Consider the following 57671-nt stretch of genomic DNA (forward strand, 5'->3'; position numbering starts at 1 on the left):
CGTGCCAACTATGCGCGAAACTATTGGAGTTGTGCTAGCTTTTGCAGGAACTGCTTTAATGGCTACAGGTGGTAATCTTTCTTCACTGTCTTTGCCTGTTATGGGTTTGCTTTGGGGGCTTGCAGATGCTGCGTCTACAGCGGCGCTTGCTATTATGCCTGTGAAATTGATTGCAAAATGGGGAAATCTGACTGTTAATGGCATTACGTTTATTATTTCTGGTTGTATTATGCTCCCGTTTGTGCGACCGTGGGAAACGATGCCTGCATTAGATTTGCGCGCTATGCTGCTTTTTGCTTTTACCGTTATTGCTGGAACTTTTGGAGCATATTGGCTGTTCTTAGAGGGCATTATGCGAGTAGGTTCTGTTCGTGGCACTTTGCTTGGAGCTAGCGAGCCTGTTACTGCTGCAATTACTGCTGTTATGTTTACTGGAGCTGTTTTTTCATGGGCAGATTTTGTGGGATTCGGGCTTATTTTCGTAATGATGATTTTGCTTTGCAAGCGTAGTTCTTAATGATTTTAAAGTAACGCGCTAAAATAAAACGCTTGTTGTGTCGTACGAGGCGCACAAGCTGCTAAAATAGAAAGCGACTATGTCGCGCAACACCAGTTTGCAAACGGGAAGGCAATTATGTCAACAATTCTTGAAGGCAATCCAAAAAAGCAGATGATGTTAGTTACGGGTCGCGCATACCCAGAACTTGCTAATGAGACTGCACAGTATCTTGGTATTGATGTGCTTGAGACTACTGCCTACGATTTTGCGAATGGCGAAATGTATGTGCGCTTTACTCAGCCTGTTCGTGGTTCGGATGTGTTTGTGCTTCAGGCACACACGAATCCTATTAACAATTGGATTATGGAACAGCTGCTTATGGTCGATTCTTTGCGACGCGCATCTGCTCGCAGTATTAACGTGGTTGCACCGTTCTTTGGATATTCTCGCCAAGATAAGAAGCATCAGGGACGTGAGCCTATTACTGCTCGACTCATGTTTGACTTATTCCGCGCTGCTGGTGCCACGCGCATTTTGACTGTTGACATGCACGCAACTCAGGAGCAGGGTTTCTTTGACGGGCCTGTTGACCATTTGACTGCGATGCCTGTGCTTATTGATTATGTGCGAAACTCTATGAAGCTCGATAATGCAACTATTGTGTCTCCTGATGCTGGTCGCATCAAAGTCTCTGAGCAATGGGCTGCAAAACTCGGAGATTTACCTCTTGCTTTTATTCATAAAACGCGCGATATTACGCGCCCTAACCATGCTGAAGCTCACGGCATCATTGGTGAGATTAAAGGACGCGATTGCATTGTTGTAGACGATATGATCGATACTGCTGGCACTATTTGCGAAGCTGTACGTACTTTGCGTGAGGTTGGAGCAAAATCTGTTACTTTGGTTGCAACGCATGCTTTGCTTTCTGGACCTGCTGTTGAGCGTTTGAAAGCTGCTGGAGTTCGCGAGATTATTGTGACGGATACAGTTCCTGTGCCTGAAGAGAAGCGTCTTGATAATATGACGGTTCTTTCGATTGCGCCGCTTCTTGCTGCTGGCATTCGTTCCGTGTTCCGCTCTGGATCGCTTGTGTCGCTTCGCAACGCACTTCCGGAAGATATGAAGCAGCATAATATTTACGCATAAAAAATGTATAAAAGCGCATAAAGCGTATAAAAACGTATGATGTGTAAAATTGAAACAAATAACCGCATAATTTGCGTTAATGCATAAACTTTATGCATTAACGTACGGGTTCAAAACGGCAGGAGGCAAATATGGTCGCCAATAACGCAACAGCAGTTGCAGAGAATAATGAATCGCAAGAAGCGTTGCAATCTGATGCTTTCAGGGCGATTATTACCGTTGTCGGCTGCGATACCGTTGGTATTATTGCAAAAGTTACTTCACATGCTGCCGAGCATAATGTAAATATTTTGAATATTTCTCAAACAATTGTCGACGGATTCTTCAACATGATGATGATTGTTGACGTGTCTACTGTTGATTGCGAATTTGGCAATTTTGCTGCAGGATTAGAAACGCTAGGAGACGAAATTGGCGTGCGTATTCGCTGCCAGCGTAGCAATATTTTCACTGCAATGCACAGAATCTAAAATCCGCAGCAATCTAAGTAAACGTAAGGAAGTACATAATGCTCAACCTGATGGAAGTAAGCGAAACTAATTCGATGATTGAGTAAGAACAGCTCGACGTTCGCACAATCACCATGGGAATCAACCTACTAGATTGTGCTTGCGAAAACGTGCAGGACGTTTGTTGTAAAGTTGAAGCAAAAATCACACGTCTTGCGAAAGATTTAGTAAAAACTGGCAACGATATTTCGCGCGACTACGGAATTCCAATTGTAAACAAGCGAATTACTGTAACTCCGATTTCGCTTGTTGGAGCGTCATCTTGTAAAAAGCCTGAAGATTTTGTGCAAATTGCGCACGCATTAGACAGAGCAGCACACACTGTTGGAGTTGATTTAATTGGTGGGTATTCTGCGCTTCCAGCAAAGTCGATGACTGCAGCAGACCGCATGCTTATTGAGTCGCTTCCGCAAGCTTTAAGTGAGACGGAAATTGTGTGCTCGTCTGTGAATGTTGGCTCAACACGAACCGGTATAGACATGGATTGCGTAGAGCTGCTCGGACGTACGATTAAAAAGATTGCTGAAGCTACAGCTGGAAACGATTCTTACGGTTGCGTTAAATTCGTGGCTTTTTGCAATGCTCCGGACGACAACCCGTTCATGGCAGGCGGTTTCCATGGTGTAACTGAAGGCGATGCTGTGATCAATGTTGGCGTGTCTGGTCCTGGCGTTGTTTCGAGTGCACTCGATGCTGCTAGAGGAAAAGACTTTGCTTTTCTGTGCGAAACTATTAAGCGCACTGCGTTTAAAATTACTCGCGTAGGTCAGTTGGTTGCGCAAGAGGCTTCTCGTAGGCTTGGTGTGCCGTTTGGAATTATAGACTTGTCGCTTGCTCCAACTCCTGCGGTTGGCGATTCTGTTGGCGAAGTGCTTGAGAAAATCGGTTTGGATCAGGTTGGTGCTCCCGGCACAACTGCAGCGCTCGCTATGCTGAACGATCAAGTTAAGAAGGGCGGCATTATGGCAAGTAGCTATGTTGGCGGTCTTTCTGGAGCGTTTATACCCGTTTCGGAAGATGCAAATATGATTGCTGCTGCGAAGTCTGGCTGCTTGACTATTGAAAAGCTTGAAGCAATGACTTGCGTTTGCTCAGTCGGTCTTGACATGATTGCAATTCCTGGAAACACTTCCGCTGCAACGATTTCTGGCATGATTGCGGATGAATCTGCAATCGGCATGATTAATCAAAAAACTACCGCTGTGCGAATTATTCCAGTAATTGGAAAAGGTGTAGGCGAAATGGCGAACTTCGGCGGATTAATGGGATATGCGCCGATTATGCCAGTAAACCAAACAAGCTGCGAAGCTTTCGTAACTCGCGGTGGACGTATTCCTGCTCCAGTACACAGCTTCAAGAATTAGCGTGCGCTTTGACCGAGCTTGAAATCACAGGATTTCAAGCTCGGTCAAAGCGGAAACTCGCTTAAGTTGGAAGTCCGGGGGACTTCCAACGCGAGTTTCGTAGCGAGCGCGTTACCCGCGCGAGCGTCACCGTTTTTTCGTTACTGGTGCAGTCGTCAGCGCAAATGCCGGAGAACATGCGCGCTTTTGGGGACTTACACCCCACATAAGTACACAAAAACGAGCGCAGCGCTTCGGCAGGTCGTCGCACGCATAAATCCTACTGCACATTAATGATCACTGGCTCGCTGTGAAGCCCTGGCACGCGCTTATGCTCAAGCCGCGCAACGTATGTGCCGCGATCCACCTTCGGTAAATCGTCATCTGCAACACAGCCTTTTCCGACGGTAGTATTGGTATTCCAAGTGATTTTCTTTTCGAAATGATCACCCTTCGCCATAAGCAGCGGCTTTAATGCAGTGTCACAACTATCAGAACGCCATACTGCATGTGATAAGTAGTCAACGCTCTTACTTGCGTCTTTAAAGTCTTTGTTGTCTTTATTATCTTTCTTTTTATTATCTTTAGTTGCTTGCTTACCTTGCGTAACTTCTTCACTACTATTAATAGTTAGAACAGCATTCATATCCGATGCGTCAATAAGGCAAGAAGAGTTTCCTTCGTACACAAATCGTTCTGTCAACTCAACACTACCGCCCATAGGAACAGTTTGTGACTTAGTAGAAAGCTCAAGACGAATATCTTTATCAGTGCAATGAGGTGTTAATCCAACAGGACGGGGGTCTGGCACTGAATGACGAACAATGGTAACTTCATGACCAGCAATCGCTTTACTAATAGCGGCAATACCCTTGCTCAAGCTAATAACACAAAATATTGCCAACATAATCAAAAGCAACAAAGCAATACCGACAACAATTCTGCGACGACGATACATTCTTCGTTTTGCTGCGCTCATGTTACGTACGGTCTTACGCACGGGTTTGCGCATCGGGTTGCGAACCGATGTTGCGCTCGCATTGCGATGCGGCTCACGTGGTGACGTAGTTGGCATTGACATATTTACCATTGTAATACATAAGTCGATGAGATGAACTGTACTCACTACACAAGGTAGACTCTCATACAAAGTAATTAAGCTGTTAATTAAAGAGTTACAAAAGCAGCGTAATGAGTTAGTTACTTAAGGTAATGTTAAAGTGCCATCTGGCAATATAGTGATAAGACTGTCATGATCGAGCGAAGCAATGCATTCGCCAAGTTGTGTTTGATTCGACCATAAATTGTTGATCTCGCAACGTTGCAATACCTGCTGTTTTTTATGTGCTTCACGCAATGCCTGCAAAATAATGCCGCGCACTTGCCGATTAGTGCCGGCAAAATGCTGCTGGGGGCGGGTATGGCGGCCAAGACCTGGAAATCCAGCAGCTTTGAAACGGCACCATGTTTGCAAAGGACATGCAGTGCATTGCGGAGATCGTGCTGTGCAAATGGTAGCACCAATTTCCATAATTGCCTGATTCCAAACGGATGAAGTGCAGGTAGTGTTGGTGGTGTTAGTAGCGTTAGCAGTGGCAGTAGTAACATGATTATCTTCTGGCAATACTGCGGCAGCAAGCTCGCGGTCAGATTGCGTTGTGCTGCCACCATGCGATTCAGTTCCAGTAAAAGCGCGCATAAGTACGCGGCGAATATTTGTATCAATCACCGCAATGTGCTTGCCATAAGCAAAGCTGAGTATTGCACTTGCTGTGTAATCGCCTACACCTGGCAAGGCAATAAGTTCTTCATAGGTGCATGGCAGCTTATTGCGATATCTTGTTGCTACAACTTGAGCACAAGATTGTAAACGTAACGCGCGTCGAGGGTAGCCGAGGCGACCCCAAGCTGTAATAATTTCAGCACTCGTAGCGTGAGCTAGTGATTGTGCATCTGGCCAAGTTTGCATCCAAGTGAGCCAATAGGGTACAACACGGCTCATTTGCGTTTGCTGGCTCATTACTTCACACACAAGCACACCCCAAGGGGTAGTGTGCCCAAACCTCCAAGGCAAATCGCGTGCGCAACTATGCCAAAAAAGTGCAACATTATCGCGCGTAAGTGTTGCCAATTCGCGCAATGGCTGAGAAGTTTCTTCGGTGAGATGTTCTTCGGGGAGAGATTGTGAATCTTGTTGCATGCTTAATTATGTAAACGTCGTATACTTTTGTGATTACTTTCCGCCTGTAAAACCGAGTTGTCTCCACGCTTCATACACTGCAATAGAAGCGCAATTTGTAAGATTCAAACTACGAAGTGACGGGCGCATAGGAAGACGCACCTGCTCTGCCACGTGCGGGCCTGCCATAACATCCATTGGATCAGGAATATCTCCTGGTTCTGGTCCAAAAAGCAGAATATCGTTCGGCTTATATTCAATTTCAGTGTAAAGTTTCGTAGCATTCGCAGTAAACGCAATAATTCGCGAATTTGGCATTGACTCAACTAAATTCTCAAAATTTGGGTGCAAAACAACGTGAGCCATATCGTGATAATCCAAGCCTGCGCGACGTAATTTAGTATCGTGCAAATTAAAACCAAGCGGCTCAACCAAGTGCAAAATAGTGCCAGTTACAGCGCAAAGTCGAATTGCGGAACCTGTATTTCCTGGAATACGAGGGGAGTAGAAGCAAAGGTGAGGAGTGTGCGTTTCTGCGCGCGCTGCGTCGTCGGCGCTGAGCATTGCGTCCATAACGCTAATTGGATTTCCGTGAGCGTCGGTTACAAGCTCGTCTGGGCCATAATTTGATTTGCGGTAGCCGTACTCGTACATTTGCTCTACGCGGCTTGCTGCTGCTTTGTGTGCTTCTGTTTGCTTTTCGGTTTTGGCTGCGGCTTCTTGCGTATTCTCGCTGTTATTCATGCTATTCCTTAGCTTTTTAAGTATCTTTACGTAACTTCGTAATCGTAACGTATTTAGTTTACTCGCAACTTGTATCGTTTGCCGTGGCGCGAGTTTTGGGGGATTTCTCTCTTCGCATGTGCTACGACCTGCTTGAGCGCAGCATTGTGCGCGCGAAAGCAACTCGGAGCGTGAGCTTGCTCAAGTTGAAAGCACGGTGTGCTTTCAACGCAAGCTCAGTAGCGAGCGCGCTTTGCGCGTGAGCGTTCCTTCGTCGCTCTATTCTTAAACTTTTTTAACGATAAGCTCGCGTTTTATTACGCTCGCTTGCGAAACTCGCGTTGGAAGTCCACTGGACTTCCAACTTAAGCGAGTTTCCGCATTGAAGTGCCTCCGCGCACTACGCTTTAAGCGCTCCGGCAAGTCAATGCGCAGTCCTCTTTTAGTGCTCGTAAAGAAATCCCCCAAACTCTGCATGCTAATTCGTTAATAACCGTGCCTTATCGCAGAGATTTTTCGATTTTTCTTCTTCACTCGGCGAATCAGCAGCCTACGGCTCTGACGTTCGCCTCGCTCAGTGCGAAAAATCTCAAATCTCACCACACGAATATTCGTTCCACTGAAGTAGAGAATATTAAGCATCCCAGAAATTGCAAGCGCTAGAGCGGACTTTTTTTATTAATAAGGAAGTCTTTAGTTTTTGGTAAAGTAGAGGTTCTGTGTAAGGTGTGTCATATAGCGGGCATGCTCATGGAACCGAAGAAGGCGCCCGCGCATCGCAACTTGCTTATTTGGCAGTTTCGTTTGCCGCGATTTTCTTTAGTTTTTCAAAGATTAAATAGTTAACTAGCGAGTGATAAAGGAACGTCCATTGGCTGCTGAACAAGCTATGACGAGCACCACGAAAGTCATCGCACGTGCTGACGAACATGATATTAAGTTGCATAAAGCGTCAGATCGTGTGAATTTTGGCTCCATTTGTGAGCCTATTGATGTGCCATACCTCCTCGGCGTGCAAACCGACAGCTTTGATTGGTTGATCGGCTCTGAACGCTGGAAGAAGCGCGTTGCAGAAGATGAAGCAAACGGAACTCACACCGTGCCTCATGTTTCTGGTCTCGATGAAGTCTTCCAGGAGATTTCCCCAATTGAGAACTTTGCTGAGACAATGAGTCTCACATTCTCTGATCCATACTTTGAAGAGCCACGCCACACTGTGCTCGAGTGCAAGGAAAAGGATTACACCTATTCTGCTCCACTTTATGTGAATGCTGAGTTTGAAAACGGCGAAACTGGTGAAATTAAGAGCCAAACTGTTTTCATGGGTGATTTCCCACTTCAAACTCCACACGGTACTTTTATTATTGGCGGCACCGAGCGAGTAATTGTTTCGCAGCTTGTGCGCTCTCCAGGCGTGTATTTTGATCGCACGCAGGATCGCACTTCCGACAAGGATGTTTTCGGTGCGAAGATTATTCCAAGCCGCGGTGCATGGCTGGAATTTGAGATCGACAAGCGTGACGTTTTAGGCGTTCGCGTTGACCGCAAGCGTAAGCAGTCTGCAATCGTATTCCTTATGGCTATTGGCATGACGAAAGACGAAATTGCCGATGCTTTCCAAGGATACCCACTTGTTTTGGATGCGCTCGCAAAAGAGCCTATCGAAACGCAAGACGATGCACTTACCGATTTGTACCGTAAGATTCGCCCTGCAGATACTGCAACTCCAGAAGCTGGTCGCAACCTTCTCGATTCCTTCTACTTCAACACAAAGCGTTACGATTTGGCTCGCGTTGGTCGCTATAAGATCAACCGCAAGCTCGGCATTGAAGCAGATTACAGCGATCGTAGCTTGAACCGCGAAGATATTATCGCAACTATTAAGTACTTGGTAACGTTGCATTCCGGCGAAAAAACCTTCCCAGGTAAGCGCGACGGTCAAGACGTGCAGTTGCGCGTTGACGTTGACGATATCGATCATTTCGGCAACCGTCGTATTCGTCAGGTTGGCGAGCTTGTGCAGAATCAGCTTCGTACCGGCTTAAGCCGCATGGAGCGCGTTGTGCGCGAACGTATGACAACTCAGGATGCAGAGGCAATTACTCCTCAGTCCTTGATTAACATTCGTCCAGTAAACGCAACTATTAAGGAATTCTTCGGAACTTCCCAGCTCAGCCAGTTTATGGATCAAAACAATCCTTTGGCAGGAGTTACGAACAAGCGTCGTCTTTCCGCACTTGGTCCTGGTGGTCTTTCTCGCGATCGCGCTTCTATGGAAGTTCGAGACGTGCACCCATCCCACTTCGGACGTATGTGCCCAATCGAATCCCCAGAAGGTCCAAACATCGGTCTTATCGGTTCTTTGGCAACCTTCGGACGCATCAACCCATTCGGCTTCATCGAAACCCCATACCGCAAGGTTGTGAATGGTCACGTAACTAACGAAGTTGAATACATGACTGCAGACCGCGAAGCCGAGCACGTTATTGCTCAAGCAAACCAGGAACTCGACGAAAACGGCAACTTCGTTGGCACTCAAGCACTTGCTCGCGTGGACGAAGAAGAAGCAGTCGATGTGCCTGTAAGCACTGTAGATTACATGGATGTTTCCCCACGTCAGATGGTTTCCCTTGGTGCTTCCTTGATTCCATTCTTGGAGCACGATGAAGGTCACCGTGCATTGATGGGTACGAACATGCAGCGTCAGGCTGTGCCGCTTATTAAGTCGGAGCGACCACTTGTTGGTACCGGTTCTGAATGGCGTGCAGCAGTTGATTCTGGCGACGTAATCTTGGCTGAAAAGCCGGGCGTAGTAACTTACGTTTCTGCAGATATTATTCGCGTTATGAACGACGATGGAACTCAGTCCAGCTACAAGCTTTCAAAGTTCCAGCGTTCTAACCAGACTACTTGCTACAACCAAGTGCCGCTTATTAAAGATGGTGAGCGTGTTGAAGCTGGTACTGTTTTGGCAGACGGTCCTGCAACCGAAAAGGGCGAACTTGCATTGGGTAAGAACTTGCTCGTTGCATTCATGCCTTGGAACGGTTACAACTACGAGGATGCTGTGATTATTTCCCAGCGTCTTGTGCAGGACGATACGCTTTCTTCTATTCATATTGAAGAATACGAAATCGACGCTCGCGAAACCAAGCTTGGTTCCGAAGAGATTACTCGCGATTTGCCAAACGTTGGTGAAGATGCGATTGCAAATCTTGACGAGCGCGGCATTATTCGCATTGGCGCTGAAGTCGAAGCTGGCGATATTTTGGTTGGTAAGGTAACTCCTAAGGGCGAAACCGAGCTTACTCCAGAAGAGCGTTTGCTCCGCGCAATCTTCGGCGAAAAGAGCCGCGAAGTGCGCGATACTTCTTTGCGCGTGCCACACGGTGAGACTGGTACTGTGATTGCAGTTAAGGAAATCACTCGTGAAGACGCTGAAGATGACGGTGACGAGCTTCCAAACGGCGTGAACCAAATGATTCGCGTTTACATTGCTCAGCATCGTAAGATTACGCAAGGCGATAAGCTTTCCGGTCGTCACGGCAACAAGGGTGTTATTTCCCGCATTTTGCCAGAAGAAGATATGCCATTCTTGGCTGATGGTACTCCAGTTGACATCATGCTTAACCCGTTGGGTGTGCCTTCTCGAATGAACTTGGGTCAGGTGCTCGAGCTTCACTTGGGTTGGATTGCTCACGCTGGCTGGGATATTAACTTGGATCCAGACTTGGAAGCAGCTTGGAAGAAGTACGTGCCGCAAGGTGCTGAGCATGGCGATCCATGCACTCCAGTTGCAACACCAGTATTCGACGGCGTGCGCCCAGAAACTTTGAAGGGCTTGCTTTCTACAACACTCGCAAATCGCGATGGTGACAAGCTTGTTGGCTCCGACGGTAAGGCAACCTTATTCGACGGTCGTACTGGTGAGCCATTCCCGAAGCCAATTTCTGTGGGCTACATGTACATTTTGAAGCTGCATCACTTGGTTGATGATAAGATTCACGCACGTTCCACTGGTCCTTACTCCATGATTACCCAGCAGCCGTTGGGTGGTAAGGCTCAGTTCGGCGGTCAGCGCTTCGGCGAAATGGAAGTGTGGGCGCTCGAGGCTTATGGTGCTGCTTACACATTGCACGAAATGATGACTACGAAGTCTGATGACGTCGACGGTCGCGTGCGCGTGTATGGTGCTATCGTCAAGGGCGATAACCTGCCACCAGCTGGCATTCCTGAATCCTTCAAGGTGTTGCTTAAGGAAATGCAGTCGCTTTCCCTTAATGTTGAAGTGTTGAACGCTGAAGGCGTTGCAATCGACATGAAGGATGAAGAGGACGACCCAGTTTCATCTTCCGACGATCTTGGCTTCAATATTGGCGCTCGACCAGATTCGTCCGCCAAGGAAGATCAGATTGCTGTTGAACCTGAATACCAGTGATTCGGTAACGAACACACTTTAAGAAATTAAGAAACATTAGAAAACAATTTCATGAGACAGGACGATAAGAGTGCTGGACGTCAACGCATTTGACAAACTGAGGATTGGACTGGCCACCGCCGAAGATATCCGTAGCTGGAGCCACGGCGAAGTAAAGAAGCCAGAAACCATTAATTACCGTACCCTAAAGCCAGAGAAGGACGGTCTGTTCGGTGAGCAGATCTTCGGTCCAACTCGCGATTGGGAGTGCGCGTGTGGTAAGTATAAGCGCGTGCGCTTTAAGGGAATCGTGTGCGAGCGATGCGGCGTGGAAGTTACCCGCAGCCGCGTTCGCCGCGAACGCATGGGTCATATTGAGCTTGCAGCTCCGGTAACGCACATTTGGTTCTTCAAGGGTGTGCCAAGCCGTTTGGGCTACTTGCTCGACATTGCACCTAAGGATCTTGAAAAAGTAATCTACTTCGCAGCCTACATGGTTACGAAAGTCGACGAAGAACAGCGTCATCAAGATCTTCCAGATTTGCAAGACGAATTCGATACCGAAATCGGCAACCTTCGCAAGCGCCGCGATAACGAAATTGAAGCGCGCGCAAAGAAAGTTGAAGAAGACTTGCACGAGCTGGAAGAATCTGGCGAAAGCAAAGGTGCTGCAAAATCTAAGCTGCGCGCTAGTGCAGAACGCGAAATGTCTGCTATTCGCACCCGTTACGACGAGCAGATTCAGCGTTTGAATGCCGTGTTCGACCGCTTCAAGGGCTTGCGTGCCGGAGACATGGAAGGCGACGTTGACTTGTGGCGCGAGATGGAAGATCGCTACGGTGACTACTTCGAAGGCTGCATGGGTGCTGAAGCTATTAAGAAGCGTTTGCAGGACTTCGATTTGAAGTCTGCCGCAGAGGAGCTTCGCGCAGAAATCGACAACGGAACCGGTCAGCGCAAGGCTCGCGCTTTGAAGCGACTGAAGGTTGTAAACGCATTCTTGACTACTGGAAACAAGCCAGAAGCTATGGTTTTGGACGTAATTCCAGTAATCCCACCAGATTTGCGACCAATGGTTCAGCTCGATGGTGGTCGTTTTGCAACTTCCGATTTGAACGATTTGTACCGTCGCGTAATCAACCGTAACAACCGTTTGAAGCGACTTATTGAGCTCGGCGCTCCTGAAATCATGCTTAATAACGAAAAGCGCATGCTTCAGGAAGCAGTCGATTCGCTCTTCGACAACGGTCGCCGCGGACGCCCAGTAACCGGCGCATCCAACCGACCATTAAAGTCGCTTTCCGACATGCTTAAGGGTAAGCAAGGTCGATTCCGTCAGAACTTGCTCGGTAAGCGTGTTGATTACTCCGGCCGTTCCGTAATCGTCGTTGGTCCAAGTCTTCGCATGCATCAGTGCGGTTTGCCAAAGCCAATGGCATTGGAGCTGTTTAAGCCGTTCGTTATTAAGCGTTTGGTAGATCAGGGCTTTGCTCAGAATATGAAGAGCGCAAAGCGTTTGGTTGACCGCGGCGACTCCGAAGTTTGGGGCGTCTTGGAGGAAGTTATTTCCGAGCATCCTGTGCTTCTTAACCGCGCACCTACACTTCACCGCTTGGGTATTCAAGCATTTGAGCCAATTTTGGTTGAAGGTAAAGCAATCCACCTGCCACCACTTGCCTGCGCAGCATTCAACGCAGACTTCGATGGTGACCAGATGGCAGTGCATCTTCCGCTTTCTGCAGAAGCTCAAGCCGAAGCACGCACTTTGATGATGGCTTCCGACAATATCTTGAAGCCAGCAGACGGTCACACCGTTACAATGCCTTCTCAGGATATGATTCTGGGTCTTTACTACTTGTCTACCGTAATTGACGGAGCAAAGGGTCAGGGTCGTATTTTCTCCTCGCTTGCTGAAGCTGAAATGGCTCTCGACAAGCATGAGATTGACATGCAAGCTAAGGTGCTGATTCGAGTTCCTGCAGACTTCGTATTGCCAAAGAATTGGGAGCCTGCTGAGCTTAAGGTTGTCGACCCTGAGCCAGGCAGCCCGGACGTTGTGCGCGAAGAGCGTTTTAAGGACGGAACTGTACTGTTTGCAACTTCTTGCGGACGCATTTTGTTCAACGGAACTTTGCCAGTCGACTATCCGTTCGTAAACGAGCAGGTGCCAAAGGGCGTACTTTCTAAGATCGTCGACGAAATTGCAACCCGCTATTCTACAGCTCAAGTTGCAGCAACACTCGACGCTTTGAAGGATCTCGGCTTTACTCGCGCTCCTTGGTCTGGCGTAACGATGGCATTCTCCGACATTGTGCTTCCTCCAAATCGCGAACAAATCGCGCAAGATTACGAGGATCAGGCTGCAAAAATCAACTCCCAGTACGATATGGGTCTTCTTACCGACGAAGAACGTCGTCAAGAGTTGATTAACTTGTGGACTGAATGCACCGACAAGGTTGCAGACGCAATGCGCGAAAACTTCCACGACGACAACAACGTGAACATCATGGTTCAGTCAGGCGCACGTGGTAACTGGATGCAGATTCGCCAGATTGCTGGTATGCGAGGCCTCGTGGCAAACCCTAAGGGCGAGATTATTCCTCGACCTGTTAAGTCAAACTACCGCGACGGCTTGTCTGTGTTGGAGTACTTCATCTCCCAGCACGGCGCTCGTAAGGGCCTGGCAGATACCGCACTTCGTACGGCAGAATCTGGCTACTTGACTCGTCGTCTTGTGGACGTTTCGCAGGAAGTAATCGTTCGCGAAGAAGATTGTGGCACTAAGCGCGGTCTTATGATGAAGATTGCTGATCGCGACGAAAACGGCAATTTGACGCTTGTTAAGGCTGCTGATGGCGGTCCATACTCGCGCTTGCTTGCTGCAGACGTGCTCGATCCTGCTGACGGCACTACAGTTTTGGCAAAGTGCGGAGATGCGCTTTCTATGGACGTTTTGCGCGATTTGGTTGCGCACGGCGTTGAGGAAGTTAAGGCGCGTTCTGTGCTTACTTGCGAATCTAAGCGCGGCGTTTGCGCAAAGTGCTACGGATGGTCCTTGGCTACGAGCCGACTCGTGGATGTTGGCGAGGCTGTTGGTATTGTTGCAGCACAGTCCATTGGTGAGCCTGGTACGCAGCTTACGCTTCGTTCCTTCCACTCTGGTGGCGTCGCTTCGGCTTCTGATATTACTCAGGGTCTTCCTCGTGTTACGGAGCTTTTCGAGGCTCGTACTCCTAAGGGTGAGGCTCCAATCGCTGAGTTCCCAGGCGTTGTGAAGGTTGAGGATACTGACCATGGTCGTCAGGTGACTTTGACTCCAGACGACACTACGGTTGAGCCAATCGTTTACCCTGTGACGCGTCGTGCGCCAATGGTGGTAAAGGATGGCGAGCATGTTGACGTTGGTACGCAGCTGATTGAGGGTTCTGTGGATCCTAAGAAGATTTTGCGAATCCTTGGTCCGCGCGCAGCTCAGGTGAATATTGTGGAAGAAGTTCACAACGTTTACCGTTCTCAGGGCGTTGATATTCACGACAAGCACATTGAAGTTATTGTGCACCAGATGCTTCGCCGTATTACGGTGATCGATTCTGGCGATACGGATCTTCTTCCAGGTGAGCTTGTGGATCAGGCAAAGTTCCGTGAGGCAAACTTGGCTGCCGTTAAGAACGGTGGCAAGCCTGCTGCTGGTCGACCAGAGCTTATGGGTATTACCAAGGCTTCTTTGGCTACGGATTCTTGGCTTTCTGCAGCATCGTTCCAGGAGACTACGCGCGTGCTTACTGAGGCCGCCTTAAGCCAGAAGGAAGATGACCTCAAGGGCTTGAAGGAGAACGTGATTATCGGTAAGCTCATCCCAGCTGGTACCGGTTTGGCGCGTTACCGCAACGCTAACGTGGAGCCGGATCCTCAGGTGCGTGACTCTATTTATCCGAACTTTGGTTTGGGTGGTGCAGATAGCACGCCTTCGAACTTCGGTGAGAGCGATATGGGCGATGTTGACTTCTCCAACATTGATTTTGGCGACATGAAGCTCGGCGACGACTTTAATCCAGATGATTACCTTGATGATCAGGGTGGTCAGGGTGATTACGGCGACGAAGCTGAGTGACGCTAGTCTGATATAAAAATGGGGCTTCAAGCTTTCGGGCTTGAAGCTCCTTTTTGTTACTGGCACAGTATGCTTTCTGCGTTAATAACGTATAATGCCGTTTTTTCGTTACTGGGCAGCGTGACGACCTGCTTTCGCGCATAGAGCGTAGCGCGCGAAAGCAATTCGGAGCGGAAACTCGCTTAAGTTGAAAGCACAGTGTGCTTTCAACGCGAGTTTCGCAAGCGAGCGCGCAATCTGCGCGAGCATTAACTGCGTGCGTGTCTGATTTTGCTTGTTTTGGGACACTAGTGCAGTACTGTTTCTGCGTGCGTGTCTGATTTTGCCTACTTTCGGACACTGGCGCAGTCGGCTTACTGCATGAGTAACACATGAATCGTACTACAACACCTTTTAACCACAATGTTATAAATTTATTGTCTATTCATCGTATTCTCAAATAACTTCAGTAGTATGCCTAAAACTAACAACGAAATGATACGTATGATAAGAGACGCTGAAATAGAGCATAGATGCATCCTACCTATTAATTCAGCTCAAAAACTAATAAATCTACGCACGATGTTGTTTATTTGTTGCTGGCGCAGTTGATTTAAAAAAGTTACGCAGTAAAAGTTACGCAGTACGTGGCGTATTGGGAAAGATATTTAGATAATGTTGGGGGCATTATGGCAGAAGAGAAGAAAGAGATTGTGATAATAGATGAAACTACGATTAAAAGTAAGATTCACTATATAAGAAATCAAAAAGTTATGCTTGATTCGGATTTAGCTGAAATTTATGGATACTCTACAAAAAGATTTAACGAACAGGTTAAAAGGAATATTGAAAAATTTGATGACGATTTTATGTTTCAATTAACCGGTGAAGAAGTATATGAACTTTCAAGGTACCGTTTTGGCACCTTGAACGATGGGCAAGTATATGAACTTTCAAGGTCGCATTTTGCGACCTTGAACAAAGCGCAAGGCAGAGGCAGTAACATTAAATACAAGCCATATGTTTTCACAGAACAGGGCATCTATATGCTTATGACTGTATTAAGGGGAGAACTGGCAGTTAAACAGAGCAAGGCTTTAATACGAATGTTCAAGCAGATGAAAGACTTCATTGTTGAAAATAGAGACTTTCTTAGTTCAAAAGAAATGACGCAACTGTTATTGCAAACAAGCCAAAATACAAATGATATAATGCAGCATTCAAAAGAAATAGCAAATATAAACGATAAAATTAGCACTTTGGCAACAAAAGAAGATTTGAAAAAGGTAATGGATAATTTTATAGATAGTAACACCTACAAGCATTTTCTTTTGCTGAATGGAGATAAGATAGAAGCAGATGTTGCCTATACAAAAATATATAAGTCAGCAAAGAAAAGCATTTATGTTATAGATAACTATATAGGGCTTAAAACTTTGGAACTTTTAAGGGCTGCAAGAGATAACATACAAATCATAGTTTTTAGCGATAATGTAAGAAATAAAGATATGCTTACAAAAAATATTTTAGATGATTTTAGAAAAGATTATCCTAATATAGACCTGAATCTGAAGGTATCCGATAAAAAATACCACGATAAATATATTGCACTAGATTTTGGGACAGAAAATGAAGTCTTTTATCTTTGTGGAGCATCATCAAAGGATGCGGGAAATAAAATATCAAGTATTACTCAAATAGAAGAATCATCTAAGGATATGTATCATACAATGTTTGCTGGAATGTTAAACAATAAGAATTTGAAAATTTAATACACAAAGAGCAAAGTAGGAAGTTGTATGAACTTTAAAAGGCGGTAGAAGCGAAAATCTATCGTCTTTTTAATTACTGCAAATTAGAGAGCGCGTGTTTTCTGCGTTAGTGTCTGATTTTGCTTGTTTTGGGACACTGGCGCAGTACTGTTTCTGCGTTAGGGTTGCTGGTTGCTTGTTTTGACAAGATGTATACAAGCGATTATGCTATATATAACATAAGCAGGGGGTTGTGGAATTGTTTGATGTGATTTTTTACAGTGATAAGGATGGTGATAAGCCAGTACGCGAGTTTATTAAAAGTTTAGATGTCAAGTTGCGCGCGAAGGTGGTTTCTGATTTGCATCGCTTGGAGATGTTGGGAAACGATGCGAGGGAGCCGCTTAGTAAGCATGTTGGCAACCATATTTTTGAGCTTCGCACTATTTTAGGTAGCAACATAGTGCGTATTTTATACTTTTTTGATGCGGATAAGATCATTGTTGCCACCAACGGATTTGTTAAAAAGCAGCAGAAAACTCCGCGTAGTGAAATATTGGTCGCTATGCAGAGAAGGGCTGAATATTTTAATAGAAAGATGGGCTTGTGATGGAAAAGCAAGAGTTGCAGGGAACGTGCGTAGTGCAGGAAAAGCAAGAGTTGCAGGGAACGTGCGTAGTGCAGGAAAAGCAAGAGTTGCAGGGAACGTGCGTAGTGCGAGGAACACGAGTAATGCAGAGAAAGCAAGAGTTGCTGCGAACGTGCGCAGTGCAGGAAATGCACGTAGTGCGGGGAACACGAGTAATGCAGAGAAAGCAAGAGTTGCTGCGAACGTGCGCAGTGCAGGGAGCGCGTGCAGTGCAGGAAACGCGAATGAATGATTTGCATGAACTCACGGACGAGCTTATGAAGGATCCCGAGTTCAAGAAAGAGTATGATGCGCTTCAGCCGGAAAGAGACTTGACTATGTCGCTTGTGATGGCGAGAAAAAGGGCTGGTTTGACTCAGGCTGAGCTGTCGGAGAAGACGGGTATAAGTCAGTCGGATATTAGCAGGTTGGAAAATGGTTCGAGGAATCCGACTATTGCGCTTTTGAATCGTATTGCAAATGCTTTGAACGCGACTTGTAGGATTGAGTTTGTGCCGAATGCGCGTTGACGTGTTTTAGCGCTGCGATTTAGCGCTCAACTTGCCTTGTACTTTCCAAACGAACTTGTTGGAAATTCCGACAGGTTGACTTTTCGTTAGGAATATAAAGAAAGCACAATCGTGTGCGCGCTTGCGTGGAAAGCCCAGCATAATTTCTAAAGCACAGCCACACTAGCCTGCCCTGCCTTCGTCTTTGTTGACGAAGGCAGACCTCGCTTGCGTTGAAAGCACACTGTGCTTTCAACTCTGAGCAAGCTCGGCGTTCCGAGTTGCTTTCGCGCGCTAAATCGCTGCGCTCAAGCAGGTCGTCGCGCGTGGAAAGCCCAGTGGGCTTTCCGCATTATGCAAGCGCTACCGCATTGAGCTTGCTTGAAGCGCGCAATGCAGCTTCAAGCAAGGGCAATGCGACACGCCGATGGTTTGAGTTTTGAGAAAAAATAAAAAACGCAAAAAACAAAAAGAGCTGGTTATTTGACACCCCTCAAACCCGTTGTTTTTCAACGATTTTTGTACCGGGGGGGGGGTAGATGCTCAGAAACATAAACATTTGACTGTGTTATACTACATCTCATTTTTCGTTTAAATATCGATTAATATTATATGTACTCACGGTTGAGCGTTATCGCGCAATTTGCGAAAAATAGCTAAATGATGAAAGTTTGCAGTTGTATTTCTGCGTTCGCATCTGTGTGTTTGCACTGATGCTGTCGTCAATGCAATTGTCAGTATGTCATAACGACACAATTGTTAATATGTCATAACCTTTTGTTTAGCTTGTAACCTGCTGTTGAGCCTAAATAAAGATGTAAGACGATTAGTTTATTTATTGAAGAGAGGAAATATGCGTCTACAGACTTCAAAGTTAAAACGCGCCGTGGCACTCGTAGCTGCCTCCTGCACGCTCGGTACCTGCTGCATCGCTGGATCCATCGCGTGGGCTGGTAATCCAACTGCTACTGTTGAAGGTGCAAACACTGCAAATATCAAAAAACAAGATACTTCTATTACAATTTATAAGTATGAAGGTCCTGAAAGTCAGACTCGTAATGATGGTAAAGAACATACCATTCCAGATACTCAGAAACCAATTGAAGGCGTGAGGTTTAAGATTACTCGCGTTATGAAAAACGATGGTAGTGCTCTTGACTTGTCAACCGCTCAAGCCTGGAAAGATATTGAAGGTTTGATTCAAGATGGTAAGACTGCAACTGAAGAGTTAGCAGCTAAAAACCTTAAGCTTTCTGAAAAAACAATCGACAAATATGAAGCAACTACCGATAGAACTGGTAAAGCTGAGTTTACTGGTTTAGGTCAAAATTTGAGTCTGTACTATGTGGAAGAAGATTTGGCTAATAGCACGCCTAAGAAAGATAGTAAGCCTGTTAAGATTACTAAGCAGGTTAACCCATTCCTTGTAACAGTTCCTCTTCCAGATACAACAACTCACGGTTGGATTTACAAGTTAAAGATTTATCCAAAGAACGATGTCAGTGACAGTAAAGTTACTAAGAAGGCAGAAGCAGATCCAAGCAAGCCATACATTGATGGTGTTAATACTACAATGGGCTGGGATATTTCCATACCACTGACTGCTATTAAAGATGGCGGCAATAAATATACTAATGTTTCCTTCACTGATCCAATCAACACAGACTTCTTGAATTACAAGGAAGTTAAGGATCTTAAGCTTGTAGATAAAGATGGAAACAACTCTGTAACTTTGGATGCAGCTGATTATGAGATCGAAGCTTATTCTACAACCGGTGATAATCCTACAAAAGTAGCAGACTTGAAAAAAGAAGGTGCTCTTAAAACCGTCAAGTGGATTCGCGTTAAGCTTACTGACACTGGTTTAGCTAAGGCTTCAGCAAAAGTTGGTGGTAAGTTAACTGCTACTGTTGTAACTTCCGTAATCGCTCCTGGAGCTATTAAGAACCTTTTGAACACTGACGTAGATGGCGTGACAACTGGTGAAGGAAATGAGAATCCATGCGTTCCTGCGAAAGAGAAGCCATGTAATGAAGATCCAAATCATCCTCACGAAGGTGGAGATACTACTAATTTCGCTAAGCTCACAATCAATAAGATTGGTTTAAGCACAAACGATGCTAAAAATGATGGTAAACCTTTGAAAGGTGCTACATTTAAGGTTTACCCAGCTGCAAAAGATAAGAAGGTTAACGACCTTGAAGGTAAGACAGTTGCTGATGCTGGTACATCGCTTGTAACAGATAATGATAAAGTCCGTGAAATGGCAGCAACTGGTGATGACGGTGTAGCATCTGATTCGTTCTTCGTTGGAAACGGCGCAGATAATACTAAAGTTTATTGCGCAGTAGAAACTGTAGCTCCAGAAGGATTCAATCTTGATGACAAGTTGCATTGCTTCAATTTGACTTCAGCTAAAAATTCTGAGACTAATAACACTAAGACTATTAACAACAAGCAGTCAACTGATCTCGATAAGATCCTCGCAGCATTGCCTATGACTGGTGCTCGCGGCTTGGTGATTTTGACGGTTTGCGGCATTGTTGGCATCGCTGGCACGCTCTTCTACGTTGTGATGAAGCGTCGCAAGGAGCAGGAGCAAGAGTAAAACTCGCTCGTTGGCTGAGTTGCTTGGACGATTGTTCCAGCTGATTTGCTCTGCCGGTTGCGCAGTTTGGTTTCGAAACAAGCTGTGCAACCGGTTTGAGCGGATTAGTTGCGCAGTCGGGTTGGAGCGCAAACGCAAGAAATTCTCCGGCAAATGTTTCCGAAGCTTTGCGCCAATGCTTCTGCGAAAAGTGGTTTTGTAGCTTTGTAGTTTTGCTCTGCTGAAGTTGCTTCTGTAGCTTTGCGCCAATGCTTTGCAAATGTCGATTATTTATTGATTAGCGAACTTTAGCATTAATGCTCTGCGGACGTTGAGTATTTATTGCTTAAAGAACACTAGCGTCATTGCTACTGCACACGTCATATCAAATACACTCACCACCAATCCATCCGCAGCTTAGTTTTTCGACTTTAGTTGCACTTAGTAAACCACGCAGTTGCGTAACTTTTGCACAAGTCTATGAGTTTTGTGTTGTTGTTTAGTATGTTGAGAGGCTGGAAAAATTGTGTTCAGCAATAAAAGAGGACTGAGGAAGCTACGTTCTTTTAAGAACAAAGCAGACAGTAAAGCCTTTAACAGCCAAAGCGACGAAGGACGGGAGCTTGCGCAAACACAAATTTTCCAGCCTCATCAAGCCCAAAGAACAAGAACATCAGCCAAAACTCATAGACGATACCCAAGAATATCGAAAATAAACTCGCGCAACAACGACAAAAACTGGCACTTCTCTAAGTCCTGCATAGTCCCTGCTTTGCTGTTGCTTGCGTCGTTTGCGTCGCTTATTTACCCGCACGCCGCCATGTGGCTAAGCCAATACCACATGTCGGAAGTTGCTGCAGAGTATGCGAAGCTTATTACACACGCGGTTCCTGCTCCGCATGAGCAGCTCCGCCGCGCTCGTGAGTATAACAGTAAGCTTTCGTCGGGTGCTATTTACGAAGCGAATACGAATATTCCAACTTCGCATGGCGAAACGTCGGATGCTAGTCAGGATTATTGGGATCAGTTGAAAGTGAACGACGACGGGTTGATGGCTCGTTTGCGAATCAAAAAAATTGATCTTGATTTGCCTGTGTATCACGGCACAGAGGATGCCACGTTGCTTAAGGGTCTTGGTCATTTGCGTGGAACTTCGCTTCCGGTTGGCGGCAAGGGGACGCGCTCTGTGATTACTGGGCATCGCGGTTTGGCAAGTGCGGAAATGTTCACCAGGCTGGATGAAGTTGGAAAAGGTGATACTTTTACGATTGAGGTTTTCGACGAGATTCTTACCTACAAGGTTGTTGACAAGATCGTTGTAAACCCTGATGAGACGAAGAAGATTGCAGCCGTTCCTGGTAAGGATTTGATGACGCTGATTACTTGTACGCCGCTTGGCATTAACACGCAGCGCATTTTGGTTACTGGTGAACGCGTGGTGCCAACGCCTGCGGCAGACAAAGCACTTCGAGGTAAAAAGCCTGATGTGCCGCGATTCCCGTGGTGGATTGTTGCTTGCTTTGGAAGCTTGTGTATTGTTGGCGGCTACATTTGGTGGGCTGGTTTGCCTGTAAAGAAGAAAAAGAAAACTGAAAAGAGCGATGCTGCTGCGGATGCGTCTGCTGCTACTAGTGACGACATAAGTGCAGAAAGCTCATCGACTAGCACGGTAAGCAGTGCGGATCTTGTGCTCGAGGAAGCTAAGGCGATTAAAAATCGTCCGAAAAAACGGACGAAAGTCAAAAAGTCTAGTTTGCGCAAGAAACGCAAGCGGAGTGGTCACGGCGAAAAGACTTTCGACTGGCTTATAAGCATCCTTGGTTTATGAGCGATTGCTTATAGGCAATAACAAAACTTAATAGAAAAACTTAATAACAAACTTGTGGTGCCGTGGTGGCGACGCAAAGCAGTTTAAAACAATGCAAAACAGGTGGAAACAATGAAGAGTATTTGGACGATTATGCTAAACGTTCTTGTTCGTATAGGTCAATTGACTCAATGCGCAACTCGTGTAGCTAAACGTACGACTCAGAATATGTGCCGTGTGGCTAAGAGCGCGGCTGAGCGTTTAGCTAGTCGTGTGTCTAATCGTTTGGATAATCGTATAGCTAAATGCGTGAATAAACGCTCATCTAAACGCGAGTCTGTTTTTGCATATCGTGCGTTCAGTAGCTCTTTTGCCTCTGCTCTTAAAACTGTTCTTGTTTGTTCTCTTTCGGTAGCAATGTTGCTACCTATTTGCATTACTGCTGAAACCGCAGTTGCTTTGGATAGTGCTAATAATTCCGCAAATAATTCCACAAAGTCTGATCCAAAGTCTGATTCTAACTCTAATTCTAATAATCCAGACTCTAATTCAGGCTTATCTGCATCATCTCAATCTTCTGCGTTACAGAGTTTCGACAATTCACAAGGATCTGTAGATTCAGGGAATCTACTCTCTCAATCTTTTAATCCTTCTGCAGGCTCTGGCGCAGGCGTGCCGTTTGCTTCTCCGTTTGCTTCTCCGTTTGACTCTCAATTTGATTCTCCATTTGGTTCTCCGTTCGGATCTCAACCAAAGTCACTTTTTGAGCGCGCTGCAGAAGAAGAAAGAGCAAAAGCGCAAAACCGCGACGCTAAGAATTACTCAGCTCGTGAATCTTACGAAGTGTATCGCCCTGGATGTAACAAGGATTACGCTTTAGGCGCATGCATTACTACTGACGGCGATGGTGCTGGTTTGCGCGCTACGAACGGTCACGATTTGGATGTTAATAGCCTTGGATACAACTTGGAATCTAGCGACCAATTTGCTAGTGCAGCAACGAGACCTCGCGGCCACTACGAAAACGGTTCTGTACCTGAAGATCCTTCTGGCACGGATCATTACGGCGCAACTTACTTTACTCCGTATCCTAAGGGCACTTTTATTATGGGCCGTTTACGCAACATGGCCTTTAACCATAAGGGTTCCGGCGTCGACAGAATTAACTTGCCTATAGATGATACTGCAGATTTCGTGTTTGTAAAGCGCACCCCTAAGCTTTCCGGTGGTGGCTTCGTGTGGGATATTATTTTTAACGCTGGCGGCCGTACTCAAGGCGCTGGTGCTGCTCTTGATTACTTTACGATTCCAAAAGGTCAGATTCTAGACAAGGGTAGCGAAGGCGGAAGGCAGTATATTCAGCGTGTTCTTTACAGTGGCAGGGAAGCTACTGCTTTGTATAAGAAGAATCAAGGCAATAATAATCCTCCTCGCGAAACCTGCTCATTCTCGTGGGATAATCCTAACGGTTTATGCAGCATTAAAACTGACGGTAACGATTTTGATTCTGGAGATGACTTAGTCGCAGCTTGGAATAAGATGCGCGGCACTGACGACAGTAAGAATGGCAATTATTCTAGGATCCTTCCGGATGCTGTAACAACTGAGGATTTGGGTAGTTCTGACGCTATTGGTTGGTGCCGTGATGGTCAAGGTTTGGACTGCATTAGATCCAGTAGCTATGGTGCTTTGGATGAAGGCGATCTTAAAGTTGTTCCTAAAGTTGAAGGAAGCTATAACAGAGGCTATAGTCCTGCTTATGTTGCTCTCGTGCAAAATCTTTATAGATCTATAAAAGATGACACGCAGCGCGTATTTAGTTTTGTGAACAATATTAAGTCTGGCGAGATTGCTTATACGTATAAGATTCACTTCACTACTACAACTTCTACGACTAAAAACAACTCATATTGCTCTTCTAATAACGTGGGTGATGGCACGGGTTGCGAAAACTTTTCATTCTTCTACGCTGCAGGATCTTACTATGGTAAGAGAAAGAGCCAAGGTTTTTATGGTGCTACTGACCCGTTTGGTGTTACTAAAGCCAGTAAATATTCCATGACTAATTTTGGTCGTGACGCTAACTTCTACATGTACACTGTAATGCATCAGCAGTGGTATGGTGCGCCGCGAATTATGGATATTCAGGCTCCTAGATACCACTTCCTTAAGGGTACTGGTTTGGGTCCGTACAACAGTGACAGTGGTAATTATCTTGAGCACAGGCATATTTCATTCTCTAGTGTGTTGCTTGGAATAGTAAATCAGCCTTTGGGAACTTCATATCTTATGAACGAGAACCAAGATATACGCTTATTGCCTGATTATTATTCCCCGAATAACGGCTATGCTCGAGGTAATCAGTGGTTCCGTAATCCTGGTATGAACGACCATAATACGAAGGATTCAGAGCCTGGTAGGCATAAGCTTGAGCTTAGATATAACGATAGAACGTATCATATGAGTGAAACTCAGGATTTGTGGTATAGGGTTATTACGCAAGCAGACGTGTTTAAGCCTTTGCAAACTGAGGAATATGACGAAAATAACAAGACTCCTAAGTATTATTCTTACGATCAGCCGCTTCCTAATCCTCTTATTATTGATAATCGTGATAATAATGCTGGGTTTGTGAATTTTGTTGGCAAGCGTTCTGATTTGTATAGGCAGGTAATGGCTTTCGATCCTAACTTGTTCCCGCCTGTTAATAAAGATGAGTATGGTTCAAGGCATAGGTATGGTTCCATAAAGCAGAAGAAGGGCTCTAAGACAAACGATTATCCGCTTGACGCTAACTATTTGACTAATAATCCGGATGGAGATTCTAATACTCCGCTTAAGAATCTTGCTGTTTATAAAGCTGAGTGGACGAATAAGTGGGGTGATGAGTCTCGCTCGAACACTCTTCAGGATGCTGATTTAAGCGTTGCTGCTAAAGTGCCTATTGTTAGCGTTGTAAATCCTTGCGGTCATTCTAAGATTCTTGACGAATACAAGGATAAAATTAACGGTCAGTCTAGGTCTTCTATTTCATTTAGATCCATAGATAGTGACGATAATTCCGCTGCAAACAACGATCGTGCAGCTATGGGTGAGGATCGTGAAGACAGCATGCCTGAATGCTGGCCTAAAGCGCAAAATGCTACTAAGCGTAATGTTTGGTTTGTAAAAGATGCTCCTAAGACGGGCGATGACGGTAAGGAGTTGAAGCCTGGAGATCCTGTAAGGAAAGACTTGCAAGACAAAGTCTTGGCTAAAATCAAGCGTATTTACAGAACTTGGATGCGCAACAAGTATAGTGCTCAGCTGCAAGATGGCAAGGAACCTAAAGTTTTGCCAAATTATGTGTTTGTAAAGTACGTAAAGATTACGTTCTGGGATAATTCGACTACTGTTATACCTGTTGTATTCCCGTATGTTGATTACGAGAAGCCAACGTTGGATGTAAAAGTGAGCGTGAATAATGGAAATCCTGTTGATGCTCCAGCTGATGGTTTGAAGATTCCTGTTAATAGCAAAATTAAGTTCTGGGTTAAAGGTCATGACGATAAGAGGATTTTGCTTGGCGTAAAGCCGCAGGAAGCTACCGACTACTTTACTAACGATAAAAATAAGAGATTCTTTGATAGTAAAAAAGTTGTTGTGCGCAATGATTTCGATATGATTACCACTCCGCGTGACAAAAAGAATGATTGCGATACTCGCGGTTGCGGCGATTTTACTACAATAAGCTACGATCAATTCATTCATAAAAATGGTGAATCTGATAGTAAGACGGATCAAGTTGGCTGGGTTACTAACAGCAAAAATTCTAAAGATGATGGTTCTCCTACAGTATTAGTGGGCGATCAGAATAGAAATCACGGTGTGCATGATTTGATATTCCATGGTTGGGATGCTGCAGGTAATTCCGTAATAAAGAAAATTAAGCTGATTATTGTATCTCCTGGCTATGGTTTGCCAAACGTTTGGTGGGATAAGAAGCCGAATGGACATTATGTTGGGCGAGTGAATCCTTGGGATGAAGATAAGCGCGTGCGCTCGATTATGGTTAGGATTTGGGCGCGCGGTAAGGAAAAGCCTAGGAAGGATCATAACTACGATAAGCTGTGTCCAAATGATGGCAGTTGCTACGGCATTGTTATTCAGCGAGACGGTAATAAGAAGACTGATCTTTGGCATCAGGTTAATACTTTTAATCACAATAATGATGCTGCAAGCCCGGATGGGTCTAGAGCTGCTGAGGATAGAGCTGCTTTAGAGGACAGAGATGCAGTTGATGACAAGGCAGCTGACGGCAAGTCGGCTGACGGTAAGGCGGCTGACGGTAAGGCGAAAGTTGACAATAAAGCTAAAGCTGATAGCGAAAAAACTGATAATGCCAAACCAAGGGAGAACTCTACCCAAAATCAGCAGGATGAGCAAGCTAATAAGCCTCAAACTAGCAACAAGCCTGCTTCCTTGAAGATTTCAAAAGCAACCAAGAAGGATACTAAGAAGAATTCTAAGAATAAGACAGCTAAGAATAGTTCTAAGAAGAATTCTAAAAAGCGCAATGCTCCTGGAAAGCGCAGTAAAGTAAGATTTGCTGTGCTAAACGAAGGTGATTCTTCTAAGAATGCGAATACTCAGAAATCTGAAGTACAAAAACCTGAAGTAAGTGATGGTAACAAGCAGAGTGATTCTGCTAATACTGCAGAAAACGGTAGCGCAAGCAAAGATAATAAAGTCAGTAACGATAGCAAGGACTCTAAGAACGTCAAGGATTCTGAAGATGCTAAGTCAGAAGAATCTAAGGGTCAGGATCGAGATGCTGAAGGAGAAGATCGTTCTGCTAAAAAAACTGCGAAAAGTAACGATGATTGGCGTAAAGAATTTAGTAAGCGCATTCTTACAGCAAAGCTTGGAGATCATATCAAGGGTTGCACTGCTAACGGCGGCGACAGGTGCGAAATAACTTTTGATCCTGTAACTGGAAATATTACGATTCCGGAATACTTTGCAGAAATTGGTTCGAGAATTTACGTAGACACTTACTCTGTGCCGGAAAATAATCCAGATTGGCGTCAAGATAAACTTTGGAAGCTTATGGAGCCAGGCAATCTTCAGGATTACGAAGAATCTGACCCGCTTCCGCTCGATATTGCGTGGCCAAACGGCTTAGTGCAAGTGAACCCGTTTGAGCTTAATAATAACGAAATCGTGGCAATGCTTTCTTGGATGAGACACGATAAGCGTAACGAGCGAATTTTCGGTTACCGCAAGGAAGAAATTGGCGTTAAAGGGCAAAAGAAGTACGATACTTACGACCAGTACGACAGTGGCTTTAAGCCGAAAACTACTCAAGCAAAGTATGCTTATGGTGACGATAAGCCTCAATATTCATGCGAGTCGAAGACGGATCAGCAGTGGAAGCTGTGCTTAGATGGCGTTACTGGTATTGGCAAGCTAGATGAGAAACATAAACTTAACGAAATGCTGTACGCTATAAAGACTCTTTCTTTCCAAAAGTTGGAAGCTGATGACGAGACTACGCTTAACCCGATTGAGCATAAGGTGACGCGCTTCGTTGATATGCGCAAGGACTATACGTGGGGATTAGTAGACAACAACAAGAAAAGTGTTGACGGGCGAAACGATCCTGGATTTGACGGGCTGCAAAACGGCTTGCATGGAAATCAGAAGTTTGGCACGCAATACTTTGTGTACAAGTGGAACATAAACTCATACCGTAAGGGCGGCAATGGTAAGGCGTTAAACCTTCAGGATGTGCTAAAGCTTGTAAAAGGTACGCCGAACATAAATACGCAAGAGGAAAGTAAGCCGCAGCCTTCGCTAACTCCTATGAGTGCGGCGGATAATAAGCAATTTGATGCATGGAATGGTTCGTACCCTATGGCTGTTGCTGGTGGATTAGGTTACGCTGTGCGTGACAATACATGCGCTGCGTCTATTGCTGCTCATAACGGTGTTGCGCAAGAAGGTAAGTGTCAGTGGCGAAATAAGCTTAATTTAGTGAAGTACACGCCTAAAGAATTTATTATGGATTCTTCTTCATTCTCTTACAATGCTTCTGTAAATATGAAAAACGGAAGTGAAGTACATATTACAGATAAGCTTATTGAAAATAAGGGTAGCCAGCATGCTGGTGAAGATAAATATGTTAGTGAATATGCTATTCACAAGGACTTCCTGATGCCTGGCGGTGAAGATTTGAACGGTCAAGCAGACGGCGAAAATATTGGCGACATTATAACTAAGAATATTGATGTTGACACTATGAACGACTACGACGCGTACGGTGAAGGTACTTCGAAGCCTGAGGGATACGCAAATAACAGGCCATTCATGCATGCGCAACTTTATGTGAATAATGGTCAGGTTACGAACGATCTTCTGCTTCGTGAGCCTAGTAAGACGCCAGATAACACAACGAACGTGATAAACGTGTGGTTTATGCCGGTTGATAATGAGAAGCCGACGATTAGTGCGAAGAGTTATCAGGAGTGGGACGGTAAGCCATGGGATATTCACGGAAAATGCATGATTAACGGCGATGTGAATAACTGCAATACAGTTGATGATGATGTTATTACTCTTGATAAGAAAATTTATGCAGGTAATAAAGCTTGGTATGAAGCTGATAATGCAACGATTAATTTACCTGCAGCATTAAAACTAGACGATGATTTCAATGCTTACGAATCTGGCAAATGCACAAGAGAGTGGAAACATGGCGGTATATTTAATAAGCAATACGTCACTTTGTGCCCGAATAGTATAAACAGTAAAGTGCTGGTTAATAATCTGAATGTGTATATTCAAGCGAATAATATTCAGGATTCTAGTGGTAAAACTTCTAGTCCGATGGTGAAGTTTGTTAGTAACGGCGTTACAAATAAACATTTGCTTAGAAGGTTTGTTGAAAAATACAGAAGCACAGATTTAGAAAACCCAAGTGTAAATAAGCAAACTGTATTTACAATGTATGCTGAAACTACGGATAGTGCTGGAAAGCAAAGTGCAAAAACTGTTGTTGGATGCTTTAAGGCTACGTGGACAGACATGGTGAAACCATCTGTTGTTGCGTACGATGGTAAAAGCAATGAATTTGCAAAGTATGATGACTGGCTCAGCAAAGATGGTTCTTCACAAAACCGCGATTATAAAGTTGTCGTTAAATCAGGCTATGGAGCTAAAAGAATGGTAGTTTACTATCACCCTGCTTCAGAGCTTGAGAAACCTGTTACTAGTAATGGTCTTTTTGGCTCTGCTGCAAACTCAAATGAGACTAACTTGGAAACCAGCATTGGTAAAACAATTTCCGTATGCTGGAATGGATCGTGGAGTGTATGCGCTGGTACTTTCAAGCCGAATGAAGTAACGCTTAATCACGATAATGATGGTAATGCTGTTATAACATTCCCTAGTGGTTTCTTAGCTCCAGGAAGCGTGGTTCGAGCACGCAGTCGTCTTGAAGTTGGTCCATGGACGTATATGCCTGGTGTTAGAAGCCCTGAAGATCTTTCCGATGATTCGCTTAATAGAGACGGAAATAAGACTGCAAGAAGCGGTGGAAGTAATCGAAGCGGCGGAAATAGCAGAAACAGCGGAAATACGCGTGCTGCAAAAGGTCGCGCTGCAAAAGGTAAAAACTCTTACAAAGACGACGCTAGTTCAGAAGATACTCTTGACGTGCTGCCAATGGCTTACGCAAAAGAAAAGCCTAGCGAAGTATGCCGTCCGGATTACTGGAGCGCAGACAACTGGTCTGGTTCGAAGAAGTCGTCCGACTGCGTGTACTTCGGTGTTACTATGAAGCGTCAAATAGTGCAAATACACCCAATGCTGCTAAGCGGTCACGAGGAGCGCGCAATACGAATGGATTTGCGCAGTGAAAACAACTTTGCGGGCGAACCAAAGAAGGGAATTTGGCTTCAAAACGATAGTGAAATCGTTACGAATGAGGATCCAAGGCTTGAGCCTGGTAAAACTATGGTGACTTTTAGGAAGTATGACTATAGTGCTATGGACGATGAGCATAAGCCTTTGAATCCGCCTACCTATAGTGGCCGCCAAGTAGGGAATATACAAGACGTAGCTGTTATGACTCGAGGCTGGAGAAGCCGCGTGCTTGTGCCAAATCCGCGAGAAAATAAGATTACGCGATTTGTGCGATTGCGTGCGCCTGAAAACGTAGATAGTGAGCATGGTAGCGATAGTAAGGGTGCTGCAGACTACTTAGCTGATGCGCCTACTAGCTTCGAAGAAACTAAAGATAATAGTAAAGCTCTGCGCGTAGCTGGGCGTTCGTATGATCCAGGATTCGTTCTTTCGAAAGATAAGAAGTCTCTTCTGTATCTGTATAATGCTTCAACTAAGCGCAACTTTACGCTTAATGATTTGCAATATGCGTTGAAGCTTAAGCGTAACAGTACTTTGCACCCAGCAAACGAGTGTGGAAACTATGTTGATGGAAGTCAATGGGCGTTTGCTGATTGTCAGCCATCCTTGCTGCCAGAAGTAAGAGGTAGCGATAAGGTTGATGGTGAGAAAGGTCGAAACGGCTTCAGCTTTGATTGGAATACGCACTTCTATACGTATAATCCGTCTGAAGACCATAGGTCTGGTGCTGCTTCTGCTGCTAACGGCGCTGATAACGACAATGGTGGTACTACTGAAGAAACTTGGTATGTAAACGTCATAGATATGATTTCAAAGGGTGGTACCGGCGGTGGATATTCTATTCCTAATAGCTCTGGCGTAACGTCTGAAAGTAGTAATACTGGTCTTTCGCTTACCGACTTCGCTAATATTGGCGCATGGGGTAGGTCTGGCAGTATTGGATCTGACTTAATTGGTCATAAGGTTCTTAAGAATCCAGATAATGGTTTGTCGGTTATTATGACATATGGCGATAGCTGGGTTGGAGATACTCATAAAACGCGAGGCAAAGAAGGCGGCTGGAATAACGATGCCAACTACGAATTCGTAATGCCTGTGTACCTGGTGCCTGTTGATAACGTTAAGCCAACTTTTGCTGCAACTGCAGGATCGCTTCTCAGTGGTCACGCGGATGCTAATAATCCTTACGTTGTAACGATGGAGGAGAAGGACTACGCTAAGCTCACGGTTAAGGGTAATCCTGTAGAATACAAGGACGGAAAAGTTTCGAAGTCTCAAAGCAAGGAGAGTGGAAAGACTCTGTTTGCGGATGTCCACGACGATTACGACAGTTTCGGTGATCTCAGCAACTTTAGCCTAGTTGCATGCAAAGTCAAGAAGGCTGGCGGCGCAACTGATTTTGACAGCTGCAAGTCAATAATGGGCAAAGATGGCTCCGTGGATACTGCGGCGTTCAAGAAGTTAAAGACTGACGGTGACGGAGTTGAGTACGCTTTGTATGGACACGCAAAAGATAAGTCCAGCAATGAAAGCGACGGCTTTGGTGATAACGGTAACAGAGGCCACTTAGTCGGATACTTCAGCTTTGGTTACCTGGTTCGTCCGGTTGCTCTGCCTTACAGCGGCGGTCAAGCTGCAATATGGTTCAGCTTCATATTTGGCGTGCTGTTGGCGTTGTTCTTGGCATCCGGCGCGTTCGGTAGGCGCGGATGGCTTGGGTTGGTTCTTAGTGGTCACGGATTCGGCGCACTCACTGACAGCAAGCATTGCGACGCTTCTGCAGAAGTGCTTCGAAGCGGCAAGCCGTTCTTCAAACTCAAGTCAAAGTTCAAGTTCAAGTGGCTTCGACGCTGACGCGTAAAATGCGTATGAGTTTGGACTTATAGCGTTTGCGTAAGTCCAAACTCACCCGCGAAACATATTTGCCTGCGACGCAATAGGTTATATACATCTTAATTGCGCGTTATTCAGTCGCGTGGATATTAGTGTGGTAGAGATTTGAGATTTTTCGCACTGAACGAGGTGAACGTCAGAGCCGCAGGCTGCTGATTCACCGAGTGAAGAAGAAAAATCGAAAAATCTCTGCGATAAGGCACGGTTATTAAACATTAAGCACGCAGAGTTTGGGGGATTTCTCTACGAGCACTAAAAGAGGACTGAGAAGCTACATTCTTTAAAGATAGGCGAACACACTAAACTCTTTTAGCAGCCAGAGCGCACGAAGGACGGGACGTGCGAGGAGAGAAATCCCCCGAAACTCGCGCCACGTTAAACAAAATGTAATATAAACTATACTTTCTCATGAAACTATATTCGCCTGCGACGCAATATAATAAAAGTTATGACGCTAGTATCAAGCAAACAGCATGACTTGCAGCATGCGCAATCGCCTATGCAGCAATCAGACCCAATCATTCCGCGCGTGCTAAGCATAGCTGGCACAGACCCAACAGGTGGAGCCGGAATACAGGCAGATCTCAAGTCAATTATGGCGGCAGGCGGTTATGGCATGTGCATACCAACTAATTTGGTTGCGCAAAACACGTGCGAAGTGCGCGAAGTATTCACGCCGCCAGTAAGCTTTTTCCGCACTCAACTTTCATGCGTGTACGACGACGTTACAGTTGACGCACTAAAAATCGGCATGCTTGGATGCACAGAATATATTGAAGCAATGCGAGACTGGATGTGCGATAACCCGGTTCCTGTAACTGTTCTAGACCCGGTGATGATATCAACTTCCGGGAAGCGCTTGCTTGAGGCGAGTGCTGAAAATGCGATGCGAAACTTTATAAGCTGCGTTGATGTAGTGACGCCAAACGTGCCGGAATTGGCGGCTTTGTGCGAATCGCGCGTTGCGGAAAACTTTGAGGAAGCTTGCAACCAGGCGCGCAAGTTGGCTGCAAAAAACAGTGTTGTTGTAATCGTAAAAGGTGGGCACTTAACTGGCGAAGACGTTGGAAATACTGCGGTTTTCCCGGATGGTGACGCGCGGCACGTACCAAGCGAACGAGTTGAAACAAGCACAACTCACGGAACTGGTTGCTCGCTTTCTTCTGCGCTTGCTACGAAAATTGGGCTTGCTTTGCGCGAGGAAAAGAATTTGAGCGATCACGATACTGTACTTTGCGCACTTGAATGGTCAACGGCGTGGCTTCGAGAGGCGATTGCGGCTGGAAGTGAATTACATGTTGGGCGCGGCGGCGAGCGCGGTCATGGACCTGTAAACCACTCCGTACGAATCTTGCGGCAAACTGCGTGAGCGCGCGCTTATAGTGCGAGCGTTGTCTCGCGTTGGCGCGACGACATGCTTGAGCGCAGCACAGCGCGCGCGAAAGCAACTCGGAACGTTCGCTTTACTCAGTAATCACGCTTTTAAGCTCGCGCGCTACTTTCCCAGCATCCTCAGCGCACATAAGCGCCGACACTGTGCAAACTCCGTCAAGCTCAAGACCTCGAATAGGGAACACTGTGTTCTCGTGAATTCCGCCAATTGCCAACGTTTTTACGCCCATAGAGTGCGCAACTTTCGCCACTTCGTTCACTCCGTCAACTCCCAACGGCGGCACGTCGTGCGCTTTCGTATGCGTTTCAAAAGCTGCACCAATGCCAATCACATCCGGCAGCGGAACGTCATTTTCTTTGCACTCGCGGTAAGCTTTCTCCATCAAATCCGGTCGAGCGCAAGAAAGCCCAACCATCCACTCGGCCGGCATCGCTTTTCGCGCCTCAACAAACGGCGTATCCTTTTGCCCAACGTGCAAGTTGAAACCAAGCTGAGCTGCGCAATCAACATGATCGTCTATGAATACAGGCACATCGCCGTGCTCAGAATCAATAAGCGCATGACGCAACTTCTTCGCCTTTGCTGAAATTTCAGCGTCGTCGGAATACTTATCGCGCAATTGCACAACTGTAACTCCGCCTTCAACTGACTCTACTGCAACTTCTTCTTCCGGGCGATTTCCCATGCGCGGATCCGTTACCAAATACAGTGTCCAATCAACAGGCTCCACCGTAAACTCAATATTTGTCAAACTAAACATGTCGTTTACGCTAAGAGTTGAAAGCGCATCCATCCACAGTGTGCGGAAAGTGCCGGGAGCTGTGGTTTGACGAGCTGCCCAAGTTCCAGCCGCTGCTGCGTGCACGTGTGCTGCAACAGTTGCTGCGAGCGGACGTTCTGGGTTTGCGCCAACGTATGCTGCAACCAACGCTCCCAAAGCGCAACCGGTTCCAACTACTTTAGTCATAGTTTTATGTCCGCCGGTTACGCGAGCTAAGCAACCGTGAGCGTAAATCGCGTCTTTTTCGCCAGAAATTGCCACTACTGAGCCGTACTTTTTTGCTAATTCGCGCGCGGCTTGAAGAGCATCGTTCACGTTATCGTGAGAATCCACACCTTTGCCGTTGCTTTCTTTGCCTGCAAGTGCCATTATTTCGGAAGCGTTTGCGCGAATTACGGTAGGGTGGTGCTTAATAATTTCGTGTATAAAGCGCGCGCGTGGAGCAAGTGCTGGAACGCCGATTCCAACCGGGTCAAGCACCCACGGAGTATCGGCTTTTTCGCATCCTTCAACAGCTGCGCGCATGTATTCGGAAGTTTCTGGCTGATGGAATGTGCCAACGTTTATGAGCACGCCTGTGGCAATTTGCGCAAGTGCATGCGCTTCTTCTGGGTCGGTTACCATGATCGGCGACGCTCCTGCAGCGAGTAGTGCGTTGGCTGTAATGTCTTGCACGATTACGTTCGTGATGCAATGGGTGAGTGGCTGCTGTGTGCGCACGCGTTCGATGCATTGACGCACGTCGTTAAGAAACATGCGGCGGCGTGCGCGTACAGAGAAGCATGTGTCGACTTGCGTTGTTGAGCTTGTGCAGTATTCGTTTGCTTCGTTACAGTTAGTTGTTTTTTCAGTGTTGCATGTTGTCATAATGTTTCCCTTCGCTAGCACTATCTAGATCAGGTTTTACGGATGTAATCTCAGCGCCGCCCGCGATTTTGCGGCAAATGCGCACTCCGAACCATCCTTCGACTATATCTTTTGTTCGTGACTTACTTTCTTCTGCGTGAGTGTCTGATTTTGCTTGTTTTGGGACACTGGTGCAGTTTGTGTTCTGCGTTCGTGTCTCTGGTTGGTAGTTTCGTGGAGCATTTGCTGGAAAATTCCCGACGTTTCGCAGCACTTGCAGGAATCTACAAAAATCGCGCCGCATTTTTGCAACTTCTTCTACATATTTTCGCTTGCAACTGTGTAACCATAAGTATGGTAAACATAAATATAAGTAAACAATAAGTAGATTATAGAAGTTACGAAAGCGAGATAACATGGCAAACGATTCCATGCTAGAACAAAAGACTCCGCTCACAGCGCGCGAATACGCGACGCGCACAGCAATACGTGCGATTGCAATCATCGCATCTGTTTATGGTATGGCTGCTTCGTGGGAAGGCTTAATGACCTTCACTTATTTTACGAATCTTTCTAACCTGATGATTTGCGTAGCTCTTGCTGGATCGCTTTTGCTTGATACAGCTGCGTTTATGCGTGCTCGTAATTCTGTAGATTCAGCAGCGCAGCAAGATTCCGCAGCATCTTGCGCATGGTTCGACTCAAAATCCAACGCTTGGTACATTTTCAAATTCATGATGACTATCTCAATTGCTGTCACATTCACTTTGTACCTGTGTTTCTTAGCACCTACCAATAAGCTTGGTTTCGTTGGCGCTTACATGAATAACGGATGCAGCAGCCTTTGCGTTCACGCAGTTGCGCCGCTTCTTGCAATCGCTGATTTTGTGCTTTTTGATTATCGTTTCCGCTCTACTCGCGCACATTTGTATGTTTCTACTGTTCCGCCTCTTGCTTATGTTGCTTATGCTGCTATGCTTAGCGAGTTTGCTGGTGTTCGTTGGGGTGTTCATGCAATGCGCGCGCCTTATAATTTCCTCAATTATGGTGCTCCTGCTGGCTGGTTCGGCTTCGCACCGCAAACTTTTAATGCCACTACTTTGGGCGTTGGAGTTGCGTATTTGTTAATTGTGTTTACTCTTATTTTTATTGGTGTCGGCAGTGTATTTCTTGCGCTTAAGGATGCTCGCGCTCGTGCAATATTAAAAGAATAGTATTGTTGCGCGCCACTATTGCCTAATTGCTAGAATTAAACGTATGAGTGAGGATACTGCATTACAAGCATTATTTGACGGTACGTTACGCAATTCTTCTGGCAATGTGACTAATGCGTTGCTTGTGTATGGTGCGCCGAATACTGGTAAAACGCAGTTTGCTGTGCGCGCAGCAATTTCCGGCTATAAGCGTTGGTCGCATGATGTTACTGCGATGGCTGTGCAAAATCGTGTTCTTGCTTCAAAAATTGACAATATTATTATTCGCCAAATTGGTGTAAGTAAGCAGTCTCGTCCAGTTGGCACTTTGGCTTCTTTGGCTTTTACTATCATTTCTGCTTGCTGTAAGTTAAAGAATAATCCTTCGCCTAAGCTGCTAAATGGTGCTGAGCAGGATTCTTTGCTTCGTAAAGTTTTGCGCGCACACATTGAGCATGTTATGCGTGGAGATAATGGTGATTGCAATATATGCGCGCTTTTTAAGGATTATTTTGAAACGTCTCAATGGGTTGTTCCATTAACTTGCGCAGTTTCCGCCGCTTCAGTGCCTTCTGCGCCTTCCGCAACTCCGGTTGCTCAATCAACTTCTTCGTCTCCAGAATTTTTGGCAGATAGATTCGATATTAACAACGCTTTTATGCATCAATTGCGCGATATGCTCGCTCGTTTAGATGAGCTTGGTATTAGCGATTTTGAAAGCGAAAATTCAGTTCTTCGCGCTCTTAGTGACGAGCAATCTTACGCCAATAATAGTGATATTTTACAAACGTCTGTGCTTATTAAACGTAGATTAACTCAATGGCGTTTGGCGTTTGCTTTGCGTGCTGAATATCGAAAAATAATTGCCGACACTTATAAGTCTTCTTTCCGACTTGACGCTTCGCAACTGTTGGTTGAGGGTGCAAAATCTGCGCGCGAATTAGGAGAGCATGGTTTAGTAAATTCTTCTGAAATTCCAGCTCTTCTTGTAGTCGATGATTATCAAGATATTACTTTGGCTGGTTTGAGTTTTATTGAGACTTTGTCGAAGATTGGCACGCGTTTAGTTTTGCTTGCGAATCCGGATGAATCTGTGCAATCGTTTAGAGGAGCGTACCCGGATTATGCAATTTCTGCAGCTTTGGATGAGTTGAATGCTGCTGAGCAAACTTTAGAATATACGGGTTTTGCTGATTCTTGCGAAAATTCTTCCGACGATTCTGCCGATTTTTCTAAAAATTATTCTGCAGATCCAACTTTTGCAAATTATACCCAAGCACCTTCGATGCGTGAATTGCTCGCTTCACGCGTTTCTCTTTCGCTTACTTCGCAATATAAAACAGATGTTGCGCTCCCAAATCGCCCTTGGAAAATGCCAAAATTTGTAGGCTCCTTACCGATTGAGCCTATAGAAACCCTCCAAAATTCTAATCTCAATTCAGACGACACTGTTTTTACAGCGTTATATCGTTCACAGCGCGAGGAATTAGATGCTGTTATTTGGCAAATGAAGCAATCTCACGTAAATAATAAGCGCAAGTGGAGCGATATGGCGTTAATTGCGCACGACAATTCTACTGTTCGTCTTTTTGGCGAGCAGCTTCGCGCTTCTGGGGTTCCTGTGCGATACTCGTCAGTGACTCGCCCATTAAAAGATGAGCCGTTTGTGCAAGGTTTATTTGCGCTTATTGAACTTGCTCAATTTGCGCAGCACGGTTTTTCTGGAATTGTTGAGCAAGTAAAACATGGTAGAAGTTTGCAAAATTTGGCTTCGTGGGTGCGTTTGCGAGTTCAGAATATTATGGATAGTCCGCTTTCCGCGATTACTAAAAGTGATTCTGGATTTTACGGTGATTTAGACGTTGAAATACCTGCGAAGTTATATTCTGTAGATTTGCTTATGCGTTCTCTTTCTTCTCTTTCGGCTGTTTTAATTGAGCAAAATGGTGAAAAGAACAAGAACTTTGAATCTAATGCTCCTTTGCGAAATCTTGTTCATAACTGGGATTTGTTGCAAAATTCGCTTCATGATGCGCAAAGCAAGGCGTACGTTGAATCTCAAATTTTGGTTGATAATAGTCGTATTGATGGCAGTTCAAATGATCTTATGCCATTATCTCTCGATGCGTGCTATTTGCTTTGTGTAGCAGATGTTGCACGTTCTATAGATGATGATTCTACAGTGTTGCAAATATTGCAGAATATGGCTCCTCGAAATCCGCACGTTGCAGCTTTTGTAAAACTGTGGAAAAACGTGCAAATTCTCGCTTCTCGTATGCGCAATAATCCTGATTTGAGTAATGCTCAATACGCTCTTGGTGAGGCTTGGAATATTTGTCATGTTGCTGAGCGTTGGCAGCGTATGTCTTTACAGCATAATTCGGAAGGTTATCGAGCCAACGATCGCTTGGATGCTGCAATGCGTCTTTTTGATTATGTTTCTTCATATGTTTCTTCTGATATTTCTTCAATGAATACGTTTGACGATACTTTTAGACAAGAAAATGTTGTAAGTATTGCAGATTTTATAGCTCAAGTTCGTGGCATGGAAATTGAAGCTGATTCTCTTGCTAAAGTAGCACCTGTTCCAGATGCTGTAACGCTTACTACTCCTGCTGGTTCTGTTGGAAAACATTGGAATCTTGTGTGGATGCCTACTTTGCAACAACGTGTGTGGCCAAATCTTGCTTCTCGTAGCACTATGTTTGGCGCAGAAAGTTTAGCGAATATTATTTTGCATTCTAAGATTTCTGCTTCTAAATTGACTGTGAATGCGTCACTTCTTTCGAATAATGATAAATCTGCAGTTTTTGCTTCGGAACAGCGCAGTTTTTTGTTAGCTATTACGCGCGCAACAGAGCGTTTGTATATAAGCGCGCAATATAGCGATAGTGCTGTGCCAAGCGACTTTCTTTATTATTATTTGCCTGAAAGATACTACAATAATGAAAATTCGCGCACGCCTTTTACGGAATTTACTACACCTTTTGCCGGTTTAGATATGGATGCTCGTGGACTAGTGTGTGCTGCTCGTTCGCAAATTTTGCGTGCTTCTTCTATGAAAGAAGAGTTTGGAAATAGTGTAGGTAATGCAGATAGTGCAGATAGTGCAAGTAGTTCCGATATTGCAAATAGTTCCAATAGTGAGAATAGTAAGTCTAGAAATGCGATTATTGACGCTGCTCAAACGTTGCAATTACTTAAAGAAAATGGAGTATTTTGCGCTGATCCTTTTGAGTGGGATTTTATGAGCGATGTCGATGACTATGTTGATAAAAAATCTTCTGTTGAAAAAGACAATGAAAAAAACAATGAAAAAGCTGGCTCTGCTAAAAAAGCTAGTTCTGTTGTAAGCTTGTCTCCTTCAGCTGTAGATAGTTTGTGGGCATGCCCTGTGTGCGGATTGCTAAATCGTCAGCTTTTAGGTCCTCAACCCGGCAGTGCAGCAACGTATTTTGGCACGCTCATTCACGAAACTGCAAGATGGGCAAGCGAAAATCAGCATTACGATATGCCAGAAACTGAAGTTGATGAAACTGAAACAGCGAATAATTCAGCCGAAGTCGCGAATAATTCAGCCGACTATTCTCCCTACTCTCCGCTTGTGCGCCGCAGTAACGCAATCGCAAATCTTATGGAAAAGTATTACCTAAGTATTGCGCCTGAACTTGCAGATATTCGAGATAGTAAGGAGCATTATTCGGCTCTTGCGCGTGAGAAGAATATTAAACGTGCGTTACATGCAATTGCGCAATATTTTGTCACTTCTTACGATCAATCAACATATGCGCTTAACTCAAAAAAGTCAGAAAACGGCATATTAGAATCTCTTACAAAAAGCGAAAAATCTTTAGAAAGTAGCATAGGTAGATTGCAACAAGCGTATTGCGAATTGCAAACAAGCGCGCATTTTGGATTTAATGATATTGCTCGCGTATTGAACAATACTTTTAAGAATGCAAATTTGCAAACCGTTACTACGCATGATTGCTACGAATTGATGGGTGCTTTAGTTGGAGGATGGCCGGATGGCGCAAGTGAAGATATGCAAGTACATATTCACGGTCGAATTGATCGCATGGAAAAGCGCATTAATTCAGATGGTTCCGAGCATATTCGCTTACTGGACTATAAAACAGGAAAGCCTTTAACAGCAAGCGGAGTTTTTAACGATTTGCAGCTAGTTTGCTACCAGCTTGCTTTACTTTTTTCTGATGAGAAACCTCTTATTGATGCGTCGAATGCGCCGATTATTTCGCGAAGTATTCTATTTCACGTTGCTAAGAACGATTATCCTGCTCAAGATCATAACGTTGCTGAAAACGTGTATCAGCCGCCGCTTTGCGTAAAAAATGCTTTAAATAATAATCCGCTTGAGTTACGAGTTGGATTCAAAAATATGGCAAGATTGTTAGATTGTCCGCATCTTGACGATATTGCGAAGAATTGTCCAGAAAATGTAAGCGAAAGCGCTTGGCAGTCGTTTACATCATTAAACCAAAGTGCAAAATGGTCTCTTACTATGATTTCGCGCGTTTGCTATGCTGCTGCGGCAGTTCGTTCGCATAAGATTATTGCGCACCCAACTTCTGAACACTTAAAGTATTGCAACGGAAAACAAGTATGCCCAGCATGCGCAGGTTGTATAGACACTGTATATGAGGTGTTGTAGTTATGATTGATAAAACAAATAAGCAATTTACTCGCAAGAACACCGATAGCGCGGAGCAAGCTGCAGCAATTCAAGCACCAACAAATAAGAACATGATTATTGTTGCAGGAGCTGGAAGCGGCAAAACGTATACGATGACTCGTCGAGTTATCGACCTTATTGAGCGCGGAGTTGCTCCTGAAAGTATTTTGGGTTTGACTTTTACTAATAAAGCAGCTTCTGAGCTGCTTGCAAGAGTTGCTCAAGCTGTAAGTCAGCATAGTAGCGAAATAAATAAGCTTATCAATAACGGAAATTCCGCATCTTCAAGTGGCTTTTTGAAGCCAGAAGTAATGACATACGATGCTTTTTTCCAGTCAATTGTGCGCCAATATGGTTTGCTTGTTGGATTTGATCAAAATACGCAACCTTTAAGCGATGCAGGTGCGCGCGAATTAATAAAACCGCTAGTAAACGATTATGTTACTAATCATGCGGAAGTGCTGTCTTGGTATAGTTTTGATGCGCTTATTGACGACGTGCTTGCGCTCGCAGCAGATATTTCATGCTCGATGATTGGCATAAATAGCAGGGGAGAGTCTATAGATAGCACGTCTAAAGCTGTTTTAGAAATTCAGAAGTGGAATAACGCTTGGATTGAGCATTTGCAAAAAGCAATTAATTGTGCTGAAACTACTGAAATAATTGCAAAAAAGCCTAGCTCTATTAAATTGCGTCGCGGAAAAAACGATTCAGATGAAAAATATTTCGAAAAGTGCGAAAATTACGGAAAAGAATACGTAGAATACCTGAATATTACATTAAAAAATAAGTGTTATGAATCTTGTAATAACTTGCTTGAAGCTGCTGAGAAGCGCAATGTATTACTTGAATTAGTTTTGGCTTTTGACGCAGCAAAGCAGCGCGCAAATATGGCGCAATTTAGCGATTTTACTATTGCTGCATACCGTTTGGTGACGCATTTTCCTTCTATTGCAGAGCAGTATCGCCGCCAATACAGCCAAGTTTTGCTTGATGAATATCAAGATACTTCTACAACTCAAGCAATGCTGATTGCAACGCTGTTTCATAAAAAAACTAACGGTGTGGAAGAAGCTAGCGTTGCTGCGAAAACTAGTGAAAATCAAGACTTTTTAACTACTCAACAAACGAATATTGCTGCAGTAGGTGATCCGTTCCAAGCTATTTACTCGTTTAGAGGAGCTAGTTCCGGAGCTTTCAGAAAGCTTGAGCAAGCACTAAATATCGACCAGTCAAGTGAGTTTTCTCTTACTAGAACGCGACGCAATTCGCAGCTTATTTTAAAAGCTGCAAATTCTATTACGAAACCTTTGCGAGTGCCTGCGCTTCGCCATAGTAGTTCACTTGCTACAGAAGTAGAAGTGAAAAACTTGCAATACTTAGATAATGCACCAAAAGGTACTTTTAGTGTGTTAAATATGCCTACGCAATATCAAGAAGTAGAAGCCGTTGTGCGTTTTGTAAAATATGTAAAACATAATGCGCTATCTGAAAACGACGATACTAATTCTGCATCTGCTCGAGTTGCAGTTCTTTTCCGTAGCAAAAATAATATTCCGTTATATGAAGAAGCATTACAAAAAGCAGGTTTACGCACTCTTACTGTTGGGTATTCTGCATTGCTTGAAAAACCAGAAATTCGAGATGTTTTAGCTCTTCTTTCTGTTGTTGCAGATCACACAAATACTCAAGCTTTGATGAGATTGCTTGCAACTCCTCGTTTTGCGCTTAATACTGACGATTTGGCTGCTATAGCTAATATTGCAACATCAAAGAATATCGAATATGTTTTTCGTGCTTTAGTGCAAGCAGGTTTAGTAAACGCTGAAACTCCTCGCTCTAAGTGGTCGCAAGTTGTTCGAGAACAGCAATCTCAAGCTTCGCAAACCAATAGTATTCATGGTGGAGTTTTTGTGGCGGATGTTTTGCTTGAAGCATACGAAACGCAACTAAGCGAAGAAGCAAAAAATAACGACAACAATAACAATAATTTGCTTTTTGAGCTAAAAAATAATTTAAGCTCTAAAGCTTATATAGCAGTGTTAAGAATAGGGCAAATGATTCATGCAATACAACGTGCTCAATCTGGCTCTTTGCAAGATATTATGCGCGTTGCTGTAGAAACGCTTAACGTTGATATTGACGTTGCGCTATCTCGTGCGCTTATGAATGATACTTCCTCTAATGCAACGCTTCTTGACGATATGCACTCTACTGTCGATTCTATTTGTTTACTAGCAGACGCGTATTTGCAAGAAATGAGCGATTTTACAACTCCTACTTTGCATGGGTTTATGTCTTGGATTTTCAATATAGACAAAATTAACGATCAACCTTCTTCAGTGGATGAGGCTGCGGATGTCGTATTGATGACTATTCACCAATCGAAAGGTTTGGAATGGCCTGCTGTAGCGATAGTTGGGCTTAATGAAGGCGCGTTCCCAAGTAATCAAGGCGATAATTTGCGCGTAATAGCAACGCAACAAAGTGGCGTGTACAGGGAAAGGGCATACGCAACGCTCGAAGTTGCTTCAAAAGTGCCTGTTTCTATGAGAGTGGATGCAAACATATTGCCAAGATTCCCTCACGATGTTGATCTTGAAACTAGCATGGAACCTCAAAAATCTTTGAAAAATATGTTAACTGTAGACGATATCGACGCAGAAGTTTATGGATCAAGAGCTAGAGAAATGTTTGATTTGGCAGAAAAATTCCATGAGCATGAGCAGGCTCCAGTAGAAGCGATTCCTTCAGAAGCTAGCAAAGTGTATGACGCTGTGATGAAAACTGGCACATTGTCTCTTTCGCAAGTCGAGGAGCGAGGGCGCGCTTTGCATATTGACGAGCGTCACCTTATGTATGTTGCTTTGACGCGTGCTAAATTCGCAGCATTGCTCACTTGCAGCCAGTCTAATGCTATGAGCGTTGTTGAGAATAAAGAAAATTTTGCCAATAGTGCAGCTTCTTCTGTAGATGAATCTTCAAATATTTCAACTTCTAGAGTTAAAAAACCTTCTGTTTTTTGGCAGGAAATGTATGATTCAATGCGCGGATCTGAAGAATCTCCGGTTCAGGTCACAGCTAAGGTTTCAGATTCTTCAAATCAAGTAGGTTATGTTGTAGGGGAGTCAGCTTCGCAACTTGCGCAATTATTTAGCGAGGAAAGCACTATTCCAACTGAAGATAATGAGAAACAATTATCTTGGCCGAGTGCATCTAGTGAAGCTATACGTAGTGTATTGCAAAAATCTGCACAAGACGTTGTAAATTCAAAAATGAGTAATCAAATTTCTGGTATTTCAAAAGATAATTCTTTGCTTTACAAAGCTCAAGCTTTGCTACAAGATGCAGATTTAATGCCGAAAATTGATTGGTATCACAACATTCAAGAGTTAAAAAACAGAGCAGAGCAGCTTTCTAATGTTGAAAATGTCAATGTGACTGCTGTGCAAAGGCGCGCTATGTTTCGTAATGATTATTCGCGCGCGAATGAAGATTTTAATGATGCGGATGCTAAGCGTTTGCGGAAGGAATGGATGGCAATTATTCGCCCTATTCCTAGCGTTTCTTCGCCTGCTTCTGATTTGGGAACGCGTTTTCATGCTTGGGCTGAACAGTTTGTAAAAGCTTGTTGCGTGAATAAAAATCCTATTCAGTATGACGTTGATGAAAACGTTGATGAGAATGCTGTTGAGAACGTTGCTGAAACTTGCGAGAATATTTCGCAAAATGCAAAATCTTCGGAGCGCAAATTGTTGATATGGAAGCAGCGTTTAATAACATCAAAATGGGCGCATCGCCGTCCTATAGCAGCAGAGCAGCCGATTGTAGCTCATGTTCCAGAATTAGGCGATCAAATTATTAATGGCAAAATCGACGCAATATTTGCAGGTGGTTTAAATCCAGAAGATCCAAGCAAATTGTACACGATAGTCGATTGGAAAACCGGAAGAAAACCAACCAAACCACAAGATATTGCGCTTAAACTTGGCCAGCTTGACTGGTATCGTCTGCTTTTGTCTCTTATGACTAAGGTTCCGCTTGATGCTATCGATGCCACCCTTTATTATGTGAACATATCGGATGAATGTGAACGGGAAATTCATGCCGAGCAAAAAACGAAAGATGAGATCCTTGCCGAGTTACACTCTGACACGTTAATCTCCCTCGATGATGATGACGCATAAATGTTGCTATTGCAATCATTTTGTCGCAATTTATTTGCTGCAATTTTTGTTTGCTGTAACGTATTTTGCGCCGCGATTGAAACGCATCGTGCATCACTTCGAAAACGTGCAGATTCCTCGTGCAGTGTGTGTGTGGGCGGGCATACACACAACATCGATTTGAGTATGAAGTAAGGAAGAATCATGACTGTTGAATTTCGTTCTGTAAAACTCAGTGATATTGATGCAATGGTTAAAGAATATGAACGTACTTGGGGTATTGCGCAAAAAGTTGGGAAAGATGCTTCGTTAAGTCTTTCTCGAAGATGTGTGTTGCATTACTTAGAACCTTCAACGCATGGTACTATTGCTGAAATAGACGGTAAGTTTATGGGTCTGCTTTTGGCGCGAGTTTTTGACGCACCTGTTTTATTTCCAGAAGTAGGGAGAATGCTTCGCGAGCAAGAAGCCGCAATGAAAGAAAATTGTGACAAAAACTATGCTCTCGCTTTAGAAGAAGCGTACGGCATGCGCGCGTTGGAAACTAAACTTGAAGCGAAATCTCATATCAATAATTTAACTCAAGCGGAATTGGAGCTTTTCCTTGTTTCTCCAGATGCTCGTGGGCATGGTGTCGGTGGAGGCTTGTGGAAGCGAACAATGCATATGCTAAGAAATAACGGAGTAAATCGTTACTATTTGCATACTGATTCAGCGTGTGACGTAAGCTTTTACGATTATCACGGGCTTAGAAGAGATGCTTCTTTTATGCGCTCGGATCATCCTTATGAAGCTAAGAACGTGAAATCTTTGGTGGATGACTTGTATATTTACTCAGGTGAGCCGAGAGTTCGTTCAAAGCAAGCAAATGCTCGTTCTAAAACGCGTTAATAAAAATATGCAAATGTATAACGTTGCGTGACTTGCTTGACAAAAAGGAGCAAAGAAATATATGTCGTCCCAAACGGCAACTAAGAAAGCATCGGTATTTTCTCAATATTCTAGATTATTTTCATTTAATGGAGCTAAAGCGTTTTGTGTAGCAGGCGCGATTGCGCGTTTGCCAATGTCTATGATTGCGTTGGGAATTGTTCTTGCATTAAACCATTTGTATAACAATTGGACTATTGCTGGAGCAATGTCTGCGTCGTATGTGCTTGCACAAGCTGCGGTAACTCCTGTGTATGCTAAGCTTTTTGACCGTTTTGGTCAGCGTAAAGTTGGAGTTATTGCGCTAAGTGCACAAGTAATCGCTATGATTTCTTTTGCATTTGCAGCTTTATTTAAGGTTCCTCTTGTTTTGCTTTTTGTGTTAGCAATTGTGATGGGCGTAACTCAGTTTGCTTTTGGCGCGTTGGTGCGTACTCGTTGGGCTTATACATTGCGTGCAGAAGATGACGATTCTTTATTAAACGTTGCTTATGCGTTGGAATCTGGTATCGATGAAATTGTGTTTATATTAGGACCTATTTTAGCCGCGTGGTTAGCAACTTCTGTGCACCCTGTTTCGCAATTATTCGTGCCAGTATTTGCAAGTGGATTGGGCGGAGCTTGGTTCTTTTCTCTAAAAAATACTCAACCTGCTGTGCTCAAAGTAGTGGAAGTTCCAACTGCTGCAGCTGAAGATGTTGATGTATTAATCGCTTCTCAAAAAGAAGATGAAATTTCCAAAGATTATGTGGCATCTCAAAAGCAAGAAGTGAAACGCTCATTTGTAGACAAATTTAGTCTTAAGCAATTGCATAATCATCGCTCAAAAAAGCGCGGTAAAAACGTGCTGCTTTACCGCGGCATTATCCCGCTTGTGCTCATGTTTGTTGTATTTAATATGAGTTTTAGTGCATTTGACGTGTCTGTAACAGCTGCAATGAAAGCTCAGGGGCTTGATCATTTCATTGGTATGCAGTTGGCATTGTTTGCATGTGGTTCGCTTGTGGGAGCGATTATTTTTGGATCGCATAAATTCCGCGGTTCTAATTGGTCGCATCTGATTGTATTTTTGACTGTTTTAACTGTCGGATTTATGCTTATGAGTCTTAATATAGACAGACTTATGCTTATGAGCGTTTTTGAAGTGCTTTCCGGCTTATGTGTTTCGCCAATTTTTGCTACTGGAAATCTTATTGTGAAAGCAACTGTTCCTGAAGAATCGCTTACGGAAGGTCTTTCATGGCTACCAACTGCGTCTGCTGTCGGCTGTTCTTTAGGCTCGATGGCTGCTGGAGCTGCAATCGACTCGTGGAATTCGCATGCCGGAATGATGGTTCCATGGATCTCAACAATGGCAGCTATACCTATCGCCACGCTTGGCTGGTTTATTGTAATGGTGCTTAAAAAGCGACATTAACTGCGCACGTGTGTAAAGTTTCTGCCGTTTTCTCGCTTTAATCCGATCGAAATTTTACAGCTGCGTAAAGTTTCTGCCGCTTCAGTGACAAAAGCTGAGTTGAGTCCTAACGGTACACTAGAAAGAAGTGCGCAATATCGCAAGATGTAGTGAGATGAATATGAAAATAGAATATGATGAACGTACTGAGGAAATTCTTGCTGAAGTAGTACGCGATGCGTTGCAATCTGACGCTGATAATATGCGTTCTCTTAATAACCAAGAATCTTCTGCGTCGTCTAAGCAAATTCGACAGTCGGTGAAAAAAGTGAATAAAAAAATGTCTGCTGATACTTCAACTAAATCAGTATCTACTAAAGATGTAAAAACTGCTAAAACTAAATCAACTAAAAAAGCTAAATTCAACAAAGAAACTAAAACAGAAAATGCAAAGTCATCAACTCGTAGAACAGGAAATGTTCTTCCTCCTGTAGTTAACGATCAAAGAGAAGGTGCTCTTATTGCGCCACCAAAATATCGCAAAGGTTCAATGCGAATCGTTCCACTCGGCGGTTTGGGTGAAATCGGCCGCAATATGAACGTAATTGAATATAACGGTCATATTTTGCTTATCGATTGCGGTGTGCTGTTTCCGGAAGAAGAGCAGCCTGGCGTTGATTTGATTTTGCCTGATTTCCACTATATTCAGGATCGACTTGATAAGGTTGAAGCTTTAGTTTTGACGCACGGTCACGAAGATCATATTGGTGGTGTGCCGTATCTTCTTAAGATGCGTCCGGATATTCCGCTGATTGGTTCTAAGCTTACTTTGGCTTTTGTTGAAGCAAAGTGCCAGGAGCATCATATTGAGCCGAAACTTACTCGCGTTGAAGGCCGCGATAAGATGAAAGTAGGTCCGTTTAATCTTGAGTTTATTACGGTGACGCACTCGATTCCGGACGCGCTTGCTGTTTGTGTTAAAACGCCTGCTGGAACTTTGATTGATACTGGCGATATTAAGCTCGATCAGCTTCCTCTTGACCATCGTATTACTGATTTAGTTGAGTTTGGTCGCTTAGGTGAGCAGGGCATTGATTTGCTTATGGCTGATTCCACTAATGCTGAAGTTCCAGGATTTGTAAAGCCTGAAACTTCGATTGGTCCGGCTTTGGATCGCGCTTTTGCTGAAGCTACGCGCAAGATTATTGTTGCTAGTTTCTCAAGCCACGTGCATCGCGTGCAGCAAGTGGTTGACGCAGCTCACAAGTTTGGCAGAAAAGTTGTGTTCGTTGGCCGTTCGATGGTTCGCAATATGTCTATTGCTGCGGATTTAGGCTACTTGCATATTCCTGAAAATACTGTTGTTGACTTAAAGCAGGCCAAGGATGTTCAAGACGACAAGCTTGTGTACATGTGCACAGGTTCTCAAGGCGAGCCAATGGCAGCTCTTGGACGTATTGCTGACGGCAATCACCGAGATATTACTGTTAACGAATTCGATACTGTTATTCTTGCAAGCTCGCTTATTCCAGGAAATGAGCACGAAGTTTATAAGGTTATTAACAAGCTTGTGCAGTTGGGTGCGCGCGTAATCAACAAAGATAACGCTGCAATTCACGTGTCTGGTCATTGCAATGAAGGCGAGCTTTTGTACTTGTACAACATTGTGAAGCCAAAGTGCGCCATGCCAATTCATGGTGAGCATCGTCACTTGGTTGCAAACGGATTGATTGCAGTAAAAACTGGCGTTGATCCAAATAACGTTGTGCTTGCTGAAGACGGCGATGTTGTGGATTTGTATCATGGCAATGCTGCAGTTGTTGGTTCTGTACCATGCGGTTACGTGTATGTTGATGGTGATTCTGTTGGTGAGCTTACAGATGAAGAGCTTGAAAAGCGCAGAATTTTGGGCACGGAAGGTTTCGTATCGAGCTTTGTTGTAGTTGATACAGAGCACGCTGACGTTGTTTCTGGTCCGAAGATTTTCTTGAACGCTGTTGCTGAAGACGAGGCTGATTTTGAGAAGGTTCGTCACCAAATTGTAGAGCAGTTGCAGGATGCGATGATGCGCGGTGAGCACGATACTCATAAGTTGCAGCAGATTATGCGACGAACTTTGGGTAGTTGGGTTGCTCGCGCTTTGCGCAGGAAGCCAATGCTTGTGCCGGTAGTTGCGGATATTTCGGAAAATAATCAAGAATAATCAAAAATAAAGAAAATATTCGCAATTATTTGTAAATAGCTAAAAATAATCGTAAATATAATCAAAAATAAGAAAAAATAAGAAAGGTGCAAAATATGCCAGGAGCAAATCTGACTCGCGTAGAAGCTCAAGAGCGTTTCGACGCTATCCAAATGCCAATTCACTACGATGTTGCGCTCGATTTAGGAAAAGGCGGACGCGATTTTACTTCGCGCACGAAGATTGAGTTCGATGCTAAAGCTGGTAGCGCAAGCTTCCTCGATTTAATTGCAAACAGTGTAGAATCCGTGGTGTTAAACGGTACCGATCTTGACGTTTCTAAAGTTTTTGCAGACAGCCGAATTGAGCTTGCAAATTTGCTGGAGCATAATACCGTAGAAGTTGTAGCAAATTGCCAATATTCCAACACGGGCGAAGGCTTGCACAGAAGCGTCGATCCTTCTGACGGAAACGTGTATTTATATACTCAGTTCGAGGTACCGGATGCTCGCCGTGTTTATGCTGTATTTGATCAGCCAGATTTGAAAGCTGTTTTTGATTTTACGGTTGATGCTCCAGAAAGCTGGATTGTTACTTCCAACATGCCAGTTAAAAGCGAAACCGCGTTGGAAGGCCGCGAAACTGAAGCAGGCACTTTGGAAAATGGCGCTGTAGAAGGCATGAAGCACTGGGTATTCGAGTCAACTCCAAAAATGAGCTCTTATTTAACTGCTATTTGCGCAGGACCTTACGCGCAGTGGCACACAACTTACAACAACGAAGACGGTCGCGTAGTGCCAATGGCAATGTATTGCCGTCAGGCACTTAAAGACGCTTTTGCAAAAGACGTTGACTACTTGTTCGATATTACGAAGAAAGGTTTTGCTTTCTACGCTAAGACTTGGGGAGTGCCGTATCCGTACGCAAAGTACGATCAGATTTACGTGCCAGAATATAACGCTGGAGCTATGGAAAACATTGGTATGGTTACGATTCGCGACCAGTACGTGTTTGAATCTAAAGTTACGGATGCTTATGCTGAGCGCCGCGTTGTAACAGTTTTACATGAGCTTGCACACATGTGGTTCGGCGACTACGTAACCATGAAGTGGTGGAATGATTTGTGGCTTAACGAATCCTTCGCAGAATTCACTTCTACTCTTGCCACCGCTGAAGCAACTGAATGGCACGACGCTTGGAGCACTTTCAATTCCGGCGAAAAAAGCTGGGCGCTTAATCAAGATCAGCTCCCAACAACGCACCCAATCGTGGCTCCAATCAACGATTTGAATGACACTTCAGTCAACTTCGACGGCATCACTTACGCAAAGGGCGCTTCCGTTTTGAAGCAGCTCGTAGCGTACGTTGGTCGCGAAAAGTTCTTTGAAGGAATCCACAACTATTTGAGTAAGCATGCATACAGCAACGCAACTTTGGCTGATTTGTTGCACGAGTTAGAGCTTACAAGCGGCCGCGATTTGAAAGCTTGGAGTGCTCAGTGGCTTGAAAAAGCTGGAATTAACACGATTTCTACCGAAGTAGAAGAAGCAGGTGACGGCACTATTGCTTCCTTGCGTTTGCGTCAGAGCGCACCAGTTGAGCATCCTGTTCTGCGCGCACACCGTTTGGCTGTCGGATTCTACAATGTAGACGAAGCAACTGGCGAAATTAAGCGCACAAAGCGAATCGAACTTGACGTTGACGGCGAAGTGACGGAAGTTGTTGAAGCGTGCGGCGAAAAAATGCCAGCACTTATCCTTGTAAACGACGACGACTTGACTTACACAAAGCTACGTTTTGACGAAAAGTCGCTTGAGTTTGCTGCAGAAAACTTGTATCGTTTCAAGGATTCTTTGACTCGCTCGCTTATTTGGCTCGCATTGTGGGATATGACTCGCGACGCAGAATTCCCAGCAGAACGCTTCGTGGAACTCAGCCTTAAAGCTTTGGCAACCGAGCGTGAATCAACTACTTTCCGCTATGCTCTTGGTCAAGTGAAAGTAACTGCAAGCCACTACGTGGTTCCAGAGCGTCAAGCAGAAGTCGCAAAGCATGTTGCTCACGAATTGTGGCAGTTGGCTTTGGCAGCTTCTGCAGGTTCCGACGAGCAATTCCAACTTGTTAAGGCTTATCTTGGATATGGCGAAGTTGGAGATGCTGAGTTTGTGCGCGTAGCTAACGGATTGCTCGACGGTTCCGTGCGCTTAGAAGGTTTGGAAATCGACAACGACTTACGCTGGAGCGTTCTTATTGCGCTCGCAGGTGTGAACGCTTTGGACGAAGCTGGAATTGATGCGGAACTTCAAAAGCGCGACACGACTGAGAATCGCGAATACGCTTACCAAGCTCGTGCAGCTCGCTCAACTGCAGAAGCTAAGGATTGGGCTTTTGAACAGGCTTTGCGTAATCTCGATTTGACGAATATGCAAATGGGAGCTGTGGTTGCTGGCTTTGCAAGCACTGCTAAAGGCGATTTGGTTAAGCCTTATGTTGAGCGCTACTTTGCTGAAGTTGAGTGGATTTGGAAGAACCGCACCTTCCACATGGCTGAAGCTCTGATCGAAGGCTTGTATCCTGTGTATGCGCCGGTTGAGGAGCTGGTTAAGCACGGTGAAAAGTGGCTTGAGGCTCATGCTGATGCGGATCAGGCTTTGCGTCGCATGGTGCTCGGCAGCCTTGATTCTTCTCGCCGCACGCTTAAGGTACAGCATTACAACGCTTCCTTGCGCTAGTGCCTTAATTAATGTGGCGCGAGTTTTGCGCGACGATCTGCTTTCGCGCAGCATTGTGCGCGCGAAAGCAGGTCGTCGCGTGAGCTTGCGTGGAAAGTCCAGTGGACTTTCCACGCAAGCTCAGCAGCGAGAGCGTTAACCGCGCGCGCGTTGGCCAATTTGTGGAACATTTTCCGGAGTTTTTCCGGCTTTTGTACCACAACCATGTGCGGAGAAATTTTTTATAGCGCGTTATGTAATGTTACGAGTAAGATGGCAAACAGTGTGTGACGCGCTAGTATGCGATGTTGTTTGCTTGCGCGTAGGATGAAGTGATTTTTGTGAAAGAGGCTTTGTTATGCCAAGAATGTTTGGTACTGACGGTGTGCGTGGATTGGCGAACCGAGATTTAACAGCGCAACTTGCGTTAGATTTGGGTGATGCTGCAGTGCGCGTTTTAGGGGATAAGCACGCGCCGGTTGCATCTAGCTCTAATGAAAGCGAGACTTCCTCTCACGCTCGCCGTCGCGCGCTTATTGGCAGAGATACGCGTGTTTCTGGTGATTTTCTAGCTTCTGCTCTCGCTGCTGGCATGAGTGCTGGCGGTTTTGATGTTATTGATGCTGGAATTATCCCAACTCCTGGCGTTGCTTTCCTCACTTCCGTGCTTAACGTTGAAATGGGTGCTGTTATTTCTGCGTCGCATAATCCTATGCCAGATAACGGTATTAAATTCTTTGCGCGCGGAGGTTTTAAGCTTCCAGATAGCAAGGAAGATGAGATTGAGACTGTGCTTGGTCAAGATTGGGAGCGTCCAACTGGTGCTGGTGTAGGTCGAGTCAGCCATGATACTACTACAGCTACTAACTTGTATATTGATCATTTAGTTTCTGCTGTTGCGCCTTTAAGCAATGGTTCTACTACGCGTCCAAAGCCTCTTGCAGGCTTACGTGTTGTAGCAGATTGCGCGAATGGTGCTACTTCTGTTGTTGCTCCTGAAGCTCTTCGTCGCGCTGGTGCGGAAGTAATCGTAATTAACGCTTCTCCTGACGGCTACAATATTAACGATCACGCAGGCTCGACTCATCCTGAGCAGCTGCAAGCCATGGTTAAAGCTTCTAAGGCTGATTTAGGCGTGGCTTTTGACGGTGACGCCGACCGCTGCTTAGCTGTTGACGAGAACGGCAATATGGTTAATGGCGATCAAATTATGGGTATTCTTGCTCGCGCAAAGCAGGCTGAAGGTAAGCTGAATCACGATACGCTTGTTGTAACTGTAATGAGCAATCTTGGCTTAAAGCTTGCGCTCAAAGATATGGGCATTTCAACAGTGCAAACAAACGTCGGCGATCGCTACGTTCTTGAAGAAATGCTTAAGCATGATTATTCACTCGGCGGCGAGCAGTCTGGTCACGTTATTAATCGCGAATTTGCAACAACCGGTGACGGTACGCTTACTGCTTTGACTTTGTGCCGTGAAGTTGTTCGTTCAGGCAAGAAACTTTCGCAAATGGCTGCAGACTTCCCGCAGCTTCCGCAAGCTCTTGTAAATGTGCCAAATGTAGATAAAATGGCTTCGAAAACTAACGCAGCTGTGCTTGCAGCTGTTGAGAAAGAATCGAAGCTTCTTGGAGATACAGGTCGCGTGCTTTTGCGTCCTAGTGGCACAGAGCCGCTTGTGCGCGTTATGTGCGAGGCTGCAACTCAAACTCAGGCAGATGAGGTTTGCGCTCGTCTTGCTCAAGTTGTGGTCGATAATCTGAAGCTATAAGCTTACTTATTTTTTGCGCCTGCTATTTGCTTACATTTCAGTCGGCTCTAGCAGTGCGCAAATAATTTTGATACACTTATATCTTTAGTGCGGCTTTCAAATTCTGCTCGCAGCATATAGATTTTGTATGTTTTCGCGTTACTGTGCGCGTTACTTAAAACGGTGAAAAGGAGTCCTATGTTTACGCATCACGCAAGTGTTGATACTAAGCTCAGTCGCGCTGTTGAGCGCTTGCTTGATTCCGCTACAGAAGACGGCATTTTGCCGATTGTGCAAGCAGGTGAGCCTGTTCTTCGCCAGCGCACTGTGGCATATGACGGCCAGCTTACACGTGCTACTCTCACAAAACTTATTTCTCTTATGCACAGCACAATGCTGGAGGCTCCAGGCGTAGGTTTGGCTGCTCCACAGATTGGTCTTGGTCTTGCTATTGCTGTTATTGAAGATCATGTTCGTGATGATGAGGACGATCCTCGTGACATTGCAGAGCTTCCGTTTAGAGCTATTATTAATCCTCATTATGAGCCTATTGGTACGCAAACTCGTAGTTTTTATGAAGGTTGCTTAAGTGTTTCCGGCTATCAGGCTGTACGCCAGCGTTGGCTTGATATTCAGGCTACTTGGCAGGATGAGGACGGCAAACAACATTCCGAGCGTTTGCATGGTTGGCCTGCGCGTATTTTCCAGCACGAAACTGATCATCTTCGCGGCGAACTTTATATTGATCGTGCGGAAATGCGTTCACTTTCTACCGACGAAAATCTTGAAGATTATTGGGCAGATGAAGCAGTTCCTGTAGCTGCTGCTCGCACTCTCGGTTTTGCAATATGATTTTAAAGTTTTAAAAATTATTGCAGTGTCGTTTTGTGCATTTCAATAGTAGTAATAGAATACTCATGTGTGTTTTTGTAATTTACTACTTGAACGCGAGTATTTACTACATTGAATAAAGGAGAGACAAATGAAGGTTTGTTCTCAATGCGGTACAGCAAACAACGATTCCGCAAAGTTCTGTAAGGGTTGCGGTAATAATGTTGAATCCGCTCAACCAGTAGCTCAACCAGTAGCTCAGCCTGTACAACCTGTGTCTCAGGCTCAGCCAATGGCTCAACCAATGCAGCAGCAGCCTGTTCATATGGCTCAGCCTATGTTTGCAAATTCTCAGCCGGCTCAGCAGTTTGCGTCTCAACCGGCTCAACCGCAGCCAACTCAGCCAATGCAACCTGCGTACCAGCAGCCAGCTCAGCCAATGTTTGTTCAGCAGAATCCGCAAATGACTCACCCAACTCAACCGGCTCAACCGATGATGCAGCAGGCTCCAGCAATGCAAGGTGCTCCTCACTATACTCAGCCAATGAATCAGATTAATTCTGAACAGATGGTGGACTTCTTCCATTGGCTTCTTAGCGCAATTAAGAAGCCTTCTCAGAGTTACCATGTATCTAGCTTGTACGCTGTGCTTGTGTTTGTAATTAGTGCTCTTGTATCTGCAATCCAAACTTATTCCACGGTTCAATCTGGTGCCAACATTTTCAACTCTTTTACTAAGGTTGGCACTAACTTACTTTCGTCAATGTGGGAGCGTTCTATTTCTGCTCCACGAGTTTCCGTGCCTATTTCCGTATTCATTGCCGCTTTCTTCGCAGCAATGATTAGCGTTTACATGACATTCGTTGTGGCTTTGATTGGTGCAAAGATGTTTGGTGACCCAATGTCTGCCAGCCAGTTGCATGTTCAGTTCGCTCAGAAGATGGTTCCGATTGTAACAATTCAGATTTGCGCAGCATTGCTTGGCATTCTTACTCTTTCGACTCCGTCTGTGTTCTTGCAAATCTTTGCAGGATTCTTGACATTGCTTCTTCCATTCTCCTTCGTATCTCACGCTGAATGCACGCGTAAGATAGATCGCGAATGGTTGTGGGTTATTTACGTGTTAGTAGCTGCGATAATTCTTATTATCGTATTCTGCGTCACTATGGGAATCGTAACAAGTGCTATTTCTTCCGCAATATACGGAGCTTTATTGCACTAAAAGAATTTTGCTAATCTAATTAAATAATTCTATAAAAGCTTTTTAATAGAGTGTTTTTCGTAAAATTTGCGTCAGTTTAGCAAAATAACTTAAAAATAAAAATAACTTGGAAAAATTTTATTTCAAAAGTGCTTAGCGTATGAATAATATGCTAAGCACTTTTGTGAAATATTAGGAGTTAATATGAATTGCACTCAATGTGGAAGCCCTATAGATAGTGTCTCAACGTAGTGCTCAAATTGTGGCGCAAAAGTAGAGGATAATACACAGCAGCCAGTGGCGCAATTTAATCAGCATGAATCTCAAGTGCAGCAGTTTGCTGTAAATACGTATCAGACGCAAACTAATAACACCGTTTTGCCAAATAACGTAAATAACGTAAATAATGCGAATTTCTCAAATAACTCTGATATAGCTTCAGTAAAGATGAGCAAAAAGAATAAAATCATCCTTATCATAATTGGAGTTTTAGTGGTAGCTCTTGGTACTGCATATTATGCAATTCAGAACTATGTTTATTCTCCAGAAGCTACAATTAAACAATACGTGAACGCTCTGGAAAGCGGAAACTTTACAGAAGCAAGCAAACTTGTTGACTGGTCTCCTAACGATATTCAAGAAGGTTCTCGCATCCTTTTGACTAATGAAGTTGGCAGCAAAGCTAAAAATCATATTGAAAATCCAGTAATTACCAACATTAGCTTTGATTCCAGTGTAGTCTCCTACAGAATTAATGGGAAAGAGAATAAAATGTCGCTTCAAGTCTCTTATCCTAAAACTGAGTGGCTTATATTTAAGTCATATAAGCTGTATCCTCGTGTAAACATTATGTATTTAGATATTCCAAACAGGATTAAAAAATCAAAGTTAACGTGCTAGCAAGAAGCTAGAGAAGAAAATTACCAGTGCTGTTAAAAAGCAAATTAAGCAGTGCATTAGTGCATCAAATGGATCAGCAGTCCCTGCAAAGATTTGTGTTTTTGGCACCTCCTTGCGTAAGAAGAACTTAGGATTCTTTACATCCTACGACTATTCATATTCAGATGTTAAGAGAAGTGTTAACGGATATCCTAAACTTACATCCATTGATCCAGAAAGTGGAAGTTTCTCTACAGAAGGATTTGAAGAAACTGTAGAGTTCCGTCGTAAGGCTAGTAACGAAGACGAATGGCATGATGGTAATTCTGTAAGCAGATTCTATATCAACGAATCATTTAAAATCAAAGGCAACGACGTAAATATTAAGTTTGAGAACAATACATATCAAGAACAAGATTATTAAGGATAAGTATTAAATAAAACTCGTTGCCGCTTTGGACACTCGTGCAGCGCTCCGACCTGCCTGAGTGCTGTGTTAGTAACGAAAAGCCGACCCCGCAAAATCGTAGGGTTGGCTTTTCGTATGTCGATTATAAGTGCGTATATGCTATACTGGCATATCGTATGTTCGCATACTATATAAAGTTATTTTTCAATGAAGAAAGGTAGTCGATGACGTTTATCTCTCGTGCAATACGCTACATTCTGAGGAAACGAATAAAAACAGCGATAGTTTTCATTATTGTATTTCTTATTTCGACATTGTTAT

Annotated in this window: 30 protein-coding genes and 1 riboswitch (2 of these 31 only partly in view); of the genes, 26 read left to right on the forward strand and 4 right to left on the reverse strand. The window is 44.5% G+C overall.

The window, feature by feature from the left end; genetic code table 11:
- The 4 genes from HXT32_RS01070 to HXT32_RS01085 form a co-directional block, all read left to right on the forward strand.
- Positions 1-517, forward strand: partial view of a DMT family transporter gene (locus tag HXT32_RS01070; RefSeq protein WP_422119860.1) — the final stretch only. The gene continues 560 nt to the left of window position 1, outside the view; 517 of the gene's 1077 nt are visible here — the last part of the coding sequence; its start codon lies off the left edge, out of view; the stop codon is at positions 515-517.
- A gap of 117 nt (positions 518-634) precedes the next feature.
- On the forward strand, positions 635-1648 hold the full coding sequence (locus tag HXT32_RS01075) for a ribose-phosphate diphosphokinase (RefSeq protein ID WP_422118995.1): 1014 nt from the start codon (positions 635-637) through the stop codon (positions 1646-1648).
- Between the two features lie 131 nt (positions 1649-1779).
- Entirely contained in the window at positions 1780-2118 is a 339-nt protein-coding gene (locus HXT32_RS01080) for an ACT domain-containing protein (protein WP_012914449.1), read from the forward strand.
- Positions 2119-2225: 107 nt separating this feature from the next.
- Positions 2226-3521: a PFL family protein gene (locus HXT32_RS01085; RefSeq protein WP_422119865.1), complete on the forward strand. Its 1296-nt coding sequence runs from the start codon at positions 2226-2228 to the stop codon at positions 3519-3521.
- Positions 3522-3780: 259 nt separating this feature from the next.
- On the opposite strand, the gene HXT32_RS01090 is transcribed toward HXT32_RS01085, so the two are convergent.
- The 3 genes from HXT32_RS01090 to HXT32_RS01100 all read right to left on the reverse strand — a co-directional run bounded on the left by HXT32_RS01090 (position 3781) and on the right by HXT32_RS01100 (position 6423).
- Positions 3781-4590, reverse strand: a complete 810-nt coding sequence (locus tag HXT32_RS01090; RefSeq protein ID WP_244261708.1) for a peptide ABC transporter permease — start codon at positions 4588-4590, stop codon at positions 3781-3783.
- Positions 4591-4704: 114 nt separating this feature from the next.
- Positions 4705-5700: an A/G-specific adenine glycosylase gene (locus HXT32_RS01095; protein ID WP_103013911.1), complete on the reverse strand. Its 996-nt coding sequence runs from the start codon at positions 5698-5700 to the stop codon at positions 4705-4707.
- 33 nt (positions 5701-5733) lie between these two features.
- Positions 5734-6423 carry a tRNA (cytidine(34)-2'-O)-methyltransferase gene (locus HXT32_RS01100; protein ID WP_012914445.1) on the reverse strand — a complete coding sequence of 230 codons (690 nt, stop codon included), beginning with the start codon at positions 6421-6423 and terminating at the stop codon, positions 5734-5736.
- Between the two features lie 868 nt (positions 6424-7291).
- On the opposite strand from HXT32_RS01100, the gene rpoB reads away from it, so the two are divergent.
- From rpoB to thiD, 9 genes are all read left to right on the forward strand, one after another.
- Positions 7292-10840, forward strand: a complete 3549-nt coding sequence (rpoB, locus tag HXT32_RS01105) for a DNA-directed RNA polymerase subunit beta (RefSeq protein WP_033888523.1) — start codon at positions 7292-7294, stop codon at positions 10838-10840.
- Positions 10841-10910: 70 nt separating this feature from the next.
- Positions 10911-14930, forward strand: coding sequence for a DNA-directed RNA polymerase subunit beta' (locus HXT32_RS01110; protein ID WP_422118996.1), 4020 nt, complete (start codon positions 10911-10913; stop codon positions 14928-14930).
- Positions 14931-15598: 668 nt separating this feature from the next.
- Positions 15599-16681 carry an ORF6N domain-containing protein gene (locus HXT32_RS01115; protein ID WP_033888475.1) on the forward strand — a complete coding sequence of 361 codons (1083 nt, stop codon included), beginning with the start codon at positions 15599-15601 and terminating at the stop codon, positions 16679-16681.
- A gap of 232 nt (positions 16682-16913) precedes the next feature.
- Positions 16914-17270, forward strand: coding sequence for a type II toxin-antitoxin system RelE/ParE family toxin (locus HXT32_RS01120; RefSeq protein WP_004109288.1), 357 nt, complete (start codon positions 16914-16916; stop codon positions 17268-17270).
- A gap of 263 nt (positions 17271-17533) precedes the next feature.
- Positions 17534-17818, forward strand: a complete 285-nt coding sequence (locus tag HXT32_RS01125; RefSeq protein ID WP_012914440.1) for a helix-turn-helix domain-containing protein — start codon at positions 17534-17536, stop codon at positions 17816-17818.
- 832 nt (positions 17819-18650) lie between these two features.
- Positions 18651-20405 carry a SpaH/EbpB family LPXTG-anchored major pilin gene (locus tag HXT32_RS01130; RefSeq protein ID WP_422118997.1) on the forward strand — a complete coding sequence of 585 codons (1755 nt, stop codon included), beginning with the start codon at positions 18651-18653 and terminating at the stop codon, positions 20403-20405.
- A gap of 682 nt (positions 20406-21087) precedes the next feature.
- On the forward strand, positions 21088-22212 hold the full coding sequence (locus HXT32_RS01135) for a class C sortase (protein ID WP_415693677.1): 1125 nt from the start codon (positions 21088-21090) through the stop codon (positions 22210-22212).
- Between the two features lie 111 nt (positions 22213-22323).
- Entirely contained in the window at positions 22324-31950 is a 9627-nt protein-coding gene (locus HXT32_RS01140; RefSeq protein ID WP_422118998.1) for a hypothetical protein, read from the forward strand.
- A gap of 487 nt (positions 31951-32437) precedes the next feature.
- On the forward strand, positions 32438-33358 hold the full coding sequence (gene thiD, locus HXT32_RS01145; protein ID WP_004109304.1) for a bifunctional hydroxymethylpyrimidine kinase/phosphomethylpyrimidine kinase: 921 nt from the start codon (positions 32438-32440) through the stop codon (positions 33356-33358).
- A gap of 94 nt (positions 33359-33452) precedes the next feature.
- Here thiD and thiM read toward each other — a convergent pair whose 3' ends face one another.
- The gene (gene thiM, locus HXT32_RS01150) at positions 33453-35030 is read right to left on the reverse strand and encodes a hydroxyethylthiazole kinase (RefSeq protein ID WP_033888471.1); all 1578 of its coding nucleotides are present in this window, start codon (positions 35028-35030) and stop codon (positions 33453-33455) included.
- Positions 35020-35129, reverse strand: a riboswitch (TPP riboswitch). It overlaps the preceding gene by 11 nt.
- Before the next feature lie 296 nt (positions 35130-35425).
- On the opposite strand from thiM, the gene HXT32_RS01155 reads away from it, so the two are divergent.
- From HXT32_RS01155 to HXT32_RS01215, 13 genes are all read left to right on the forward strand, one after another.
- The gene (locus tag HXT32_RS01155) at positions 35426-36223 is read left to right on the forward strand and encodes a hypothetical protein (RefSeq protein WP_116431556.1); all 798 of its coding nucleotides are present in this window, start codon (positions 35426-35428) and stop codon (positions 36221-36223) included.
- 43 nt (positions 36224-36266) lie between these two features.
- Positions 36267-40874 carry a PD-(D/E)XK nuclease family protein gene (locus HXT32_RS01160; RefSeq protein ID WP_415693648.1) on the forward strand — a complete coding sequence of 1536 codons (4608 nt, stop codon included), beginning with the start codon at positions 36267-36269 and terminating at the stop codon, positions 40872-40874.
- A gap of 2 nt (positions 40875-40876) precedes the next feature.
- Entirely contained in the window at positions 40877-45082 is a 4206-nt protein-coding gene (locus tag HXT32_RS01165; RefSeq protein ID WP_415693649.1) for an ATP-dependent DNA helicase, read from the forward strand.
- A gap of 183 nt (positions 45083-45265) precedes the next feature.
- Positions 45266-45952, forward strand: coding sequence for a GNAT family N-acetyltransferase (locus HXT32_RS01170; protein WP_004109321.1), 687 nt, complete (start codon positions 45266-45268; stop codon positions 45950-45952).
- Positions 45953-46013: 61 nt separating this feature from the next.
- Positions 46014-47408 (forward strand): MFS transporter, encoded by a 1395-nt coding sequence (locus HXT32_RS01175; protein ID WP_415693650.1) that lies wholly within the window; start codon positions 46014-46016, stop codon positions 47406-47408.
- 154 nt (positions 47409-47562) lie between these two features.
- The gene (locus tag HXT32_RS01180) at positions 47563-49590 is read left to right on the forward strand and encodes a ribonuclease J (RefSeq protein WP_004109330.1); all 2028 of its coding nucleotides are present in this window, start codon (positions 47563-47565) and stop codon (positions 49588-49590) included.
- Positions 49591-49685: 95 nt separating this feature from the next.
- On the forward strand, positions 49686-52301 hold the full coding sequence (pepN, locus tag HXT32_RS01185; protein ID WP_415693651.1) for an aminopeptidase N: 2616 nt from the start codon (positions 49686-49688) through the stop codon (positions 52299-52301).
- A gap of 337 nt (positions 52302-52638) precedes the next feature.
- On the forward strand, positions 52639-54051 hold the full coding sequence (gene glmM, locus HXT32_RS01190) for a phosphoglucosamine mutase (protein WP_421777291.1): 1413 nt from the start codon (positions 52639-52641) through the stop codon (positions 54049-54051).
- A 177-nt stretch (positions 54052-54228) separates the two neighbouring features.
- The gene (locus HXT32_RS01195) at positions 54229-54882 is read left to right on the forward strand and encodes a peptide deformylase (RefSeq protein ID WP_004107289.1); all 654 of its coding nucleotides are present in this window, start codon (positions 54229-54231) and stop codon (positions 54880-54882) included.
- A gap of 130 nt (positions 54883-55012) precedes the next feature.
- Positions 55013-56083, forward strand: coding sequence for a DUF6574 domain-containing protein (locus HXT32_RS01200; RefSeq protein ID WP_285089288.1), 1071 nt, complete (start codon positions 55013-55015; stop codon positions 56081-56083).
- 276 nt (positions 56084-56359) lie between these two features.
- On the forward strand, positions 56360-56962 hold the full coding sequence (locus HXT32_RS01205) for a hypothetical protein (RefSeq protein ID WP_422118999.1): 603 nt from the start codon (positions 56360-56362) through the stop codon (positions 56960-56962).
- 112 nt (positions 56963-57074) lie between these two features.
- Complete coding sequence (locus HXT32_RS01210) at positions 57075-57365, forward strand: hypothetical protein (protein WP_102703226.1); 291 nt, start codon at positions 57075-57077, stop codon at positions 57363-57365.
- A 209-nt stretch (positions 57366-57574) separates the two neighbouring features.
- Positions 57575-57671, forward strand: partial view of an ABC transporter permease gene (locus HXT32_RS01215; RefSeq protein ID WP_119504513.1) — the start only. The gene runs 1274 nt beyond the window's last position; the window shows 97 of its 1371 coding nt (coding positions 1-97); it begins with the start codon at positions 57575-57577; the stop codon falls past the right edge of the window.

This window comes from Gardnerella sp. DNF00747 (genome assembly GCF_049262675.1).
In the GTDB taxonomy this organism is placed as follows: domain Bacteria; phylum Actinomycetota; class Actinomycetes; order Actinomycetales; family Bifidobacteriaceae; genus Bifidobacterium; species Bifidobacterium swidsinskii.

What these genes read in the sequence shown, in the direction of transcription:
- HXT32_RS01075 (WP_422118995.1), top strand. Translation starts at nt 635, where the DNA reads ATGTCAACAATTCTTGAAGGCAATCCAAAAAAGCAGATGATGTTAGTT.
- HXT32_RS01080 (WP_012914449.1), top strand. Translation starts at nt 1,780, where the DNA reads ATGGTCGCCAATAACGCAACAGCAGTTGCAGAGAATAATGAATCGCAA.
- HXT32_RS01090 (WP_244261708.1), bottom strand. Translation starts at nt 4,590, where the DNA reads ATGGTAAATATGTCAATGCCAACTACGTCACCACGTGAGCCGCATCGC.
- HXT32_RS01095 (WP_103013911.1), bottom strand. Translation starts at nt 5,700, where the DNA reads ATGCAACAAGATTCACAATCTCTCCCCGAAGAACATCTCACCGAAGAA.
- HXT32_RS01100 (WP_012914445.1), bottom strand. Translation starts at nt 6,423, where the DNA reads ATGAATAACAGCGAGAATACGCAAGAAGCCGCAGCCAAAACCGAAAAG.
- rpoB (WP_033888523.1), top strand. Translation starts at nt 7,292, where the DNA reads ATGACGAGCACCACGAAAGTCATCGCACGTGCTGACGAACATGATATT.
- HXT32_RS01115 (WP_033888475.1), top strand. Translation starts at nt 15,599, where the DNA reads ATGGCAGAAGAGAAGAAAGAGATTGTGATAATAGATGAAACTACGATT.
- HXT32_RS01125 (WP_012914440.1), top strand. Translation starts at nt 17,534, where the DNA reads ATGAATGATTTGCATGAACTCACGGACGAGCTTATGAAGGATCCCGAG.
- HXT32_RS01130 (WP_422118997.1), top strand. Translation starts at nt 18,651, where the DNA reads ATGCGTCTACAGACTTCAAAGTTAAAACGCGCCGTGGCACTCGTAGCT.
- HXT32_RS01140 (WP_422118998.1), top strand. Translation starts at nt 22,324, where the DNA reads ATGAAGAGTATTTGGACGATTATGCTAAACGTTCTTGTTCGTATAGGT.
- thiD (WP_004109304.1), top strand. Translation starts at nt 32,438, where the DNA reads ATGACGCTAGTATCAAGCAAACAGCATGACTTGCAGCATGCGCAATCG.
- thiM (WP_033888471.1), bottom strand. Translation starts at nt 35,030, where the DNA reads ATGACAACATGCAACACTGAAAAAACAACTAACTGTAACGAAGCAAAC.
- HXT32_RS01155 (WP_116431556.1), top strand. Translation starts at nt 35,426, where the DNA reads ATGGCAAACGATTCCATGCTAGAACAAAAGACTCCGCTCACAGCGCGC.
- HXT32_RS01160 (WP_415693648.1), top strand. Translation starts at nt 36,267, where the DNA reads ATGAGTGAGGATACTGCATTACAAGCATTATTTGACGGTACGTTACGC.
- HXT32_RS01165 (WP_415693649.1), top strand. Translation starts at nt 40,877, where the DNA reads ATGATTGATAAAACAAATAAGCAATTTACTCGCAAGAACACCGATAGC.
- HXT32_RS01170 (WP_004109321.1), top strand. Translation starts at nt 45,266, where the DNA reads ATGACTGTTGAATTTCGTTCTGTAAAACTCAGTGATATTGATGCAATG.
- HXT32_RS01175 (WP_415693650.1), top strand. Translation starts at nt 46,014, where the DNA reads ATGTCGTCCCAAACGGCAACTAAGAAAGCATCGGTATTTTCTCAATAT.
- HXT32_RS01180 (WP_004109330.1), top strand. Translation starts at nt 47,563, where the DNA reads ATGAATATGAAAATAGAATATGATGAACGTACTGAGGAAATTCTTGCT.
- pepN (WP_415693651.1), top strand. Translation starts at nt 49,686, where the DNA reads ATGCCAGGAGCAAATCTGACTCGCGTAGAAGCTCAAGAGCGTTTCGAC.
- glmM (WP_421777291.1), top strand. Translation starts at nt 52,639, where the DNA reads ATGCCAAGAATGTTTGGTACTGACGGTGTGCGTGGATTGGCGAACCGA.
- HXT32_RS01195 (WP_004107289.1), top strand. Translation starts at nt 54,229, where the DNA reads ATGTTTACGCATCACGCAAGTGTTGATACTAAGCTCAGTCGCGCTGTT.
- HXT32_RS01200 (WP_285089288.1), top strand. Translation starts at nt 55,013, where the DNA reads ATGAAGGTTTGTTCTCAATGCGGTACAGCAAACAACGATTCCGCAAAG.